Source organism: Porphyromonas gingivicanis JCM 15907, from assembly GCF_000614585.1.
GTDB lineage: Bacteria > Bacteroidota > Bacteroidia > Bacteroidales > Porphyromonadaceae > Porphyromonas > Porphyromonas gingivicanis.
Genome location: NZ_BAKX01000011.1, coordinates 1 through 42,762 on the forward strand (window position 1 = coordinate 1; position 42,762 = coordinate 42,762).

The 42,762-nt window shown below is 41.7% G+C and carries 24 protein-coding genes, 1 tRNA gene, 6 pseudogenes and 1 CRISPR repeat array; of the genes and pseudogenes, 8 read left to right on the forward strand and 23 right to left on the reverse strand.

The window, feature by feature from the left end:
* From JCM15907_RS11660 to JCM15907_RS11675, 5 genes and pseudogenes are all read left to right on the forward strand, one after another.
* A partial coding sequence (locus JCM15907_RS11660; RefSeq protein WP_036885662.1) for a hypothetical protein occupies positions 1 to 189 on the forward strand: 189 nt, incomplete at its 5' end.
* Between the two features lie 681 nt (positions 190 to 870).
* A pseudogene (locus tag JCM15907_RS12905) lies at positions 871 to 1,404 on the forward strand (Arm DNA-binding domain-containing protein); the annotation flags it as partial.
* Between the two features lie 421 nt (positions 1,405 to 1,825).
* Positions 1,826 to 3,256 carry an SGNH/GDSL hydrolase family protein gene (locus JCM15907_RS08890; RefSeq protein WP_025843523.1) on the forward strand — a complete coding sequence of 477 codons (1,431 nt, stop codon included), beginning with the start codon at positions 1,826 to 1,828 and terminating at the stop codon, positions 3,254 to 3,256.
* Positions 3,237 to 4,064: a GDSL-type esterase/lipase family protein gene (locus JCM15907_RS11670; RefSeq protein ID WP_025843524.1), complete on the forward strand. Its 828-nt coding sequence runs from the start codon at positions 3,237 to 3,239 to the stop codon at positions 4,062 to 4,064. Before JCM15907_RS08890 ends, JCM15907_RS11670 begins: the two co-directional genes overlap by 20 nt.
* A 26-nt stretch (positions 4,065 to 4,090) precedes the next feature.
* Positions 4,091 to 5,637: pseudogene (locus JCM15907_RS11675) on the forward strand (MBOAT family O-acyltransferase).
* A gap of 329 nt (positions 5,638 to 5,966) precedes the next feature.
* Here the strand turns inward: JCM15907_RS11675 and JCM15907_RS11680 are convergent.
* The 15 genes and pseudogenes from JCM15907_RS11680 to JCM15907_RS11705 form a co-directional block, all read right to left on the reverse strand.
* A pseudogene (locus JCM15907_RS11680) lies at positions 5,967 to 6,721 on the reverse strand (succinate dehydrogenase/fumarate reductase iron-sulfur subunit).
* Between the two features lie 21 nt (positions 6,722 to 6,742).
* A complete protein-coding gene (locus JCM15907_RS08915) occupies positions 6,743 to 8,686 on the reverse strand; it encodes a fumarate reductase/succinate dehydrogenase flavoprotein subunit (RefSeq protein WP_025843525.1) in 1,944 nt (647 codons plus the stop codon).
* A gap of 8 nt (positions 8,687 to 8,694) precedes the next feature.
* Positions 8,695 to 9,404: pseudogene (locus tag JCM15907_RS11685) on the reverse strand (succinate dehydrogenase/fumarate reductase cytochrome b subunit).
* Positions 9,405 to 10,219: 815 nt separating this feature from the next.
* On the reverse strand, positions 10,220 to 10,645 hold the full coding sequence (locus JCM15907_RS08925; protein ID WP_025843526.1) for an RNA-binding S4 domain-containing protein: 426 nt from the start codon (positions 10,643 to 10,645) through the stop codon (positions 10,220 to 10,222).
* Between the two features lie 143 nt (positions 10,646 to 10,788).
* Positions 10,789 to 11,361, reverse strand: coding sequence for an aminoacyl-tRNA hydrolase (gene pth, locus JCM15907_RS08930; RefSeq protein ID WP_025843527.1), 573 nt, complete (start codon positions 11,359 to 11,361; stop codon positions 10,789 to 10,791).
* 92 nt (positions 11,362 to 11,453) lie between these two features.
* Entirely contained in the window at positions 11,454 to 12,023 is a 570-nt protein-coding gene (locus tag JCM15907_RS08935; protein WP_025843528.1) for a 50S ribosomal protein L25/general stress protein Ctc, read from the reverse strand.
* A gap of 214 nt (positions 12,024 to 12,237) precedes the next feature.
* Positions 12,238 to 12,312, reverse strand: a tRNA-Val gene (locus JCM15907_RS08940).
* A 193-nt stretch (positions 12,313 to 12,505) separates the two neighbouring features.
* Positions 12,506 to 14,193, reverse strand: a pseudogene (locus tag JCM15907_RS11690) (putative transporter).
* Between the two features lie 135 nt (positions 14,194 to 14,328).
* Positions 14,329 to 14,868 (reverse strand): 50S ribosomal protein L9, encoded by a 540-nt coding sequence (gene rplI / locus JCM15907_RS08955; RefSeq protein WP_025843529.1) that lies wholly within the window; start codon positions 14,866 to 14,868, stop codon positions 14,329 to 14,331.
* Positions 14,869 to 14,887: 19 nt separating this feature from the next.
* Entirely contained in the window at positions 14,888 to 15,166 is a 279-nt protein-coding gene (gene rpsR / locus JCM15907_RS08960; protein WP_025843530.1) for a 30S ribosomal protein S18, read from the reverse strand.
* Positions 15,167 to 15,182: 16 nt separating this feature from the next.
* Positions 15,183 to 15,524 (reverse strand): 30S ribosomal protein S6, encoded by a 342-nt coding sequence (gene rpsF, locus JCM15907_RS08965; RefSeq protein ID WP_025843531.1) that lies wholly within the window; start codon positions 15,522 to 15,524, stop codon positions 15,183 to 15,185.
* A gap of 178 nt (positions 15,525 to 15,702) precedes the next feature.
* The gene (locus tag JCM15907_RS12745; protein ID WP_199897239.1) at positions 15,703 to 16,380 is read right to left on the reverse strand and encodes a hypothetical protein; all 678 of its coding nucleotides are present in this window, start codon (positions 16,378 to 16,380) and stop codon (positions 15,703 to 15,705) included.
* A gap of 29 nt (positions 16,381 to 16,409) precedes the next feature.
* A complete protein-coding gene (locus tag JCM15907_RS13180) occupies positions 16,410 to 16,682 on the reverse strand; it encodes a glycosyltransferase family 2 protein (protein WP_199897240.1) in 273 nt (90 codons plus the stop codon).
* Entirely contained in the window at positions 16,679 to 19,021 is a 2,343-nt protein-coding gene (tamL, locus tag JCM15907_RS11700) for a translocation and assembly module lipoprotein TamL (RefSeq protein ID WP_036885663.1), read from the reverse strand. Before tamL ends, JCM15907_RS13180 begins: the two co-directional genes overlap by 4 nt.
* Entirely contained in the window at positions 19,011 to 23,918 is a 4,908-nt protein-coding gene (locus tag JCM15907_RS11705; protein ID WP_036885664.1) for a translocation/assembly module TamB domain-containing protein, read from the reverse strand. Before JCM15907_RS11705 ends, tamL begins: the two co-directional genes overlap by 11 nt.
* A 452-nt stretch (positions 23,919 to 24,370) precedes the next feature.
* On the opposite strand from JCM15907_RS11705, the gene JCM15907_RS08985 reads away from it, so the two are divergent.
* Complete coding sequence (locus JCM15907_RS08985) at positions 24,371 to 24,907, forward strand: ClbS/DfsB family four-helix bundle protein (RefSeq protein WP_025843532.1); 537 nt, start codon at positions 24,371 to 24,373, stop codon at positions 24,905 to 24,907.
* A gap of 349 nt (positions 24,908 to 25,256) precedes the next feature.
* Here the strand turns inward: JCM15907_RS08985 and JCM15907_RS08990 are convergent, their stop codons facing one another.
* Positions 25,257 to 25,796, reverse strand: coding sequence for a shikimate kinase (locus JCM15907_RS08990; RefSeq protein WP_025843533.1), 540 nt, complete (start codon positions 25,794 to 25,796; stop codon positions 25,257 to 25,259).
* Between the two features lie 27 nt (positions 25,797 to 25,823).
* Entirely contained in the window at positions 25,824 to 27,905 is a 2,082-nt protein-coding gene (locus JCM15907_RS08995) for an HD family phosphohydrolase (RefSeq protein WP_025843534.1), read from the reverse strand.
* Between the two features lie 29 nt (positions 27,906 to 27,934).
* Between JCM15907_RS08995 and JCM15907_RS09000 the strand changes: the two genes are divergently transcribed.
* Entirely contained in the window at positions 27,935 to 28,129 is a 195-nt protein-coding gene (locus JCM15907_RS09000; RefSeq protein ID WP_025843535.1) for a hypothetical protein, read from the forward strand.
* 277 nt (positions 28,130 to 28,406) lie between these two features.
* Here JCM15907_RS09000 and carB read toward each other — a convergent pair whose 3' ends face one another.
* The 5 genes and pseudogenes from carB to pyrG form a co-directional block, all read right to left on the reverse strand.
* Complete coding sequence (carB, locus tag JCM15907_RS09005; protein WP_036885666.1) at positions 28,407 to 31,634, reverse strand: carbamoyl-phosphate synthase (glutamine-hydrolyzing) large subunit; 3,228 nt, start codon at positions 31,632 to 31,634, stop codon at positions 28,407 to 28,409.
* 5 nt (positions 31,635 to 31,639) lie between these two features.
* Positions 31,640 to 32,716, reverse strand: coding sequence for a glutamine-hydrolyzing carbamoyl-phosphate synthase small subunit (carA, locus tag JCM15907_RS09010; protein WP_025843537.1), 1,077 nt, complete (start codon positions 32,714 to 32,716; stop codon positions 31,640 to 31,642).
* A gap of 2 nt (positions 32,717 to 32,718) precedes the next feature.
* Positions 32,719 to 34,608 (reverse strand): amidophosphoribosyltransferase, encoded by a 1,890-nt coding sequence (locus JCM15907_RS09015; protein WP_025843538.1) that lies wholly within the window; start codon positions 34,606 to 34,608, stop codon positions 32,719 to 32,721.
* A gap of 22 nt (positions 34,609 to 34,630) precedes the next feature.
* Positions 34,631 to 36,481 (reverse strand): membrane protein insertase YidC, encoded by a 1,851-nt coding sequence (gene yidC, locus JCM15907_RS09020; RefSeq protein WP_025843539.1) that lies wholly within the window; start codon positions 36,479 to 36,481, stop codon positions 34,631 to 34,633.
* Between the two features lie 57 nt (positions 36,482 to 36,538).
* Positions 36,539 to 38,154 (reverse strand): annotated as a pseudogene (pyrG, locus tag JCM15907_RS11715) (CTP synthase).
* A 352-nt stretch (positions 38,155 to 38,506) separates the two neighbouring features.
* On the opposite strand from pyrG, the gene JCM15907_RS09030 reads away from it, so the two are divergent.
* Entirely contained in the window at positions 38,507 to 39,100 is a 594-nt protein-coding gene (locus JCM15907_RS09030) for an RNA polymerase sigma factor (protein ID WP_025843540.1), read from the forward strand.
* A gap of 124 nt (positions 39,101 to 39,224) precedes the next feature.
* Here the strand turns inward: JCM15907_RS09030 and JCM15907_RS09035 are convergent, their stop codons facing one another.
* On the reverse strand, positions 39,225 to 41,561 hold the full coding sequence (locus JCM15907_RS09035) for a T9SS type A sorting domain-containing protein (protein WP_025843541.1): 2,337 nt from the start codon (positions 41,559 to 41,561) through the stop codon (positions 39,225 to 39,227).
* Positions 41,562 to 42,301: 740 nt separating this feature from the next.
* Positions 42,302 to 42,725: direct repeats of the CRISPR family, unit length 30 nt; unit sequence CTACTAATCGCACCATTATGGAATTGAAAC.
* The last annotated feature ends 37 nt before the right edge of the window (positions 42,726 to 42,762 follow it).

Sequence of the window (42,762 nt, forward strand, 5' to 3'; positions counted from 1 at the left end):
TTCTTTATGATTTTGATTAGGTTGAGTGCCTTGCATCTCTCCTCAAAAGCCTTTTCCCATCTTTGTTGTGTTTGTGATGTTACCCCTATAAACTGTCGCTTCGGGGATACGAATAGTAAAATTGCTCTTCTCGGTGAGGGCAAGGGCTTTCCAGAAGGCATCTTTGGTATCTCTCCTGTTGCAGGATAACGAGCAGATCATTCAACAATATCCGCTCCAGTTTCTTCACATCGATTAAATCGCTCATCCGATTGTTTATTAGATATTTAGTTGTATAGTTGCAGTAGCATATTGATGAGTCGGGAGGTGCTCGGCATCCCACTCTTCCGCCCAACTTTCTTTTAGAGGGTCTGGGCGGTTGTTTTTTACAACTCCATGTTTCCTTGTACACCCTCCTCTTTGTTTGGTTCTATATTTTCCTTACAGTTTCGTAGTTAGAGGGGATGTTTGTAAGTCTCTCTACCTTTTAAGACAAGTTTTTAAGGCTCTTATCCAAGTCCTTTTTCAGAAAAAATCTTCCCCTAAAGGGATAAAAATGGCAGAATGGAGCAAATGAATTGTGATACAGTAAGTTTTGGATTTTAAGCCATTTGGTGGAAAACCTCGAAAGGACAGGTTTATGCCACCTCCGGACAGAGTAGCGTTACCAAAACATTACCACCTCATTTGAATATGAGATTTTGGAAAAGCGGTAACGAATAGGGCAAAATCCGACTTGCATTTGGGGGATTATCTTTGACAAAGATATTTTGATGGTAGAAAAGAAGCCTTTTAATTGTCTGTGGTTTCTTTACCATTGAAAGACAATACTTTGCATAGCAATGAATAACCTGACAATAAATAGTTTTGTAAACCATAAAAGTCAGAGTTATGCGTAGCACATTTAAGGTTTTATTCTACCTCAAAAAGAATGCTCCCAAGAAGAACGGTTCTGTCCCCATTATGTGTCGTATCACCATTGACGGTACGATAGCCCAGTTCAGTTGCAAATGTGATATTCACCCCGATTTATGGGATATCAAAAGTAATCGTACATTGGGAAAAAGTACCGTGACATTGGAGACAAACCGCTTCTTGGACAAGATACGTGTCGGCATCAATGCCAAATACTAGGAAATTGCCGAGAGAGACAACTATGTCACTGCAGAGAAAGTGAAGAACGCCTTTTTAGGTTTGGAAATGCGACACGAAACCCTGCTGAAAGTCTTCGCCCAGCACAATGAAGACTTCGTCAAACAGGTTGATGCAGGCTTACGAAGCCCATCTACCTATAGTAAGTATTGTACGGTCTATAAGCATTTGGAGGAGCTCATCAAGACCCGCTATCGTGTCAGCGACATTGCGCTAAAAGAACTAACTCCAGCTTTCCGTTTCTTTGCAAAGCCTTATTGTTCAACGGACAAACCTCACATAGAACATCTAAACAAACTAATAAGACAATATATACCAAAAGGAACCCCGTTCTCCAAAATATCGAAACTACAAATCAAAACTATAAAGAACCTGCTAAACAACAGACCCAGAAAAAAGCTGAACTTTCAATCCCCTATAAAAGCCCTTGATATATATTTGCAACAACGTTGCACTTGAGACTGGAATCTGCACAACACAAAAACTATCTTTCTATCATCTTGCATCGTACAAATTCTGCTATCTTTGGCACACTATTTAATTATAGGGAAGAGAGAGATAGGGAAGAGAGAAGAAACTGGGGTTTAAATCTCCTGCTCAAATATTCTTCAAAGCAATAGACTAATTTTGTGCCTGATACTTGATACTTGAGCTTATACTCCCAAGAAAACCAACCTCTCCTAAATGAAAGGGAATGAAGAAAAAGAAAGATTACTTTTTTAGAGCTTGGAGCTTGCTTTTGGTGGTAATGCTCGCCCTTATAGCACTTTACTTCGTACCCCAAGAAGTATTAGGATGGTCTCCCAAACCTATTGATATGCTCGGAGACTTACGCATCGAAGAGGTACAGCCCTTTGAGGAAGACGAACAATCTGAACAAAAACTTTCTCTCAAAAAACAAAAGGAGAACGGGCAAGACTCCGTCTCTCCTCAAACACAAGAGCTACAGATTCAAGCCGAGCGACACAAAGTGTACAACTCTTTGACTGCCTCTCTCGACTCCACCACTATGCCCATGACCATTACAGATTACAGCAAGGGACGCATAGGGTTAAAACATTTCTTTAGCCAGCTCGCCAGAATAGAACAAATGGAACGACCTGTACATATCGCTGTTTTGGGAGACTCTTTTGTGGAAGGAGATATATTAACTGATGCAATTCGTTCCGCTCTTCAGCAACGCTGGGGAGGTCGAGGTGTAGGATGGTTGCCAATGAGCAGTGAAACAGCTGGTTTTAGACAATCTATTCGCCATGAATTCAACTCATGGCAGGACCAATCAATGCTACACACTGCAAAGAAGGAAAAACACCTCATCACTGGACACATCTTCCTACCCAAATCGGGCAAGACATGGAGTAAATACACTCTTCCGAAGAAAGAAAAGCCCTTTAACCAAGTTACGCTATACTACCATTCTTCCGAAGAGGTTCCCATTAAAATAACCCTATCCGATAGTATTGAGACCCTTGTTTTACCTCCCTCAGCAAATCAACTTAATAGCTACACTATTTCCTCTAACCAAGAAATAAGTTCTATTCGTATAGATTTTGAAAGAGAAGAGACCTTTGCTTGTTACGGTATCTCTCTGGAGGGAAAACAAGGTGTATCGGTAGACAACATGTCTCTACGAGGCAATTCAGGGCTACTATTAGGTTCGGTAGACGAAGAGCTTAACCGAGCGTTCAACACTCATCGTCCTTATGACCTTATCATCTTACAATACGGGCTTAATGTAGCAAATACCAATCAAAAAGATTACTCTTTCTATGGTAAACAGATGAAAAAAGTAATTACACGATTGCGTACACTTTATCCCAATGCCGATGTTATGCTATTAGGTGTTTCTGACCGAGCCAAAAGAATAGCCGGACAATTCTCTACCATGCCCGAAATACTCAAATTGCATCAACAGCAACAGCTCATTGCTCAAGAAATGGGAATTCCCTTTTGGAGTCTTCTCAATGCAATGAAGTCTTTAGGTGGTATAACTGAGATGGCGCAACGAGGTGAAGCAGCAAAAGATTACACTCATCTTAGCCATAAAGGAGGGCGCAAACTGGCAGAGAAATTTATCGAAGCCTTAACCCTTGAGGAAAAATACTATGATGCGATTAAAAATTAGCCTATTCGTTTTACTTCTCGTCATACTATCTTTTAGGGTCAAAGCCACAGGAGACGAAAATCCTAAAATATGGTATCAACCCCCAAATGCTATCTATCAAACACTTTGGCAATCTATTAAATCGAGCCGAACCAATCAAAAATCAATACGTATACTACACATAGGAGATAGTCACATTACCAATGGATTTACCACCAAACCTATAAAAACTCAATTCAAAAAATGCTATGGAGATAGTGTTTTAGTAGAACATAGAGGTATCAACGGAGCCACGTTTCTTACCTACTGTACAGAGACTGAAATAGAACGCATCTCACAAGCGGAGCCCGATTTGTTAATCATTTCATTGGGGACTAACGATTCATATACTTTCAAATTCTCTCCCGAAGAACTAAGGGCTAATATTACCTCTTTTCTCTCCCTACTTTCAGAACGGATACCTGAACTGCCTGTAATTCTAACTTCTCCTCCTCCCAATTTCTTGCGAACCTCTAAGCGCGTTGGAGTTGTTAAACGTAAAAAACGACATAGAAGATATAAAACCATTACTAGCTACAGCTATAACAAGAATACCGTTAGAGTAGCTGATGTAATGAGTAGTATAGCTCTTCTCTATGGTTATGCTTATATAGATTTATACAGTTCGATAGGCTCTGAACAGGAGGCTAAGTTATGGCTCAAAAACGGATGGATGTATAAAGACAGGACGCATTATACAATAGATGGATACCTCAAACATGGAGAAACTATCGCTACTGCCCTTATCGAAATGATAGAAGAGCCAACGTCTGCACCCATTGAACAATAAGCAAAAAGGGAGGAAAAGCCTAACTTATGGAGTACATTAACAACTTTCTCAATAGTCTCGACTGGAGTAAACTTCCTCAATTATTGGAGTATGACCCTACCGCTCCTATGATTTTCTCAAGTGGATTATTCTTCTTCGCCTTTCTTCTTTTTCTTCCTTTATATGGAGCTCTTAGACAACACAAATCATTGAGAGTGGTCTATGTAGCTCTCTTTTCTCTCTTTTTCTACTATAAGAGTAGCGGGCTGTATGTACTGCTCTTACTTTTTGCTGCTACGAGCGATTTTTTGATCGGGTTATTGATGAGTAAGGTACCTACTCAAAAGAAGCGCAAACGTTACGTGGCTTTGAGTATGTTTATCAATCTTTCTGTACTCGCCTACTTCAAATACTTCAACTTTATAGGCTCTTTACTCTTCGAGGCGCTCAATGCTTTGGGTGTTGCTGTAGAGAACCCTAATTGGGTAGTAGGAGAGTGGAATAATTGGAATATTATCCTACCTGCGGGGATTTCCTTCTATACGTTCCAAACTATGAGCTACGTAATAGATTTGTATCGTGGAGAAATTAAACCGCTTAGGAGGTGGATTGACTACGTTTTTTATGTATCATTTTTCCCCCAATTAGTTGCAGGGCCTATTGTTCGCGCCAAAGATTTCATTCCCCAAATCAATCGCAAACCGACCCTCTCTCGATGGGAATATGGAGAGGCTTTAGCTCTTATTATCAGCGGACTCTTCAAGAAAACTATTATTTCGGATTATATCAGTCTCAACTTTGTCGATCGTATATTCGATGCCCCTACCCTCTACACTGGGTTAGAAAATTTATTAGGCGTATATGGATACGCTTTGCAGATTTATTGTGACTTTTCAGGTTATTCCGATATGGCAATAGGAATAGCTCTGCTGTTAGGTTTCCGATTCAATATTAACTTCAACTCTCCCTATCAATCAGCTAGCATCACGGAGTTTTGGCGCAGATGGCATATTTCCCTATCTACTTGGCTTCGAGACTATCTTTATATACCTCTGGGAGGCAATCGCAAAGGTAAAATTCGCACCTATATCAACCTTATGCTAACAATGCTTTTAGGAGGGTTATGGCATGGGGCTGCACTACGCTTTATTCTGTGGGGAGGACTTCATGGAGTCGCCTTAGCTCTGCATAAACTATGGTGTATATGGGTGCCCAGTTCAGCTCAAGGAGCCGACCAACTACCCACATGGAGACGTTGGATAGGGCGCCTGCTCACATTTCATTTAGTCTGCTTTTCTTGGATTTTCTTTAGAGCAGAGTCCATGCAAACAGCCACAGAAGTAATCCATCAAATTTATGCCAACTTCCATCCTGAGGTATTTTTCCAATTTATTATTGGATATAAGATGGTGTTTAGCCTTATGCTATTGGGCTACGTACTACACTTTACCTCTCATCGAATGGAACGTAGGTTTCAAATTTTCTTTACTCGCACTCACTTTATTTGGCAGGCAGCATTATTTTACTGCTTATAGTTGTAGTTATCCAGATGCGTTCTGCAGAAATACAACCCTTTATCTATTTTCAATTTTAATGCTTCACAACTAACTTCGGGCATTTCAGAACAATCTTTTTTCCTTGATAAACATCCCCTTTCAAATTATCTTAGTAAAAGGGGACTCTGTAACTATCCAAAACAAATAGAGAGGAATAGTAGATTTTTAAAGCATTCTTTTTTCTCTCAAAAAGAGCTTTGAACATCACTTTAGTCTTCAAAAAGTTCTTACTAACCAAAATGTAAGAAGACAAAAAGAGGATACAATGAAGAATAAGTCATTGCATCCTCTTTTTTTATTCAGTACCACTCAACGATAGCTCTCTGTAAGCAGAGTAGCTATCAACAAGACACGCAGTGTGCCGATATTAGTCTTTACACTTTGCTTTGATAAACTCTCTATTCAAACGAGCTATATGTGTGATAGAAACGTTTTTGGGACATTCCATCTCACAAGCTCTCGTATTGGTACAGTTACCAAAACCCAATTCGTCCATCTTAGCCAACATAGCTTTTGCACGTCTTGCAGCTTCGGGCTTACCTTGTGGAAGAAGTGTCAATTGGCTCACTTTGGCACTAAGGAAAAGCATTGCCGAGCCATTTTTACAAGCTGCGGCACAAGCTCCACAGCCAATACAAGCTGCAGCATCCATTGCCTCGTCTGCTTTGTGTTTGGGAATAGGAATAGCATTGGCATCAATAACACCTCCTGTATTTACCGACACATAGCCTCCAGCTTGAATAATCTTGTCGTACGCAGAACGATCTACCATCAGTCGCGAATGATAGGGAAACCCGCCGAACGCCAAGGCTCAACCGTGATAGTATCTCCATCATCAAAGCGACGCATATGCAACTGGCAGGTCGTAATACTATCATCTGGTCCATGAGGATGCCCATTGATATAGAGAGAACACATACCACAAATACCCTCACGACAGTCATGGTCATAAGCAATAGGATCTTTACCCTCCGCAATTAACTGCTCATTAAGGATATCCATCATTTCGAGAAAAGAAGCACTCTGCGATACCTCTTTGAGAGAATAAGTTTCAAAGCGTCCTTTCTCTTTAGGACCCTTCTGTCGCCATACACGTACAGTTATATTTATATTCTTATCCATGATAATTCCTTTGAAACGATATTAGTTCTTGTAATTACGTGTTGCACGCTCAGTAAATTCATACTCAAGAGGCTCTTTGTACATAACAGGAGCCTTATCTTCTCCTTGATACTCCCAGCAAGAAACATAGGCAAACTGGTCGTCATGACGAAGAGCTTCTCCCTCTTCGGTTTGATGTTCCAAACGGAAGTGTCCACCACAACTCTCCTCACGATCCAAAGCATCGTGCGCCATAAGCTCCCCTATTTCGATAAAGTCTGCCAAACGCAATGCTTTCTCTAATTCTAAGTTAAGTTCTCCAGGCTCTCCCGGGATAAAAACTTCTTTCCAGAACGTTTTCTTAAGTTCTGCCAAGAGCTCTATGCCTTTTTCCAAATTGGCTTTATCACGTCCCATACCTACGTATTCCCACATGATATTCCCCAACTCCTTATGTAAACTATCCACCGAACGCTTGCCCTTACATTTCATCAGGTGATCTATACGGTCTTGAAGTTGCTTTTCAGCTTCTACAAACTCAGGTAAATCGGTACTAAAACGAGGCACTCGAATCTGATCTGCTAAATAGTTTTGAAGCGTATAAGGCAAGATGAAATATCCATCTGCCAAACCTTGCATCAAAGCCGATGCCCCCAAGCGGTTCGCTCCATGATCAGAGAAGTTAGCTTCTCCGATAGCAAACAAGCCAGGAATGGTTGTCATCAACTCGTAGTCTACCCACAAACCACCCATTGTATAGTGGATAGCAGGGTAAATCATCATGGGTGTTTCGTAGGGATTATCGTTGGTGATCTTCTCGTACATCTGGAAAAGGTTACCATACTTTTGCTCCACTACATCCTTACCCATACGACGAATAGCATCATCAAAGTCCAAGAAAACAGCCAAGCCCGTATTATTTACTCCGAAACCAGCATCACAACGCTCTTTCGCAGCACGGCTTGCTACGTCTCGAGGTACGAGGTTTCCAAAAGCAGGATAGCGACGTTCCAAATAGTAGTCTCTGTCCTCTTCTGGTATCTGGTGTCCTTTGAGCGTTCCAGCCTGTAATTTTTTGGCATCTTCTATCTTCTTAGGCACCCAAATGCGACCATCGTTACGGAGCGACTCGCTCATCAATGTCAATTTGGATTGATAGTCTCCATGCTTAGGAATACAAGTAGGGTGAATCTGTGCCATACATGGGTTGGCAAAATAAGCCCCCTTCTTATAGCACTGCCAAGCAGCCGAGCCATTAGAAGCCATAGCATTAGTAGAGAGGAAGTAAGCATTTCCATAACCTCCCGTAGCAATAACAACGGCATGAGCGGCAAAACGCTTAATTTCTCCCGTGGTCAAATCACGAGCAATAATACCTCTGGCACGACCATCAATCAACACTACATCGAGCATTTCATGACGCGTATAGAGCTTCACATTGCCCTTACCCACCTGACGGCTAAGTGCGGAGTAGGCTCCCAAAAGCAACTGTTGTCCCGTTTGACCACGAGCATAGAAAGTACGTGATACTTGAGCTCCACCGAAAGAACGGTTGTCCAAAAGACCACCATAGTCACGTGCAAAAGGCACTCCCTGCGCCACACATTGGTCAATAATGGCATTGCTCACCTCAGCCAAACGGTACACGTTAGCCTCACGGGCACGATAGTCTCCTCCTTTTATTGTATCGTAAAAGAGACGATAAACAGAGTCTCCATCATTTTGATAGTTCTTAGCAGCATTAATACCTCCCTGTGCAGCAATAGAGTGAGCACGACGAGGCGAATCTTGAATACAGAAGTTTAGGACGTTAAAGCCCATCTCTCCTAAAGAAGCTGCCGCAGAAGCTCCAGCGAGTCCAGTACCTACTACCACAACATCTAAACGACGTTTATTGGCAGGGTTCACTAATTTTTGATGATCCTTATAAGAGGTCCATTTATCAGCCAATGGTCCCTGAGGTATCTTAGCATCTAATATAGACATAGCTTACTTTAATTTAATACGTTGAGATGAGGAAAAAGTCCAAGGCTTGCCAAGTAGTAAACAACAACTACCACGGTAAAGCCCAACATAATAATAGTTGAGAATATAGTCGAAATGGTTCGAATACGATTTTGCCACTTAAGATTATTCCAACCCAAAGTTTGGAAAGCACTCCAAAAACCATGGTTGATATGCAACCAAAGAGCAAAGAACCAAACGAGATAAAGAATCACATAAATTGGGTTCTTGAACGTATAGGCTATAAGACCTGCACCATCTGTAGGACCACTTACCCCTTCTATACCTAAATCATGTACGTGCATTAGCTCAGCTAACTGCATCTTTGCCCAAAAATGGAAAAGGTGAAGAGCAATACCCAAAACAACAATGACTCCCAATAAAAGCATGTTTTGAGAAGCCCACGCCACTCCCTTAGGGCGAGACACCACCCCATAACGGTCAGAACCTCGAGCCTTACGATTTTGTACAGTAAGCCAAAAAGCATAGATAATATGCACTACTGTCAAAAATGCAAGCCCAAGAGAGGCAACTAAAGCATACCAATTAGCCCCAAGGAATGCACAAATAGCATTATAACCCTCTGGCTGAAAATTGCCGCCAAGTTCATGGACATATGAAAGGTCAAAAAGAGAATCAACGAGAGTCCTGTGACACTCATCACCACCTTTCGACCTACGGACGAATTACGTAACCACATAAGCGATTCTTTTTGTTTATACTTATTTATATCTTAAATCTTTCTTCGACTAACGAAAAAACACCCCCATAAAAAGGGCTTTCAGTAGCACCAAAAACTCTCCTATTCAAAACTGAGATTATAAGAAAAAACTTCAATCTCTACTATACTCGCTACTGAAAAGTAAACTATCTACCTATATGCTCCACAAAGATAGACAAAATACCTTATTATAGGTAATGGAGCTTATAAATTAGTCATACGATTGTAGATAAGGAGCTCTGAACATAATGAGTTATAGCTAAAGAATATGGTAAAGCAAAGACTCTATCGCTAAAAAAGCACCGACCATCTACCTATTAAGAAACAACACTATGCTCTCTAAGATGCTCTTAAAAGGAGGTACAAGAGTTTTATTTTCTAAGGTATAACCCTTTTCCCTCCAACCATTAACCCTTTTGTCAATTTACTCGGAAGGTTTTGAGAGTTTACACAAAGGGTTTTAGGAGATGATATTTTTCAAAGTTCACTTTATATACACTCCCCTTCCCAGTATATCAAAACGTAAAGCAGGAGATTCTTAGAATGGGGTTGAAAGAAGTGTACATAGGTAGAAGATATTGACCAATAGACTCTCATTGTGTGATTGTCGACTGTAGCTCTTCTTGCTCTCATTATTGATTTAGCCTTATTATTACATTACTCTGCAATGTCTATAACAAAGTTCAAAGCATCACAAAACAAAAAAAAGGTAGGCAATCAATAATAGCCTACCTCAATAATGCACAAAAATCTATTGTCCTTTTTTGAAAGAATAAAGTTCACCAACCAATCACTTACTCATCGTCTTCCAACTCAAAGAAATCATCATCTAAAAAAGAGAAAGAGTCGTGCATATCCTGCCATTCATCCAAAGAGCGACGGTCTTTCTTCGTAGGACGCCCTTCTCCTTTAGCTCGGTCGATAAAACCAGCCACTCGCTTCAGTTCCAACACTTCATATTCTTCCTTTGGAGTAACATTAAGGACATATTCGGGAACGAGCTTCGCTCCCATTCTATTTTTAGCCACTTGTAACACCTTAAAAGTGTAGGTAACGGGAGCTTTGCGAACTCCTATCAAATCTCCAACGGCAACAAGACGAGCAGGCTTTACGAGCTGACCATTAAGCGTTACTCGTCCCTTCTTACAAGCATCTGAGGCAATAGAACGACTCTTAAAAATACGCACTGCCCACAAAAAACTATCTATACGTACTTCCATAAACTCATCTGTGTATTACTCTGAAACAATCGCATCTTGCTACACTCAAAGCTCTTGAGTAATTCATGAAAACTATTACGTAGAAAGCAGACAATACTCTCGAATATAGCATTATGCAACCATCTCACATAACTCCCTCCTTTTTATAAACGCTCCTTCTTGTTATGTAAATTCATCGCCCTATCAACACCTACAAGGCAGAAATCTCTGACAATAGCCACTGCCTCTTCCATAAGCAAGGGCATAGCACTCTCCTCTTCAGGAGTAAATTTACCTAACACAAACTCCACTTGTCTTCCCTTGGCAAACGAGGCTCCTAATCCAAACCTCAAACGCGCATATTGCACAGTGTTTAAGAGAAGAGCTATATTTTTGAGACCATTATGCCCTGCATCGCTCCCCTTGGACTTTAAACGCATAGTACCAAAATCCAAAGCCAAATCATCTACAAGGATAAGGATATTTTCCAAAGGTATATTCTCCTTTTTCATCCAATAACGTACTGCCTCTCCACTCAAGTTCATATAAGTAGAGGGTTTAAGCAATATCAATTCTGCACTCTTCATCCGTCCCGAAGCAACAGCTCCATAGCGAGATTCAACAAATGTAGCACCAACTGCTTCTGCCACAGCATTGACCATTCGAAAGCCTATGTTGTGCCGAGTACCATAATACTCCACTCCGATATTTCCTAACCCAACGATTAAAAATCTCATTGCTAATCTTTCTTTTGTAACAAATCTACAAAAAAAGACTCCTCACCCGCCCAAAAGACCGATGAGGAGCTTTATAACAAAACTGTAATAAATTACTTCTTAGCCATAGCTCCACGAGCAGCACGAGTAAGTTTAACAGCACAAACAACTGCATTCTTAGCATTCATAAGCTGCAAACCTTCGAAGTGCAATGCACCTACTTGGATCGTCTTCCCTAATTGAAGCTCTTCTACATTAATAGTAAGACGCTCTGGAATTTGATCGTAAGGAGCTTTAACACGCAACTTTCTCATTTCGAGAACCAACTTACCCCCTGCACGTACCCCTGCGGCATGACCTTCGAGTACAACAGGCACTTCCATTACGATAGGCTTTTCCTTTGTTACTTCAAGGAAGTCCAAATGCAAAATTTCGTCTGTTACAGGATGGAACTGAATATCTTTCAACACAGCTTTAGACTGCTTACCAGCCACTGTAAGGTCAATATCAAAAATCTCTGGAGTATAAATAAGGTTACGAACAGCATCTTGTGTCACAACAATGTGACGAGTCTCTGATCCACCATAAACTACTGCTGGGATAATTCCCTCTTTGCGAAGTGCCTTAGTAGCCTTCTTTCCCAAATCTGCTCGAGAGGCAGCTTCTAACTGAAATGTTTTCATCTTCTTTTTCTTTTGTGTTACTCAAAATTAGTGTTCCTAACTTCCCATCACACTCAACTTAATCAGTGACGATAAGAATATCTTCAAGCCATACGCTAAGAGGATTGACTCTACAAACAAAAAAGACCACTATCTCCTAAAAGAAAGTAGTCTCATCAAACTCAAAAGGAGTTGTATCTAATAGAATACTCTATCCCCTAAACGATGTCTTATGTGGGCCCAATAGGATTCGAACCTATGACCCCCTGCTTGTAAGGCAGGTGCTCTAAACCAGCTGAGCTATAGGCCCATTTAATAAACGCGACAAGACACTTATTCTCTAAAAAGTGTGCTGTTTTTTGAACAACGATGCAAAGGTACTTCTTTTTTTGAAACCTGCAAGAGGAAGTCTATATTTTTTATACTTCTCTTTGCTTCTTTCTTGCCCCCTACCCCTCTACCTAAAAACATCCAAAAGCTCAATTACTCTGACGTTCATCCTCTTATCCCACAAAAAGAAGAATTAAGATTTGAGCAGTAATAATACGAGCAAACATAGACAATGGATACACCGTAGCATAAACCACATTATGGGTATCATCTTTCACCTTGCCCTCCAAGAAGTCAAGCGCCATCGGATTAGCCATACTACCACAAAGCATACCACAAGTCGCCCCATAACTTCTCTTTACAAAACGCATAGCAATCCACCCAACAACAAGAACAGGCAAAAGGGTTATTAAAAAGCCTAGAAGAATCCAGAGTAATCCATCTCCGTTAAAGATAATTGAGAAAAAGTTAGCTCCACTCGAAAGTCCCAAGCAAGCTAAATAGATGACAACTCCCAACTGTCTCAACAGCAAACTTGCACTATTGGTTATATAAGTACACAGATGGAAACGAGGTCCATAAGCCCCCATCAATATACCTATCACGATAGGACCTCCTGCCAATCCCAGCTTGATAGGGATAGAAATACCAGGGATAAAGATGGGAATCATACCCACAACACAGCCTAAAAGTAATCCAACAAAAAGACTCAATAGATTGGGTGCATCCAAGAGTTTGATCTCATTACCCAGACGCTCCTTTACATTCTCTATTGCATTGGCTTCCCCTACAATAGTCAAACGATCTCCCAATTGCAAACGTAAAGAGGGAGTAGGAAGGAGTTCTATACCGGAACGATCCACCCGAGTGATATTCACCCCATACAGGTTGCGCAATCGCAAAGCTCCTAACTTCTCCCCATTAACATCTTGACGAGTAATAATTATCCTTTTAGAAACAAGCCTATTATCCAAGGCATCCCAGTCAATATCTTCTCGATTCCAATCTTTTGAAACCTTTACTCCAAACAAACGCTCTAAGTGCGTTATATCCCCTTCATGTGAAGCTACCAAAATGCGATCTCCCTCAAGCAAGCGACTTTGCGACGAGGGGACACAAACAATACCGCTACGCCAAAGACGTGTTACCACAAAACTAAAAGACTCTTGTCGGGCCAGAGATTCTAACGTATAACCCAAAACAGCTGGATTGCGCACTTCAAACTCCGTTATAAAGTCGCATGAGAAGGAATACTCGTATCTTCAACAGCTCCCTTTTGCTTATCCTTAATGAAGCGAAGCACCACCATGGCTAAAATCATTCCGACAACTCCAAGTGGATAGGCTACAGCACAAGCCAAAGCCATATTAGATTGCATTGCCGTACTTGATGGGTCTACTCCCGCCAAAGTACTCTGAGCGGCAGCTAAAACGGGAGTATTGGTCACAGCACCCGACATTACTCCAACTATCTCGGGCATAGAAACCCCCGAAATAAGAAAAATACCCCAACATAGTAAAAGTGTTACACCCACCAAAAGAAGAGAAAGAAGGTTATCTTTTACACCTCCCTTTCGCAACGATGGTAAAAACGAAGGTCCTACCTGAACACCAAGAGCATAAATAAAAAGAACCAATCCAAAGTTTTGAGCAAAGGTCAGCATAGTAGCGTCTACCAGCAAACCAAAATGGGCGGCTAAAATACCAACGAAGAAAACAAAAGTAATTCCTAAAGATATCTTCCCGAACTCTATTTTAGAAAGCATCAAACCTATAGAACAGACCAGAGAAATGACAATGATAGTCTGAGTTGCAGAAGGCTCCAAAAAGACCTCTTGAAGCCATGTTAGAAAGGTAGACATAGTAAAATCTTAAATAGTACCCTACAACGATATGTATAAAAAATAACCGCACTCTATCATGGAGAAAGAGTTGCGGTTACGAATTTATCAATAAAATCCTACTTTACAAAAAAGGAGTTTTTATCTTTTCTAATATTATTCAGCAACGGGTTCTGCTGGAGTTTCAGGCTGAGCTTCAACCACTTCAGGAGCTACCTCTTCTACCTTACGCACTTCAAGGTCATCTTGGTGGTTTTCAGAGCGCACTTCGAAAGGAATAGTTACCTGTACCTCTCTATGAAGGCGCAATTGGCAAGTGTACTCACCTACTTCCTTAACAGGACTCTTGAGGTAAATCACCTTACGGTCAATATCAAAACCCTCTTTCTGCAAAGCCTCTGCTAATTGAATAGAAGTAACAGAGCCAAAGATCACCCCGAATTTAGAAGTCTTAGCCAAGAGAGAGAGCTTTACACCTTCCATCTTAGCAGCGAGCTCTTCTGCTGCCTGTTTTATAGCAGCAAGTTTATGCTGACGCTGACGAAGGTTTTCTGCCAAGACTTTCTTTGCAGAATCCGAAGCCACTACAGCTAAACCGCGAGGAATAAGATAGTTGCGACCATAACCATCGCGAACTGTAACAATATCATCCTTAAAACCAAGGTTGATTACATCTTCTTTTAATATAACTTGCATAGTCTATCTCTCCTCTCTTTTATTTCATCAAATCGGTTACGAAAGGCAATAAAGCCAAATGGCGCGCACGCTTAACCGCACAGGCTATACGACGCTGAAACTTCAAAGAAGTCCCTGTAATGCGACGAGGAAGAATACGCCCCTGCTCGTTAAGAAACTTCTTAAGGAATTCAGGATCCTTATAGTCGATATATTTAATACCACTCTTCTTGAAACGACAATATTTTTTCTTCTTATTGTCTACAGACATTGGAGTCAAATAGCGAATATCGCTTCTATTCTTAGTATATGTTGCCATAATCTATTTCCTTCTTTTATTCGCCCTTATTAGACTTCAAACTTCTACGTTTCTCTGCGTATTCACGAGCAAACTTATCCTGACGAATGGTCAAAAAGCGCAAAACTCGCTCATCACGACGATAGTTTACCTCCAAAGTTTTAATCACTTTAGGATCTGCATTAAACTCTACAAATTGATAAAAACCTGTAGTTTTCTTTTCAATGGGGTAAGCAAGTTTCTTCAAGCCCCAGTGTTCCTCGTTAACAATATCTGCCCCTTGTTCTTTAAGCAGGTCAACGAACTTCTGTACCGTTTCCTTCATCTGAAGATCAGACAAAACGGGAGTAAGGATGAAAACGGTTTCGTAACTGTTCATACAAACTGATTTTTAATTGTTATACATTCAAAATTCCTGGCAAAGTTACTATAAATCTTTCGATTTACAACTATCCCCATGCTATTCTCTTCCATTTTCCATCTACACATAGAAGCAAAAAACTCTCTGCAGAGCATAACAAAAAGAAGAGGAAAACAGTAGGAAAATCTGACAACCTCTATTGCCTTACGGTAGTTAATTTCCCCTTTAACAAGAAAAGATACCAAGTAAAAGTAAATGAAAATCGCTTTGCTGCTCTAAAGAATAGACGCACTCGCTTATTATTGGTTTCTTTTAGAAATCTCTGTAGCACACTATTTTGAATCATTTTCTCAAAATACTCTTGTGCTCCTTTTTTATCTCTATTCTCTCTATAAAGAGCTAAAGCCGACAAAACAGCTCTATTGACTCGTGCCAATAAACCGGGATCTCTATTTTGCTCATAAAAAGAATAAAGACTCTCGGCTACAAGAAAAAGGTCTTTCCCCCGCTGAGGGTTATAGACAGTCGTTATCGAGCCAGGACGCCTTCTGTAGAAATAAACTGGTAGAGAAGAATAAACGACCTTAGAAGCCCAATAGAGAGCTCGAGGAAGGTATTCTTCATCTTCATGCATAATTTTAGGATAAAAGCTAAGATGATAGTGTTTCAAAAAAGAATGCCGAAAAAGATAGTGAGATACCCCTATGAATATGGAAATATCCGCCAAATGCCCTACTCCACTCCGTGAAATTTGATTCTCAGCATACTGCACAGAAGGTTTTCGATGAGCACTTTGCTCCCAAAACTCTACTCCAGAGAGAGCAAGCATATCAGGCATTCCCTCTTCCAAGAGTTGCTTTTTTAATACAGACAAACTATTAGGTGCAATATAATCATCAGAATCTACAAACCAAATATATCTCCCGAGGCTTTTTTCATCCCTGCATTACGAGCTTCGCTTAACCCTTTATTCTCTTGATGTATCCAATAAGCATTGGGCAATTTAGGGAGTAATTCGTTAGCAATCGCCACACTATTGTCCTTAGAGCCATCATCTACAAGGATAACCTCATATTCCTCTAATGGGAGGTCTTGATTTACCAATGAAAGTAAAGCCTCTCTGACATAAAGCTCTACATTATAAATGGGCAGAATAATTGAAAAAAAAGGATTCATACATCTATTAAAAAAGGATAACCTATTGCAAAATGGACGCCCAAAGCATCTCCAAAGGAAGGGATATTATAATATCCTTTACGAGAAGTTTCATAGGGAAGATGCAAACCAAAGCCTGTATCTAAACGAATAACCAGCAATCCGAGATCATAGCGAATTCCAAGACCTGTACCCAAAGCTATCTGATTAAAAAAGTCCGAGGCACTACGTATTTCAGCAAAAGAACCACCGATACGACTGGAATCCTCCCGTAAAAGCCAAATATTACCTGCATCTAAGAAGAGAGCCCCATGCAAACTACCCAGTAAGCGAAAACGCCACTCAAGATTGGCCTCCAACTTAAAATCTCCCACCTGATCTATAAAAGAATATTGCCCCGAAGAAGGGACGTAACGCCCAGGACCTATACTACGTACAGAGAAAGCTCGTATACTATTAGCACCACCCACATAAAATTGCTCACTATAGGGAGCTATGAGACTATTGCCATAGGTAAATATACCACCTGCCGACAGGCGAGCTGCAATAGTTTGCTTAGAGTTTATAGTGTAGGTATAGTGTACATCTCCTGTAAGTTTCACATATTGCGCGAAGGGGATACCCAAAAGCTCCTTGGTGGTATTGTACTCTTTACCAGAAACTGTGTAGAGCAGATTTATCAAATTACCAGCTTCGGCAAGAGAATACTCCATCCACAAATGATGCGAACCTTTGTCCTCAAGAATATCATCAAAAGTATAAGTGTAAGCAATCTCTGGTATAAACTGATTTTGGAAACTAAGCCCAAGTGCCGTATTCTTAGACAAAATATCATTAAACTCATCGGTACGATGACTTAAAAGATTATATTTCAATCGAAGAGGCACAATCGTATGCTTGTGATGCATCCAGCGGTTAAACATATAGGTAGCAGAGAGCCCCAAGGAAACCATTCTAAAATAACGTGCTCGGTGCAACATCGAAGCCGACAGAGTAAAATCTGTCGTTGTTGGAAAAGGATAAAGATTTTCACTCAAACCAGGTAGAAGAATAGAAGGTGCCGATAGCGACAAATCCATCCCTAATTCATAACTATTAATCCCCAATTTTGAATTAAAGATATTCTTCAAATCCTGCCATTCGTACGAACCTTTGAGCGACATCGAGAGACGCTCTCCTCCTCCAAAAGCATTCCTCCTCGCTGCAGACCAAGCTAATCCAGGACCTCGGAAACCATTGCTTTTTAACTTAAAAAGAGCTTCTATTGAGGTATCCCATGGTTTGTCTATATTCGCTACAATATGCAAATTGAGAATATGATTAATCGTATCTACAGGATGTAAGGAGAGATTCGTAGAAGCAAAAGCTCCTAATCGGCTTAGGGCTTGCAACGTATTTTGCTCACTCGTCTGACTATAATAGGCACCAGGCTTCAAAAAAACACGACGACTCAAAGCCGTTTTTCTAACGGGCAACTCACCATTGAAGCGAAGAGTGACCCCCTCGAAAGCAATCGAATCTTTCGACTCCTCTCCTATATCCTTGAGAACAGAAAGAGTCACACCTCCTATCTTCCACGGATTCAACACTCGATTACGAATCCCCTCTTTCAAACGAACTCTCATCTGAGCCTTACCAGAACGGGCGATAGTGTCTATCTCATAGGCAAGAGCTTCTGGAGAGAAATAATAATGTCCATGCTCCCTAAGGTAAGAGGATATCTGCTGGCGGTCGGTCTGTATAGCTAATAAATTAAACTGGTCTCCCTCTTTTATAGCTGAAACTTTGGCATGATCGTAATACCGACCTTCGGGAAGAGACCATTTGGGGAGATAAGAAATAGAATCGTAATGATACGGCACGCCTAAAGTCATTGAATAAAAGGCTTTGGCCTGCAAAGAATCTTTCTCTAAAAAAGCAACGCTATCGGTAACTATGGCTTGGAAATAGCCATGTTCTTTAAGAGTATTCTGAGCCAACTGAGCACGTAAGGAGGGATTTACACTGCTCAACAGAACAGGTTCAGAAGCAAACATACTGTACACTTTCTTTCCCAACCAAGAGGAGTCTTGAGCAAACGAATTATACACCCAAAGCCCAGGTTGTACAGGGAGTCGAAACCTCGGGCTACCAAAGAGAGCTCCATTGGGAGGGACATTTATATACTCCTCCGCCATAGTAATAGCTTTCTTCATCTCCTTGGACTCTTCTTCGGAGATTATTTTTGTTTTTCCCCTACCTATGTAAAGGTGTTCCCCCTGTGGAAGATTGGCAGTAGTCGAACATCCTCCAAGAAGGAAAATCATCCCTAATAGAGTTAATAAGAGTCGTGAAGAGAGATGCGAACGATTATTGCTCATCTTTATCAACAGGTTCTTTGGGTAGTGGTAATGGAGTTTGTAATGAAGAAGAAGGTGTCAAAGGCTTTCTCTTCTTCTCAGCCTCTTTCTTGAAAAGCTCCAAGAAGTTATTCAGTTTGCGACGAAGAACATATCCGACGCCTGTTTCCGTAACAAGACCCTCTAATAAATGGTCATTATTTCGCTTGTGGAAGAGGCGGACATATTGCCGTCCAGCTCGGTCTATCTGGTATTCCAGAGAGAGATTATCAATAAAGGTCTGCTCATAATTAGTAGGAAGATTACCCGTTCCTACCCGTCCTCCAATAGAGAAGCGTAAGCGATCATTGTAGAAGCGTCGACTAAAATTGTAGGTATAGTCAGTATAAGCTCTACCAGACTCAGCAGCATCATGCAACTCCATACCAACATCCAAATCCGTACCCTGAAGCAACTTACCTGTAAGGCTATTCAACTCACTCACTGCCAATCCACTAAGCATCTTTTGCATATTAGTAGGAGTAGCATCGGAAGCTAAGAAAGTACCTGTTAGCATAAGTCCGAGTGCCTGCTTGCCACGTTCTTCTTTGCTCATAGTGGCTAACTTACCTTGTAGCGAAAGGTCTTCTGGTGCAGCAAGGTCAAAGCCTAAATCTATCTTATCTACAGTTTCCTTAGCCACAATCTCCACATCAAAGTTCACCTTACGAGTAGTTCCCCCCTCGGTAACATCAGCTCTTACCCTCTGCTTGGCAACAAAGTCTATATAGGGGTTCATTACGTTACCACTCCAAAGAATATAGCTATTGCGGTCTATGACAAAATCTTTACGACCCACTACGGGGAAGTTATAGCGCACCTCTCCACCGCCTTGTAGGTTATAGCGTCCTGTCAAACTCATCTCTCCGAAAGGAGGATATACAAAGTGCAAGTCGCCCCCTCCCACTACGGTAACATAGTCTTGATGGTTGGGAGATAAGTCGACTCCCAAACGTACCGAAGGAGCTACATTTATATCGAGGATCAAATCCATACCTCCGAGCAATATTTGAGGTCGTTGTTTCTCCTTCATATCTGTGGTATCCGAAAAATCTGTGAAGGAAACTACCTTCGAAAGATTGTCGGTAGCTTCGACCATAGACTGTGTATATACATAGGTAAGATTGGTACCGCCTAAAATATCTACTCCTCCACGTACTCGAGGTTTCATCACATTGCCACGTACAGCGAGGTCTACCGAGGTAAGCAACTTACCATATACCAACTGCCCCCTCTTATACTTACTATTGATAAGCTGTACATCTTGCCCTCGTATGCTCAAATCTGTTGTCAATGCTTGGGGACCTAAAAGCGCTAAGTAACCATCTACTACGAAGGGTTGCTCCGCCTCGGCATTTCTCAACTGTAAGCTATTAAATAGTAGCTTGCTGTCCGAAAAGCGAATAGGAGGCGTAGTAATGGCAAAAGTATTACCAACCATAGGTAGATAGAAAGTAGCATCTTCTGGTATAATCTCTCCATTGACCAAGAGGTTATCAAAAGGTCCACGCGCCGTGAGACTACCCTTTATCTCGCCTTGCAGAGAGGCCATATCGGCACCCAAGAAAGGATTAACAAGAGAGAGAGGGAAGTTTTCAATCTGTGCCTTAAGATCCAAAGGCATTTCCTTATTTTCAGAATGGTACTGTCCTGTTGCCACCAAAGCCAGATTACCATCTACAGAAACATAGCTATCAACAAAGTGTCTGCTATTATCCCTTGGCTCGTAGAACATCGCCACACTGATATTACCCACTCGATTGGCTTCGTAAGCCAAGTCGTTAATCGAAATATCTCCCACCACACGAGGAAGAGCATACACAGGGTCTATCTCCAAGCTCAAATCGGAAAACATATACCCCTCTATCGTGCTCATTCCAATAATGTGAGCTATGTCGGCAAGTTGCAGACGCTTTAGGTTAAGATTCAATCTGCGCGCATTTCGTGCACTCTCATCATAGAGAGAGCGTAGAGAGAGTTCCGCATTCTGCAAACTGGTCAATGAGAGGTTGGCAAATACCTCCATCAAGTCAGGATTAAAGAAAATTGCATTTTGAGGATTAGGAGTAAGTTGATACCCAGCCAATACAATAGGCGCATCCTTAAAGGTAAGACCATACCCCATAGCATTCTTGAATAGAATAGCCCCCAAAGAGTAGGTTTGCTCTCCCTTTTGGGTCAGATGCGTATTCATATCAATAGTACGGAAGTCGCTTAGTGCTCTAAGATAAAACTGGAAGGGTTCCTGATTTCTATACTTTTTCTTATCGGCACGAATATCAAGACGAAGATATTTGTCGAGCAATCGATCCTCTCCAGAACTTACCACCATACGTATAGGCTGTGTATTGGGCCAAGTGAAACCTTGCAGAGCATCGTACACCGACTCCGATAGAGAGGTTCGTTCTACCCCTCTCTCAGTACTTATACTGGTATATATGTGGTCTATCTTTAGGGTATCTTGTCTGAAATTATAGATATTCGCTTCCAAATCGACACCTTGTTCTTCACTATTCATAAGAAGTATTTCCCCCTTGTCAATAGACATTTTGTACGAAGACAATATCTCTTGCAAAGGATTATCTTTCTGGAAATAGATATCTACTCCGACAGGGGGCAAATCATCAAGTATAGTGGCTACCGTACGGGGTAGCAACGAATCTATCTGCAAGTCGGGGGCTATACCCGATATACGCGCAGCAATGGCAGAAAGCGAATCAAGCCCTGCACCAATATAAGCATCGAAGAATAAGTCGCCTGCCGAAAGCGTTGCCATAACCGTATCGGGGGTAGTACGAGTACGGAAAGCCAACGAATCATAAGCATACTGATGATCGGGCATCTTGAGAAAGAGGTCATTAACCTCCAAAAGGAGCGAATGTCGAGTTTTTAAATCCGTCGAGAAGTCTCCACAAAAATGACCTCCTAAATCAAGTGTGTCGGCTGTTAATCCGAGACGATGCATCGACAAGGTATCTAAGTGTATATCTAAATTTCCTTTTAGAAGAGCATCTTCCAGGAGGGCATCAAGGTTCATCATTACAGAAGCCCCAGGATTATGACTATCTACCTTGGCTGTTAAAACTCCAGATTTTAGCGACAAGTCAAGAGCTACATCGGTTAATTCCCTACCCTTATAGTCCAGTTTGTGTATATCGCAGTCTACCCATGCTGACGTTTTAGCATTCATCACATCAAACCCAGCTCCCTGCATTTTGAGCGCCATCCCCACACGCCCTATCGAGTCTTGGGGCAAAAAGGATTTTATGTTGAAATCTGAAGCATTAAGCGAAACATCGTAAGCCTCTCGATACAGAGAGTAAAAAGCATCGAAAGAGAGTTTGCCATCTTTACGTGTTTTTAGGTTACTTTTCAGCAGGTATTCTCCCTTGGCAATGCCTACCCTACCCTCAAAATCAAGTGCTTCTGGCAGTGCCAAACGCCCTTTTACACCTTCTCCCATTAGAGGGTATAGAAGGTAGGCTTTCTGTTTGGACTTCACGCCAAGAGTCAGATCTGCAAAAAGATTTTGAGGCGAAAAGAAATCGCCTACATACCCCTCCATAGCAAACTCTACAATCTGAGGCAAAGCAACCGAAAGAGTCTCTATATTGAGTCGTTTTACAGTACCCTCTGCTTCCACAGCAAATTCTATCGGAGTTTCTAAAATAGGAGATTTCGCACCGACATACTGACGTAGGTCGAACATTGCAAAGTAGAAAATATCTTCGTAGCCCAAGCGACCTTTGACCTGGGCTTCTACGACAGCCGTTGTATCCTGCTCGGTAAAAATAGTTAGCGGAAGACGGAAAGAGCCTGAAGCCTGTGTGTGAGGAGAAAGCAAAGCAAAATCTTCTAACTCGATTAAGCCATCTTCCATAAAGAACGACCCCTTGAAATCGGTTACACTCGCTCCCGAACGCTCTCTAAAACGAGCATGTTCTATATCGGCGCGCAGTAAAACATTTTGCTGCACCAGTTTGCTCCCTTTGAGTTCTAAATCTTCGGCATAGAGATGGGTATAATCGACAAATGGCACTGTCGGATAAATCGTATCTTGGGCATAACTCGCCTTCGAGGCTTTAAGATACACCTGCCTACTCTCCAAGCGAAGCTCTCCCACATCGTATGAAAGCTCGTCCACCTCCCCTTTATCAATCATCGCATTGACGAAGAGCTTATTAAACGGCATCTCTACATCAAGGCGAGATTTTACAAGGTCTACCCTATTGACCGCTATCTTCCATAGAACAGGTTTCGGGTCTGGATTGGGTACAGTATCAACGCTAAAAAGAGAGAAAGCGCCCTCTTCAAACAGCACAGCTCCTACATCGACACTCTCCTTACGTAAATTAACCGAAAGAGGTCCGACCTCTATATTTCGTGCCGAAACCTGCATTATGGTAGTACGAGCCGAATCTGGGAAAAAGACATTCACGTCTTTCACCGCCAAACGCCTACTCTCTATCTGCCCATTAAAGAGAGGCATCAAGGGGATAGAAGTCTCTAAATGACCTAAACGAAGAAGTGTATCGCCAATAGGGGTTACCACCTGTACGGCTTGGAGAGAGAGTTTCAAGGGGAACTTTAGACGCAAAGCACCTATTTCCAAATCCATTCCTGTGGCATCTTCCACTTTCTCCTCTACAAAACCAACTATAAAGCGCTGGATAGGAGGTATATAAAAAAGGGTAATGAGTACTACAAGGAGGAGTGTCGGAGCTAATAAAAGCCCCAATACCCACCGACGTATTTTAATTCCTACACGACTCCGAACAGGAGGTTCTTCCTTACCACTTGGGGGCAAAGAAGTTACCTCTTCCGTTGTAGCCTCGACAGATGGCGTGGTCTCGTGTTGTTCTTTTTGTAAATCGTCCATTATCTCTCCACAAAAATACAAAACTCTTACCTTACAGCCATGAGGTTTACAAAAAATAAACCTGAGACAAAGTTTTCATGAGAAAGAGTATTAAATAGGTATTCTGACAGGCAAATTTTACAATTCAACCCCATTCACAACACTATGAAGAAATGGGAGTTATCACCTACTCTCAAATTGTGGAGAAAATCCTCGATCGGTTTTCCGAATTAATAGATTGAAGAAAAAACTATTGGAGATAAAGCTTTCGCAAGGAATACTTTATCGTCATTTTGCAACTACTCCGAAAGGGGTAGTCAAACAAGTGAGATTTTACTTGCAATCTTTCTACAAATTGGTAAACATTTTTTTCCAATCAGTAATACACTTGTGCGAGGCTGGCAATACACTTGTGCAAAAAGTTCAGTAGATTTGTGTTATCGTCAAACAAACAACAATCACAAGAGTAAACTATGGCACGAGCAACGACTAAAACGGATTTGATGGCATCTGCCAACGGACAATTCGAGAAATTATGGAAACTCATCGACGGAATGGATGAGGGGCTACAAGACGCAACATTTGCAGAACAAATGACAACAATGGGAAAGGAGGCACATTGGAGCCGGGATAAAAATCTGCGCGATGTTCTTGTTCATTTATACGAATGGCATCAGTTATTATTGAATTGGATAAAATCTAATCAAAGAAGCGAGCGCAAGCCTTTTCTGCCAGAACCATACAATTGGAAAACTTACCCAGACATGAATGTCGGTTTTTGGAAAAAACATCAAAATACTCCGCTCGCAGAGGCAAAGAAAATGTTAAAAGAAAGTCATCAAGATGTAACAAGCATAATTGAAACATTCTCAAACGATGAACTTTTTGCTAAGGGAGCTTTCGATTGGACGGGAACTTCGACTTTGGGTTCCTACTGTGTTTCTGCAACTGCAAGTCATTACGACTGGGCAATGAAGAAGATAAAAGCACATATCAAGACTTCGAAATAAATTATCTTTCGTTACGAGCAACGAGATACTTTTCATAAAGAAAAGAGAACTGATAATTGGCAAGTGTTGTATAGATACAATAGTGAAAGGGACATTGGAAAGACTACAGGCTTCTACTTATTGTGTCGGGAATATCTCAGAATCTACTATTAACCCTTTGAGCAAAAAGCAATAAACCTTTTCCCAAAAAGGTACATACCTTTTTACAGAAACCTATATACCTTTTGAGGCTTGGCTCTAACCTCTCAAGGGATAACAAAAAACTCTCTTTTCGACTCCATCAAACGAATCGCCAAGAGAGGATAAATAAAAAGACCATCACATGGTCTATTAAAGAAAATTAGGGTAACTACAAAGCCAAGAGACGAGAAGCAATATCTTCTGCTAAATGAGTTTCATCTTTGTCTGTTTTCACAGCATCGCAAGAGATTATAAATGAGGCTTTTTCGTAGTAAGAAGAGCGTTCTTCGAGAGCCTTACAGATATGTTGCAACAAATCCTCTCCCGAGAGATGTCGCACCGTGGGACGAGTTCGTTTGCACAGTTCTATACGCTCTGCCAATACAGGAGCCGAAAGTTTTAGGTAGATAGTAATACCCGAACTCTTCATCAGCTCCATATTTTCATAAAAACAGGGAAGCCCTCCACCCGTGGCGATAACCGCATTAGGGAAAGAGGAGAGTTCTTCAATGACACACTTCTCTCGAGAACGAAAAATGGCCTCACCCTCTTGAGCAAAAATATCCGACACAGACTTTCTAAACCTATTTTCAATAAAGATATCCGTATCAATAAAATCACGCTGTAAGAGTTGCGCCAATTTCCGCCCAAGCGTACTTTTACCCGCTCCCATATAGCCCACTATGAAAATAGGTATATTGCGATCCATACTATTAACTAAATATTACGTGTACTACTATGCCTGCTCTTTGACACTCTCTTCTTCCTCCTTCTTAGCTCGTGGATAGGCTATTCGGGAGTGATTCATCGTGAGTAATTTTTTGACAAACACCTCCTTTATGGTCTTTATATTCCTAAATGTAAGAGGTGTATTGTCCAACAAGCGGTCGGCAACAATAGAGTCCACAATCCGCTCTACTAACTCTTTAATAGAAGTCTCTGTATACTCCTTCAAGCTACGACTGCTCGCCTCAACGGCATCTGCCAACATAAGAATACCTGTCTCTCGACTAAAAGGATTAGGACCAGGATAAGTAAAAGGGGTAGGGTCTACCACCTCGCCCGAATGCTCATTACAATACATCGTGTAAAAATATTTGGTACGTCCTCTCCCATGGTGGGTGCGGATAAAGTCAATTACTTGAGGAGGCAATTTGTGCTTTTGAGCCAAGGCAATGCCCTCGGTAACGTGCTTGATAATAATAGCCGCACTCTCTTTGTAGTCCAAGTCGTCGTGCGGATTACGACCTCCTTGATTGTTTTCGGTAAAGAAAGCAGCATTAAGCATCTTACCAATATCATGATACAAAGCTCCTGTACGGGTGAGTTGCACATCGGCATCTATGCTCTGAGCCGCTTCGGTAGCCAATATCGACACTTGCATCGAGTGCTGAAAAGTACCAGGTGCATACTCCGAGAGTTGGCGTAATAGAGGACGATTTATATCGCTTAGCTCGACCAAACTAATATTACTGATATAGCCAAATATCTTCTCCATAAGATACACAAGTACATAGGTAAACATCAAGAAAATCATATTGATTCCGAAGCTCAATATCCGTTTGAGTTGTACCTGATCAATAACTCCGCTCTGCAAAAATGACACACTCAACGAGAGCATAACATAGGTAAGAAAAACTAAAAAAGTAGTTCGTATGAGTTGCGAACGAGATGTCAAGTTCTTCAAACTAAATATGGTAACCATACCTGCCGCTAATTGTAAGAGGACAAAGTCCAAAGGCTGTGCCACAAAGAGCATAGCTATGAGAATAGTAACTGTATGTACAAAGAAAGCCGAACGAGAGTCAAAGAAAATACGCACCAATAGTGGTAAGATAATGTAGGGTATAATATAGACATCAAAGTGCCATAGAGAAACCGCAATCTCTGTGATCAGCACAAAGATTAAGATGCCACCTGAGATAAATATCGCATTCTTGACATTATGGAAGAAGAAGTTACGGAAGAGAAAGAAATAAGCCCACAAAGCCCCCAAAAGGATCATTACTATCACGAAAAGACCTATGACCCGACCAAAGAAAGTGCGGTCTGAGCCCGACTTCTCTTCAAACATTTTTTTATAGGATTTCAGTACATTGTAAGTATAGTCGTCGATCACATCTCCCTTATTGATAATGCGACGTCCTGCCACTAAAACACCCGTCGAGTTAGAGATCTTCTGTTGCTCTTCTCGGACTACCTTATCGTATGTAATCTTATCAGGTCTTGTATTAGCTCTTAAATAATTATCTATGTTGAAAAGCTCTATATTCCGACGGTCTAAATAGTCGGGCGCAGCACCCAAAATCTCTTGATAGGCCTCCTTGAGAGAGAGAAAAAAAGTACTCGAGTATTTGGCACTCTCCTTTTCGGCATTAATTAGATTTACCTCAAGTAATTGCAGGGCGTGAATATCTTCCAAATCATCCTGTGTTACCAATCCTCTTGAGTAAAAGTCTTCCAATTTATGCTTTACATAACGATAATAATCTTGAGAATAAGTTTCCTTATAAAGGGTCTCGAAGTCGTGTTCCCATCGGCTCAACGCCTCTCTATCTACCTCTCTATCTACCATGTAGTAGGGAAGGACCTCCTTGGCAATGCTGTCTCTCTCTTGCTCAAGCACCTCTTTTGGCTTAAGTAGAGTAATATCGTAAGGAGCGACAAGAAGTTCGTGCTTCCAGACCTGCCCTTTCTCAAACGTATACATAAACTTATGCTCCTTAGGAGCAAAGATTACGATGATAATCCCCATAATAATAAAGATTAGCAACGACTGAATGGAGGTGGTTAAACGATACTTTTGAGAGTTCCACATAGACAAATGATCATGTTATAACGCTTTTAATGCTAACAAAGATAAAGTTTTTTACCCTCACTTCGTACCTCCGCTCGCTCATTGCACAGCATGATAGAAGTAGCAAACTCTACTACAAGAGAAAGTATTCTCTCCCCCAATACAAACACTACACCACAGGAAATAACCTTTTGAGCAAATGGGAAATAGTAGAAGAACGATTTCGCAACGAACGGTTTTCTTGAACGATTTTAACATCACTACATCGTTATCCAGAGTTCGACACGCACAAAAAAAAGCCACATATCTCCACTACAACTTCTACACATATCGATAGCTCTTTCTACTCATATCGGCGCAATGATCTTTTTTCATCATACGTCCTTTAGCAGGGGGTATTAGCCTAAGCTGAGCAAGAAGGTATAAAAAAAGCACTCTCTCACCTTTTCAAGGGTGGAAAGTGCTCTGGTTAGTATCATTCCTCCTCGTTATCGCTCTTTCGAGAGAAGGGGAATAACGGTGTTACTTGTACTCACTCCAAGGTTTAATTTGAATGTCATCGGCAGAGAGTCGGCAGAAAGCAATTATGAAAGCCGATGCCAAACGAGCATTGGTAATCAATGGGATATTCAAATCAATGGCAGAACGGCGCAGTTTATATCCATTGGTCAGTTCCCCTTGAGAGAGGTTTTTGTTAATATTCACCACCAAGTCTATCGTATGGTCTTGGAGCAAACTCACGGCTTGAGGCTTGCCTTCCTCATCGGGCCAATACACCCGGATAGAGGGAATGCCATTATCTTGTAAGAACTTATGCGTACCCTCCGTGGCGTAAATAGTGTACCCCTTTTGAGTTAATAGACGACAAGAATCCATCATATCGACCTTCTGCTTGTATCCCCCCGTAGAGAGCAACACATTCTTCTTCGGGATGCGATGCCCTACCGATAGCATAGACTTCAAAATGGCTTCGTCCGTATCATCGGCTATACAGCCCACCTCGCCCGTAGAGGTCATATCCACTCCCAAAACGGGGTCTGCCTTTTGCAAACGAGTAAAGGAGAATTGAGAGGCTTTAATTCCCACGTAGTCCAAATCAAAAGCATTCTTCTCAGGCTTCTCAACGGGAAGACCCAACATAATCCTTGTTGCCAAGTCAATAAAGTTAATCTTCAAGACTTTGCTCACAAAGGGGAAGCTACGAGATGCTCTAAGGTTACACTCAATTACCTTAATATCATTGTCTTTTGCCAAAAACTGGATATTAAAGGGACCTGATATATTTAGTGCCTCGGCAATCTGACGGCTAATACGTTTGATACGACGAACTGTCTCTACATACAACTTCTGAGCAGGGAACTGTATTGTGGCATCGCCCGAGTGTACCCCAGCAAACTCTATATGTTCACTAATAGCATAGGCAATAATTTCTCCATTTCGTGCCACAGCATCCATCTCTACCTCTTTGGCATGCTCTATGAACTGACTCACTACCACAGGGTGCTTTTGAGACACATTGGCTGCCAACTGCAAGAAACGCTCCAATTCACTATGGTTGGAACAAACATTCATAGCCGCTCCCGAGAGTACATAACTGGGACGTACCAAAACGGGGAAACCCACTTCAGAGACAAATTGGTTAATATCTTCAAGAGAGCTAAGCTCTCGCCAAGCAGGCTGGTCAATGCCCAAATGGTCGAGCATTGCAGAAAACTTATGACGGTCCTCGGCGTTATCAATACTCTTAGCCGTTGTACCCAATATATTGACATTCTGCTGATCTAAGCGCACTGCTAAATTATTAGGTATCTGACCTCCCGTAGAGAGTATCACTCCCTTTGGAGTTTCCAACTCAAGGATGTCCATAACCCTCTCAAAGGTCAATTCATCAAAATAGAGACGGTCACTCTCATCATAGTCGGTACTCACCGTTTCGGGGTTATAGTTAATCATCACAGAGTGATACCCCTCCCTACGAATCGTATTGAGTGCATTTACTCCACACCAGTCAAACTCTACCGAGCTACCAATGCGGTAAGCTCCTGAACCTAATACAACCACGGCAGGTTTCTCGTTGGTATAGGCTATGTCATGCTCTACTCCGTTGTAGGTCAGATAGAGATAGTTCGTTTGAGCTGGATACTCTGCCGCTAAGGTATCTATCTGTTTAACAACTGGCAATATGCCCATCTCTTGACGCATCTTGCGGATTTCCAAAGAAGCCTCTTCCAAATCTTCACGGGTATATTTGAATACGGCTCGAGCTATTTGGAAATCTGAGAAACCCTGTTGCTTAGCACGACGGATAAGGTCTGCCGACAAGGTATCGGCACTATTGTGTTGCTCCAAAAGCTCGGCTGTATCCAAGATATTTCTCAAGCGATGGAGAAACCATTTATCAATACGTGTAAGATCATGAATCTCCTCTACCGAATACCCCTGACGGAAGGCCTTACTTATAACGAATATACGTGTGTCGGTAGGCTCTCGAAGAGCTTGATCTAAGTTCTTTATGACAAGGTCTTTATTCTCACAGAAACCATGCATACCCTGTCCTATCATACGCAATCCTTTCTGTATGGCTTCTTCAAAAGTACGTCCGATGGCCATAACTTCTCCAACGGACTTCATACTACTGCCCAACTGACGAGATACTCCTTGGAACTTACCTAAATCCCAGCGAGGTATCTTACAAACACAGTAGTCCAACGATGGTTCAAAGAAGGCAGGTGTATTGCGTGTTACAGCATTCTTTATCTCAAATAAGCCATACCCCAAACCGAGTTTTGCCGCAACGAAAGCCAAAGGATAACCAGTTGCCTTTGAAGCCAAAGCAGACGAACGCGACAGACGGGCATTGACCTCAATCACTCGATAATCTTCGCTTACAGGGTCAAGTGCATACTGCACGTTACACTCCCCAACAATACCCAAGTGACGGATAATACGTATCGCTAACTCGCGCAACTTGTGATACTCTCCATTGGTCAAAGTTTGCGAGGGAGCAACCACAATACTCTCTCCTGTGTGAATGCCCAAGGGATCAAAGTTCTCCATATTACATACAGTAATACAGTTGTCATAGGCATCTCGTACTACTTCGTACTCTATTTCTTTCCATCCTCTAAGGCTCTTCTCAACCAATACTTGGGGAGAAAAAGAAAAAGCCTTTTCACAAAGTGCATTCAGCTCCGCCTCATTGTCGCAGAAACCACTACCCAAACCTCCAAGCGCATAGGCAGCACGAATAATAACCGGATAGCCCAAACGAGCTGCAGCCAGACGAGCTGCCTCAATACTCTCTACCGCCTCGCTGGCGATGGTCTTTACATTGATTTCGTTAAGTTTATCTACGAAAAGCTCTCTGTCTTCAGTCGCTATGATAGTCTCTACAGGGGTCCCCAATACCGCTACATTATAGCGTTCCAAAATGCCACTACGATAAAGTGCCACCCCACAGTTCAAAGCTGTTTGCCCACCAAAAGCGAGCAAAATACCATCAGGGCGTTCCTTGGCAATAACTTTCTCAACAAAGAAAGGGGTAACAGGCAAAAAATAGACCTCATCTGCCACTTCGTGAGATGTCTGTACTGTAGCAATATTTGGATTTATAAGAATAGTACGAATACCCTCTTCTCGAATGGCTTTCAAAGCCTGAGAGCCTGAGTAGTCGAACTCACCCGCTTCACCAATCTTCAATGCCCCTGATCCTAAAACAAGGACTTTTTTCATCTCTTTACGATCTATCATAGTTGTTATTGATTGAGAACTGATTGAATGAAATCATCGAATATAAAAAACGTATCGTGAGGACCTCCACACGCTTCGGGATGAAACTGCACAGAACGGTAAGGCATACTTTCGTGACAAATACCCTCATTCGTACCATCATTAAGATTAAAGAACCACTCCTTCCAACCCTTGGAGAGCGAAGAGGTATCTACAGCAAAACTATGGTTCTGACTGGTTATAAAACAGCGATGGGTATCAGCCATACGTACAGGCTGATTGTAACTTCTGTGCCCATACTTCAGTTTGAATATCTTAGCTCCTGCCGCTAAAGAGAGCAACTGATGCCCCATACAGATACCATAGATAGGTTTACCCTTGGTAAAGGCAGTGCGGATATGCTCGACAGCTACCTCACACATATTAGGGTCTCCTGGACCATTAGAAATAAAGAGTCCATCAAAGTCAATGGTATTAAAGTCATAATCCCAAGGAACTCTTATTACAGTAATCTCAGGGCAAAGTAAACGACGGATAATATTGTGCTTTACTCCGCAGTCGAGAAGTACTACTTTCTTCTCTCCACTACCATAATACACCACCTCTTTGCAAGAGGTCTCTGCAACAAGATTGCGCTCTTCAAAATGCTCATCAATAGCCTCTTCAAGCACCCCCTCTATGGTTATAGTGCCTTTCATAGCTCCCTTTTCGCGCAAATGTTTGGTCAAAGCTCTGGTGTCAATACCTCCAATACCAACCACTCCCTCACGGCGAAGAGCAGAAGCCAAAGACTCTACAGCATTCCAATGGCTATACTCCCGTGCATAATCTGCTACTACGATGCCTTGCATATGCATCTTTTCGCTCTCCCAATGTAAAGAAATTCCCTCTGGATTTACATCCGAAGAGGGAATGCCATAGTTCCCTATCATAGGATAGGTTGCTACCATAATTTGTCCTTTGTAACTGGGATCGGAAAGACTCTCTGGATAGCCATTCATTGCCGTATTGAAGACTACCTCTCCAATAATATTCTTCTCAGCTCCAAATGAATACCCTTCGTAAAGAGTTCCGTCTTCGAGCTTAAGGATAGCTTTTTTCATATTTATTCTTTGTGCCAATCTTGTTCTACATAGTCTATAAAGGCCTCATTAACGAGGTGGGTACCTCCTGGGGTAGGATAATTGCCCGTAAAGTACCAATCTCCTGGATGATTAGGAATAGCCTCATGTAGCTTCTCAATGCTCTGAAAAACCACCTTGACATCAGCTTTTACATCATCAGGCTTAACTAACTCCACTATTTTTGCAGAAATCTCCTCTGCTGAGAAAGGTTTATAAACCTCCTTAACCACGTTAGGTACGAAGTCATTCTTAGAAGTACCTCGCAAAGAAAGTGCCTTACGATATTGCTCCTCGATGATATGCTCCGAGCCTCGCTCCCTATGTAACGCAATAGCAGCACGGAAAGCGATGAACTCTTTCATCTTACTCATATCGATACCATAGCAATCAGGATAGCGTATTTGCGGAGAACTCGAAACAATAACAATAAGTCTTGGACCGATACGATCCAATATCTTAAGAATGCTCTGCTTAATAGTAGTACCTCGAACGATACTATCATCGATGATAACCAAATTATCCTCTCCTCTACGAATACTTCCATAAGTAACGTCATAAACGTGAGCAGCCAAGTCGTTACGAGTGTTGCCCTCTGTGATAAAAGTTCTCAGCTTAATATCCTTAATAGCAACCTTCTCTGTACGGATGCGACGCTCCACAATACTACGTACCTTTTCCTCATCGAGGGTATCGGTTTGGAGAAGGGCTTTTGTCTTCTCCTCATTCAGATAGTCATTCAGCCCCTCTATCATACCATAATAGGCGACTTCTGCTGTGTTGGGTACAAAAGAGAAGACCGTATTGTCTACATCATAATCTATTGCTTTGAGGATTTGTTCAGTGAGACAATGTCCCAATGCCTTGCGCTCTCTATAGATGTCATAATCACTCCCTCGAGAGAAATATATCCTTTCAAAAGAGCAAGCCTTAAAATCAGCGGGAAGAAGTATTTGCTCCAAACGATGCTCCCCTTTTTGATTGATGAGAAGTGCTTGCCCTGGCTGTAGCTCCTCTACCTTGTCATAGGTCAAATTCATAACCGTTTGGATAACTGGACGCTCGGAGGCAACCACAATAACTTCGTCATCAATGTAGTAGAAAGCTGGACGAATACCATGAGCATCTCGCAAAACATACATCTCTCCACTACCACTAAGTCCAGACATCACAAAACCTCCATCCCATAGAGGAGCTGTCTTTTTCAAGACATTAGACATATCAATATGTTTCTCAATAAAATGGGTAATATCCATTCCGTCGAGTCCATGTTCCACATGACCGATGCGATATACTCGCTCCACCTCTCGGTCTAAAGCATGCCCCACTTGTTCTAACAAAATATGTGTATCACTCGTTAGACGAGGGTGTTGCCCTTTAGTTGTAATCGCCTTAAAAACAGCTTCTACATTGGTAAGATTAAAATTGCCACAAGTAGCTAATGTCTTGGCGCGCCAGTTATTGCGGCGCACCATAGGATGTACAAAAGTTAATCCACTACGTCCTGTGGTCGAGTAGCGCAAGTGTCCCATATAGCATTCCCCAGCAAAAGGGATATGCTTCTCTGCAAAAGAAACATCACTCTGCTCCTCTTGAGAAAATTCCCCTATCGTATGATAAACCTTTCCAAAAATCTCTTGTATGGCATTAGCACCTTCTGCCCTTTGTCGGAATAAATATTCTTCTCCAGGCATCGTTTGTAACTTGACTGAAGCCAAGCCTGCCCCTTCCTGCCCTCTATTGTGTTGCTTCTCCATGAGGAGATACAACTTATTGAGACCATACATCCATGTACCATACTTCTCTTGGTAGTAGGATAAAGGCTTTAGTAAGCGTACGAGGGCAAACCCACATTCATGTTTGAGAGGTTCCATATAGGATTTTTTGGTTTAAGGGTTACTTTTTCTTTTGTTGAGCACGCATCTGTTGCTGCTGTAGGCGTTGCGCCTCCTCTAAACGAGCCATAAAACCTGATTTTTTACGAGGTTTCTTTTTGTTTTCTTCCAACTTGGCAAGTACCTTATCTTCGTTAATCATGAGGCGACTGGCTACAAACTGAATAATAGTAATCAGAGTAGAGACGAAGTAATAGTAACAAAGACCCGAAGAGTTGCTATTGAACATGAAGAAAAACATAATGGACATAATATAAGGCATCCACTTCATCATCTTCATTTGCTGGTTATCGCCCACCGCATTCTGCCCCATAGTATATTGCGAGTACAGAATATTGGTCACAGCCCAAAGTAGACAAAACAAGCTCAAATGGTTGCCCATAAGTCCACTAAGAATAGGTATATCGAAAGACCACGTCAATACAGCATCGTAGGTAGAGAGATCCTCTGCCCATAGGAATGATTCACCTCTCAATGCAATGGCTGTAGGGAAAAACATATACAATGATATCAAAAATGGCATTTGAAGCAACATAGGAAGACAGCCACTCATAGGACTCGCTCCTGCGGCTCTATATAACGACATAGTCTCTTGACTACGCTTCATCATCATTTGTTGGTCATTGCCCGCATACTTCTCATTGATAGCCTGTACTTGGGGTTTGAGAACCCGCATCTTGGCTTGAGACACATAGCTCTTAAAGGTAAGAGGGAAAAGAATCGTTTTAATGATCAAAGTCAAAAGCAATATAATAATACCCCAATTGGAGATATACTTCGCCAAGAAATTGACAAGAGGCATAATGAGCGTTACATTTATCCAACGGAACACGCTACCCCCTACATAAACAAGGTGCTCCAAATTCATACGCTCCTCTTTTGCGACCCCCTCATCATAGGCTTTGAGCGCATAATGCTCCAATGGTCCCATATAGAGGGTAAAACCAGCGGTTACTCCATCTCTATTACTAAAAGGTACAGAAGTGGTTATAGTACACTCTTTGGTATAGTCTCCATCTTGAGTAAGAGTTTTTTGCTTCATCTGTGTAGCCTCAAAAGCATTATCTCTATCGGCTATCCATACTGTGGCAAAATATTTATCCTTAAAAGCAATCCAGTGAAGACGTTCTTTCACATCTTCCAAAACTTCACTTTTATCGCTAAGATGGTCTACATCGTCCGACAAGAGTTTATAGTAAATAGCGGAATATTGATTTTCATTTTTCCAAGACTTCTCTTGACGACGTAACTTTTGCCCCATCTCCAAATCTAAGAAACGGAGATTACTGGGAAAAAGACGCTCCAAGTTCTCTCCTTCAATGGCAAAACCCAAGCGATAATCATCCTTGTGCAATGTATAACGAAAATCAAGGTGCGCCAAACTATCTACCGCAAGACGCATTATCAAGGTAGTATCAGAGAGTTGTACAGGGGTAAAATTCAACTCTTTGGTATCCACCACCTTACCCGAAACGGTACGTAAGGGGATATTGAAAAAAGCATCATCTTTGGTAAAAAGAACAAGAGGTTTTTCTTCCTGGGCTTCATATTGAGTAAGTTGAGCTTGCTCCAAAGCCCCTCCTCGTGTGGAAAAGACAAGTTCCACCTTAGAGTTCTTAAGATATACTTTCTCCTCCTTAGCATCCTGCACAGAGGCGAACATACTCGTAGGATCACTTTCGGCAGTTGCCGAAGCATTGACAGATGGGACATGTTCAGAAGTAGCCTCTTCTACAACACGTTCTGTGGCAACAGAGGGTTGCGACGTTGTAGGATTTGGTTTATTAATTATCGAAAATCCTATGAGCACCAAGGCTATAAGGATTACCCCAATAATGGTATTTCTATCCATATATCTTTCTCTGAAAAACGATTATTTCAAGTTGTCTAAAAGTCAAAGATGCCTAACTTACCTTTGAGTGTGGGCTATCACGGCACGCACAAAGCCCATGAAGAGAGGGCTAGGGTTTACCACTGTACTATTGTATTCTGGGTGAAACTGCACTCCAATATACCAAGGATGCCCTTCTAACTCCAAAGCCTCCACAAGTCCTGTGTCAGGATTCTCTCCTACACAACAGAAACCATGCTCTTCAAACTCGGTTCTGTAGCGACTATTGAACTCATAACGATGACGATGACGCTCTTTTATAGAGAGTGTTCCATATACGTCGGCTATTTTAGAACCCGACTTTAGCTTGCACTCATAAGCCCCCAACCTCATAGAGCCTCCAAGCTCGGTTACCGACTTTTGTTCATCCATCAAGTCAATCACTCGGTGCAAACTTTCGGGAGCAATCTCTGCCGTGTTAGCATCGGCATAGCCCAATACATTGCGAGCAAACTCAATAGCCATACACTGCATACCCAAGCAGATACCAAAGTGGGTATTTGGTGTTCACGGGTATATCGGAGAGCAATCAACTTGCCCTCTACCCCACGCTGACCAAAGCCTGGGGCAATAATCACACCGTCACAACCTTGGAGTTTAGCCTCCACATTTTCGGGAGTCAAATGCTCACTTTGTATGCTCACTAAATTGAGTTTTTTATCGTTGTAAATAGAGGCTTGTAGTAATGACTCATCAATAGACTTGTAGGCATCTTGTAACTCTACATATTTACCAACAAGTGCAATGGTAAGCCCCTCTTTGGCGTTCTTAAGTTTCGCCAAAAAGTTTCGCCAAGCCTTCAACTCTGGTTTTTCACCAGGCTCTATACCGACCTTACGCAAAACGGCCTCATCCATCTTTTGGTCTTGTAAAAGCAAAGGTATCTCATATATCGTAGGCATATCAATGCTCTGTATAACAGCATCACGAGATACGTTGCAAAAGAGAGCGACTTTACACAATAGGTCTTCTTGCAAGGTTTTTTCGGTACGTAGCACCAATATATCGGGCTGAATACCTACCTCTTGCAACTGCTTTACTGAGTGCTGAGTTGGCTTCGTTTTGAACTCTCCTGCTGCATTGATGTAGGGTACATAAGTTAGATGTACACAGAGACAATTCTTACCCAACTCCCACTTGAGCTGACGCACTGCTTCTAAAAATGGGAGAGACTCTATATCGCCTACCACACCTCCAATTTCGGTAATTACAAAATCGTAGTTATCCTTTTGCCCCAAGAGTTTTACATTGCGCTTAATTTCATCTGTAATATGAGGTATTACCTGAATAGTTTTGCCTAAATAATCGCCTCTACGCTCCTTACGAATAACATTCTGATAAATCCTACCCGAAGTAATGTTATTGGCTCTCGAAGTGGGGATATTAAGGAAACGCTCATAGTGCCCTAGGTCTAAATCTGCCTCGTGACCATCATTGGTCACATAACACTCGCCATGCTCATAGGGGTTGAGCGTACCAGGGTCTATGTTTATATAGGGATCAAATTTTTGAATCGTTACATTGTACCCTCGGGCTTGAAGCAATTTTGCAAGCGATGCTGCGACGATTCCTTTTCCGAGAGAGGAGACAACCCCTCCCGTTACAAATATGTACTTCGTATCTGTAGTTGCCATGATCCTTATACTTACTTAGTTCCTTTCCTATTTGTTTCATTGAGTTCTCTTTTCCGTCCAACACAAAAGGCTTTTGGGACACTTTCCAGAAGCCTTTTCTATGTACAAAGACGAAAAATACATACTCTTCACAAAGGTACACTTTTGCTACCTATTAGGAAAACTATCGAAAGAAAAAAATCAGCACCTATCGGGCAAGAGACTGAAATACAAGAACGAGAAAAAGAGACACTCCAAAGAATTATTTGCAAGAAACTCTTTTTTTACTTTTCTTTGCAGTGATAATTTTAGTAACACTATAATACAGAATTGCCTATCGAAACACTGCTACTTGATTGAAGATAATAGCAATATGATTGATTTCAAGTTAAAGACGGACGATGAATTAATTTCTTCGTTTGTGAGTGGGTGTAATGAAGCATTTGACTGTTTAATAGAGCGTTACGATTCGGAAGTACTTTCTTATATTCGACTCTCTGTGGCAGATTGGGACGATGCTAACGATATATTCCAAGAGGTTTTTATTAAGGTAATCAATACCATCCGAGAGGGACGCTATCAGATGCAGGGAAAGTTTCGTTCTTGGCTACTACGCATAGCACACAATGCCATCATAGATTACTTTCGTCGTGCTAAAGCTCAAAAAACCATTTCACTCTCCAATGATATATATCGAGAGGATTTTATCGAGCGTATTCCCTGTTCTTCGCCCAACATCGAAGAGCTGTTAATAGCTAACAACACCCGTCAAGAGGTGCGAGAGTGGGTAGCCCAACTACCCAAACAACAACGAGAAGTTTTGATACTCCGCTTCTCTCAAGAGATGAGCTTCAAAGAGATAGCTGAATATACAGGTGTAAGCATCAACACAGCACTGGGGCGTATGCGCTATGCCCTTATCAATTTGAGAAAAATCGCTCTCAAAGAGAGAGCTTTTGCACAATAAAAAAACACCGTTGCACCCTATACTCCCGAGGACTACTATATCCTAATTGGGAAAGAGGGGCAACGGTTTCTTTTTAGGGTAATGTCTACACAAAGAGAGTAGACTGCAAGCCTATGAGATTCACTTACTCTATCACCAACTTATAGCAAGAGTTAGCACAGCGAACTACATAAGTCCCCACAGGAAGCGTAGCCACATCTACACGGCAAGCCCCCATCTCATCGGCACAAGTCTCTGCGAGCAAAACGCCAGCTAATGAGAAGAGTTGCACTCGCTCTCCAGCCTCTAAACCTGACACTAAGAATGTATGGCGAGCAGGATTAGGATAAATAGTGGCACCACGAGTAGCTATCTCTTCCACTCCCACAGGTTTACCTGCATAATCAACAGCATTGCCCCCATTATAATCTTTCACCACCCAATACTTCTGAATGGCTAAAGGCACGTCCTTATTCGTACAAATATTTTTCTCTTGCTCCGCTTTCAAATCTACCACCACAAGCAAACCAGACTTCTCCTTTTCTCTTAAAGGCAAAGAGGTTATAAAAGAAGTCATCGCCTGCCCCTGTATCTCATTACCCTGAACAAACACTTTGGCAAGAGAAGGACAAGCGGAGAAATCGAGTTGAGAGAGCTTGTTGTTTTCTCCTCTAAAGCCCTCCAAGTGAGAAGTAACAGAGAAATCCAAAGCCCTGATAGCATTGTCGTTACAAACAAGGCGCAAGAGAGCGGGCGTTTGCAATAGGTCCAATGCTTCAAGATGATTCTTAGAGCAGTGTAGGTCATTCAAAGAGACATTCTCTTGCAACGTCAAACGCTTCAAACCATTGTCAGAGACATCTACAAAAGCCAATAGACCCAACGAAGAGAGGTCAATCGTCTCTAACTTATTTTCGTACGCATATAGTTTGGTAAGTTTTAGATTTTTAGAGAGGTCCAAAGCGTTAATTTTATTCTGAGCGCAATTTACCACACTAAGCAGAGGGAATCCCTTGAGATCAAGCTCCGAAAAGCTATTGCCTGCGCAGTATAGAATCTCCAAGTTTTCATTCTCTTTAAGCCCCAAAGCAGAAAGTTTATTATTGCTACAGTAGAGCGAGCGGAGTGCCGTACAGTGCTCCAACTGCAAAGTCTCTATCTTATTACCCGAGCAGTAGAGTTCGCTAAGGAGCTCCACGCCATCAAGGGGCAACGCCTTTAGCTGATTGTCGGTGCAGGTAACTTTGACAAGAGCAGAGCAACCCGTTAGCGACAGTTGTTCCAACTTGTTAAGGTAGCAAGTTAGCTCTCTTAGGTGCGTATGGTTGGCGAGGTCTAATGAGGTCAAAAGGTTGCGATCGCAGTTGAGATACTCCAAGTTAGGAGCAACGCCCAAATCCAGAGCTGTGAGAGCATTATTCTCTACAATCAACGTTTTAAGTGCGGAAGCATCAGAGCCAAAGTCGATAGCAGTAATCTTATTCTCAGCACACTTTACGGCACTATACTTACCATACAGGGCAAGAGTGTTCGAGGTTCGAGGTATCTCCATCAATGTTTCGAATTGCTTGAGTTCCTCACCCTTTTGATAACCACCATCATTATTCAAATCTATCCAACAGGTATTTCTATGTTCTTCCTCTACATTCAAACTAATGAGCCACTTGCCCGTAGTTTCTGAAGAGGTAAGTATCACTTTAGGGTCTTTTGCCACATAGTTATCATCATCGGGGTCGGGTGTACCCGTATAGGGGTTTTCTCCCTCTTCTTCTCCATCTTTCCAGTCAAAAACAGTCCAATTCTTGTCGACCAACGTTGCCACCTGCTTCTTCGTGGCTATGTTTTCCATCTCTGCTCCTATTACACTATTGATAATGTGTATTTTACCTGCACGCTCCTGCCCTGTACGGTCTACCAAAGAGCGTACCAAACGCCACATATTCTCTCCTTGGATATGATTAGTGTAACAAGAGAGACGGCGCAACTTCTTATTGGCAGAGCAGTCCAACTGTTCGATGCGATTGTTCTGACAAATCAAGTTGTAGAGTTTGTCATTGTGCGAGAGGTCGAGAGCGGTAAGTTTATTATTCCCCACCTGCAAGTCTTCCAAAGCATCATTGGCTGTTACATCCAACTTCGTAAGGTAGTTGAACGAAGCCGAGAGTGTAGTTACCTTGCCATAGATAGTTATGGTAGTACTTGTTACGGGGCTACTATTGTTGTACTGACTAAAATCGTACGCCTCCCCCTCTTCGTACAGAGCGTTGTTGTTCCAGTCAATCCAAACTGAGGATTGGTCTACCTCCTTAGCTTTGAGTCGGATAGACCAATTTAATGTTGCATCTTCTCGGGTCAATACCATCTTGTTTTGTTCGGTGGTGTACTCTGACTGAGCCTCTGCAACAATAGAGTTTAACAATGTTAAAAGTAAAGGCAAAGCCAATAGGCTATGTACCTTGCACGCCAGTAGCATCTTTTTCATAGCATGTAATTTCCTTATTAATATTAGTGTGCTGTAAAATTAACAAAAAAGGATTTACACAATAGAGATCCTTGTGTAGACTTTTCAAAAAGAGACTATTAGATAATACCATATTCTCTACATCATTCTCGATATTAAAGTTCGGTTAAGCAGTTGTACATACTCCTTTCAGACTCAATATCAATATCTTATAAAGTGATGTCATTTAGTTTGAAAAACTATTATACCTTTATCTCCGAAGTATTAACCCTTTCGAGAGTTCTGACAGAGGGTTTTGATTGTTTGCACAGAGGGTTTCAAAAGCTAATCGTATACTTTAAGAAGCAACACATAGAGACTTTCGCACAGGCTTTATTTAATTAAGAGCAAGGTATCGGTTCTGGGGAGAAATATTATATAAGGCTTCAAAGACTATAGAGAAACTTTTTGAATAACTTGCGTTGAGCAAAAACAGAACAAATTACGAAGAGAAGTATTCTTGAAAAAGAGACTTAACAGACTCTATAACGAAGTTTTGTAGCAACTCTTCAAGTTGTCGTCGAATTATTTAAGAGTAGTAGGAAACCTCGTTCTTTATTCTCTTATAGCTGACAACCCAGTAAAAATGGGGAAATTAAATAGTTGTCGTATCTCCACTCTTTTTATAGGACTAGCGATTGACAACTTTTCTGACCTCTTCCACCTCGCTTTTTCCTACACAAGACCTCTATTTACGTCATTTTTTTCTTGTAATTTTACGCCTACTAATCGCACCATTATGGAATTGAAACTATAAAGTTGCGAAAGAGGAAGAGTAGCCCAGTCAACTACTAATCGCACCATTATGGAATTGAAACCGAATTTGATATAGCCATTATCGCCTCCAGAGACCCCTACTAATCGCACCATTATGGAATTGAAACCCTCGCACTTGGGGGTGCATAAGGTTGCTTTTCTCCCTACTAATCGCACCATTATGGAATTGAAACCTATTATAAATGCTGCTTCCTCGTTCGCTTCAAACACTACTAATCGCACCATTATGGAATTGAAACAAAAAAATCCGTATAGACAGCTGGAAAGATACACACCTACTAATCGCACCATTATGGAATTGAAACAGTTTGCGACGGAATACCCTCTATCGTTTACTACCTACTAATCGCACCATTATGGAATTGAAACGCAAGAGCGTGCATTCCTCCACCCTTTGAGGCATTCT

Excerpts from the sequence above, each read along its gene's own strand:
- JCM15907_RS13180 (WP_199897240.1), bottom strand. The coding sequence starts at position 16,682 with ATGAATCCTTTTTTTTCAATTATTCTGCCCATTTATAATGTAGAGCTT.
- JCM15907_RS11705 (WP_036885664.1), bottom strand. The coding sequence starts at position 23,918 with ATGGACGATTTACAAAAAGAACAACACGAGACCACGCCATCTGTCGAG.
- JCM15907_RS08935 (WP_025843528.1), bottom strand. The coding sequence starts at position 12,023 with ATGAAAACATTTCAGTTAGAAGCTGCCTCTCGAGCAGATTTGGGAAAG.
- JCM15907_RS08890 (WP_025843523.1), top strand. The coding sequence starts at position 1,826 with ATGAAGAAAAAGAAAGATTACTTTTTTAGAGCTTGGAGCTTGCTTTTG.
- JCM15907_RS09030 (WP_025843540.1), top strand. The coding sequence starts at position 38,507 with ATGATTGATTTCAAGTTAAAGACGGACGATGAATTAATTTCTTCGTTT.
- rpsF (WP_025843531.1), bottom strand. The coding sequence starts at position 15,524 with ATGAACAGTTACGAAACCGTTTTCATCCTTACTCCCGTTTTGTCTGAT.
- JCM15907_RS11670 (WP_025843524.1), top strand. The coding sequence starts at position 3,237 with ATGATGCGATTAAAAATTAGCCTATTCGTTTTACTTCTCGTCATACTA.
- yidC (WP_025843539.1), bottom strand. The coding sequence starts at position 36,481 with ATGGATAGAAATACCATTATTGGGGTAATCCTTATAGCCTTGGTGCTC.
- tamL (WP_036885663.1), bottom strand. The coding sequence starts at position 19,021 with ATGAGCAATAATCGTTCGCATCTCTCTTCACGACTCTTATTAACTCTA.
- carA (WP_025843537.1), bottom strand. The coding sequence starts at position 32,716 with ATGAAAAAAGCTATCCTTAAGCTCGAAGACGGAACTCTTTACGAAGGG.
- rplI (WP_025843529.1), bottom strand. The coding sequence starts at position 14,868 with ATGCAAGTTATATTAAAAGAAGATGTAATCAACCTTGGTTTTAAGGAT.
- JCM15907_RS08995 (WP_025843534.1), bottom strand. The coding sequence starts at position 27,905 with ATGTGGAACTCTCAAAAGTATCGTTTAACCACCTCCATTCAGTCGTTG.
- JCM15907_RS09035 (WP_025843541.1), bottom strand. The coding sequence starts at position 41,561 with ATGAAAAAGATGCTACTGGCGTGCAAGGTACATAGCCTATTGGCTTTG.
- JCM15907_RS08925 (WP_025843526.1), bottom strand. The coding sequence starts at position 10,645 with ATGGAAGTACGTATAGATAGTTTTTTGTGGGCAGTGCGTATTTTTAAG.
- JCM15907_RS08985 (WP_025843532.1), top strand. The coding sequence starts at position 24,371 with ATGGCACGAGCAACGACTAAAACGGATTTGATGGCATCTGCCAACGGA.
- JCM15907_RS08990 (WP_025843533.1), bottom strand. The coding sequence starts at position 25,796 with ATGGATCGCAATATACCTATTTTCATAGTGGGCTATATGGGAGCGGGT.
- JCM15907_RS09015 (WP_025843538.1), bottom strand. The coding sequence starts at position 34,608 with ATGGAACCTCTCAAACATGAATGTGGGTTTGCCCTCGTACGCTTACTA.
- carB (WP_036885666.1), bottom strand. The coding sequence starts at position 31,634 with ATGATAGATCGTAAAGAGATGAAAAAAGTCCTTGTTTTAGGATCAGGG.
- JCM15907_RS08915 (WP_025843525.1), bottom strand. The coding sequence starts at position 8,686 with ATGTCTATATTAGATGCTAAGATACCTCAGGGACCATTGGCTGATAAA.
- pth (WP_025843527.1), bottom strand. The coding sequence starts at position 11,361 with ATGAGATTTTTAATCGTTGGGTTAGGAAATATCGGAGTGGAGTATTAT.
- JCM15907_RS09000 (WP_025843535.1), top strand. The coding sequence starts at position 27,935 with ATGCTAACAAAGATAAAGTTTTTTACCCTCACTTCGTACCTCCGCTCG.
- rpsR (WP_025843530.1), bottom strand. The coding sequence starts at position 15,166 with ATGGCAACATATACTAAGAATAGAAGCGATATTCGCTATTTGACTCCA.